45 protein-coding genes and 2 tRNA genes (2 of these 47 running past the window's edge) are annotated in these 57671 nt (G+C 59.8%); 20 read left to right on the top strand and 27 right to left on the bottom strand.

What is annotated here, in order from left to right; all coding sequences use genetic code 11:
• Both FLP30_RS03595 and FLP30_RS03600 read left to right on the top strand, forming a co-directional pair.
• A protein-coding gene (locus tag FLP30_RS03595; RefSeq protein WP_149278620.1) for an ABC transporter ATP-binding protein crosses the window boundary here: on the top strand, positions 1-250 show its 3' end. 746 nt of this gene lie to the left of the window's left edge; the window shows 250 of its 996 coding nt (coding positions 747-996); its start codon lies off the left edge, out of view; it ends in the stop codon at positions 248-250.
• Entirely contained in the window at positions 247-1218 is a 972-nt protein-coding gene (locus FLP30_RS03600; protein ID WP_149278621.1) for an ABC transporter ATP-binding protein, read from the top strand. Before FLP30_RS03595 ends, FLP30_RS03600 begins: the two co-directional genes overlap by 4 nt.
• A 9-nt stretch (positions 1219-1227) precedes the next feature.
• On the opposite strand, the gene FLP30_RS03605 is transcribed toward FLP30_RS03600, so the two are convergent.
• A complete protein-coding gene (locus FLP30_RS03605) occupies positions 1228-2097 on the bottom strand; it encodes a pirin family protein (protein ID WP_149280194.1) in 870 nt (289 codons plus the stop codon).
• Between the two features lie 694 nt (positions 2098-2791).
• On the opposite strand from FLP30_RS03605, the gene FLP30_RS03610 reads away from it, so the two are divergent.
• A complete protein-coding gene (locus FLP30_RS03610) occupies positions 2792-4177 on the top strand; it encodes an outer membrane beta-barrel protein (RefSeq protein ID WP_149280195.1) in 1386 nt (461 codons plus the stop codon).
• Positions 4178-4999: 822 nt separating this feature from the next.
• Positions 5000-6745: a putative bifunctional diguanylate cyclase/phosphodiesterase gene (locus tag FLP30_RS03615; protein ID WP_149278622.1), complete on the top strand. Its 1746-nt coding sequence runs from the start codon at positions 5000-5002 to the stop codon at positions 6743-6745.
• A gap of 119 nt (positions 6746-6864) precedes the next feature.
• Here the strand turns inward: FLP30_RS03615 and FLP30_RS03620 are convergent, their stop codons facing one another.
• From FLP30_RS03620 to FLP30_RS03645, 6 genes are all read right to left on the bottom strand, one after another.
• Positions 6865-7905, bottom strand: a complete 1041-nt coding sequence (locus FLP30_RS03620) for a sulfate ABC transporter substrate-binding protein (RefSeq protein ID WP_408834553.1) — start codon at positions 7903-7905, stop codon at positions 6865-6867.
• Between the two features lie 25 nt (positions 7906-7930).
• Positions 7931-9586 carry an OprO/OprP family phosphate-selective porin gene (locus FLP30_RS03625; protein ID WP_149278624.1) on the bottom strand — a complete coding sequence of 552 codons (1656 nt, stop codon included), beginning with the start codon at positions 9584-9586 and terminating at the stop codon, positions 7931-7933.
• Between the two features lie 85 nt (positions 9587-9671).
• Positions 9672-9881 carry a hypothetical protein gene (locus FLP30_RS03630; RefSeq protein ID WP_149278625.1) on the bottom strand — a complete coding sequence of 70 codons (210 nt, stop codon included), beginning with the start codon at positions 9879-9881 and terminating at the stop codon, positions 9672-9674.
• Positions 9882-10408: 527 nt separating this feature from the next.
• Positions 10409-12508 (bottom strand): EAL domain-containing protein, encoded by a 2100-nt coding sequence (locus tag FLP30_RS03635; RefSeq protein WP_149278626.1) that lies wholly within the window; start codon positions 12506-12508, stop codon positions 10409-10411.
• A 175-nt stretch (positions 12509-12683) separates the two neighbouring features.
• On the bottom strand, positions 12684-17501 hold the full coding sequence (locus FLP30_RS03640; protein ID WP_149278627.1) for a bifunctional diguanylate cyclase/phosphodiesterase: 4818 nt from the start codon (positions 17499-17501) through the stop codon (positions 12684-12686).
• Positions 17502-17793: 292 nt separating this feature from the next.
• Positions 17794-18555, bottom strand: a complete 762-nt coding sequence (locus tag FLP30_RS03645) for an acid phosphatase (RefSeq protein WP_246856583.1) — start codon at positions 18553-18555, stop codon at positions 17794-17796.
• A gap of 204 nt (positions 18556-18759) precedes the next feature.
• On the opposite strand from FLP30_RS03645, the gene FLP30_RS03650 reads away from it, so the two are divergent.
• Entirely contained in the window at positions 18760-19443 is a 684-nt protein-coding gene (locus FLP30_RS03650) for a Fe2+-dependent dioxygenase (RefSeq protein WP_149278629.1), read from the top strand.
• A gap of 35 nt (positions 19444-19478) precedes the next feature.
• On the opposite strand, the gene FLP30_RS03655 is transcribed toward FLP30_RS03650, so the two are convergent.
• Positions 19479-20153 (bottom strand): HD-GYP domain-containing protein, encoded by a 675-nt coding sequence (locus FLP30_RS03655; RefSeq protein WP_149278630.1) that lies wholly within the window; start codon positions 20151-20153, stop codon positions 19479-19481.
• Between the two features lie 386 nt (positions 20154-20539).
• On the opposite strand from FLP30_RS03655, the gene FLP30_RS03660 reads away from it, so the two are divergent.
• On the top strand, positions 20540-21148 hold the full coding sequence (locus FLP30_RS03660) for a GcrA family cell cycle regulator (protein WP_149278631.1): 609 nt from the start codon (positions 20540-20542) through the stop codon (positions 21146-21148).
• Positions 21149-21367: 219 nt separating this feature from the next.
• On the opposite strand, the gene FLP30_RS03665 is transcribed toward FLP30_RS03660, so the two are convergent.
• Positions 21368-22018 carry a bactofilin family protein gene (locus FLP30_RS03665; protein WP_210419301.1) on the bottom strand — a complete coding sequence of 217 codons (651 nt, stop codon included), beginning with the start codon at positions 22016-22018 and terminating at the stop codon, positions 21368-21370.
• 224 nt (positions 22019-22242) lie between these two features.
• Here FLP30_RS03665 and FLP30_RS03670 point away from each other — a divergent pair, with 224 nt between their 5' ends.
• On the top strand, positions 22243-23241 hold the full coding sequence (locus tag FLP30_RS03670; protein WP_149278633.1) for an adenosine kinase: 999 nt from the start codon (positions 22243-22245) through the stop codon (positions 23239-23241).
• 120 nt (positions 23242-23361) lie between these two features.
• Here the strand turns inward: FLP30_RS03670 and rnd are convergent, their stop codons facing one another.
• Entirely contained in the window at positions 23362-24576 is a 1215-nt protein-coding gene (rnd, locus tag FLP30_RS03675) for a ribonuclease D (protein ID WP_149278634.1), read from the bottom strand.
• A gap of 124 nt (positions 24577-24700) precedes the next feature.
• Here rnd and queF point away from each other — a divergent pair, with 124 nt between their 5' ends.
• Positions 24701-25171, top strand: coding sequence for a preQ(1) synthase (queF, locus tag FLP30_RS03680; protein ID WP_149278635.1), 471 nt, complete (start codon positions 24701-24703; stop codon positions 25169-25171).
• A 62-nt stretch (positions 25172-25233) separates the two neighbouring features.
• On the opposite strand, the gene atpC is transcribed toward queF, so the two are convergent.
• From atpC to FLP30_RS03710, 6 genes are all read right to left on the bottom strand, one after another.
• Positions 25234-25644, bottom strand: coding sequence for an ATP synthase F1 subunit epsilon (gene atpC / locus FLP30_RS03685; RefSeq protein WP_149278636.1), 411 nt, complete (start codon positions 25642-25644; stop codon positions 25234-25236).
• Positions 25645-25672: 28 nt separating this feature from the next.
• The gene (gene atpD, locus FLP30_RS03690; RefSeq protein ID WP_149278637.1) at positions 25673-27145 is read right to left on the bottom strand and encodes a F0F1 ATP synthase subunit beta; all 1473 of its coding nucleotides are present in this window, start codon (positions 27143-27145) and stop codon (positions 25673-25675) included.
• A gap of 32 nt (positions 27146-27177) precedes the next feature.
• Positions 27178-28065: a F0F1 ATP synthase subunit gamma gene (locus FLP30_RS03695; RefSeq protein ID WP_149278638.1), complete on the bottom strand. Its 888-nt coding sequence runs from the start codon at positions 28063-28065 to the stop codon at positions 27178-27180.
• Between the two features lie 16 nt (positions 28066-28081).
• Positions 28082-29617, bottom strand: coding sequence for a F0F1 ATP synthase subunit alpha (gene atpA / locus FLP30_RS03700; protein WP_149278639.1), 1536 nt, complete (start codon positions 29615-29617; stop codon positions 28082-28084).
• A complete protein-coding gene (gene atpH, locus FLP30_RS03705) occupies positions 29617-30234 on the bottom strand; it encodes an ATP synthase F1 subunit delta (RefSeq protein WP_210419302.1) in 618 nt (205 codons plus the stop codon). The genes atpA and atpH overlap by 1 nt, the downstream gene beginning before the upstream one ends.
• A 255-nt stretch (positions 30235-30489) precedes the next feature.
• Positions 30490-30563, bottom strand: a tRNA-Gly gene (locus FLP30_RS03710).
• A gap of 236 nt (positions 30564-30799) precedes the next feature.
• Here FLP30_RS03710 and FLP30_RS03720 point away from each other — a divergent pair.
• The 4 genes from FLP30_RS03720 (at position 30800) to FLP30_RS03735 (ending at position 33561) form a co-directional block, all read left to right on the top strand.
• Positions 30800-30876 (top strand) — tRNA-Trp (locus FLP30_RS03720).
• A gap of 138 nt (positions 30877-31014) precedes the next feature.
• The gene (gene secE / locus FLP30_RS03725) at positions 31015-31209 is read left to right on the top strand and encodes a preprotein translocase subunit SecE (RefSeq protein ID WP_149278642.1); all 195 of its coding nucleotides are present in this window, start codon (positions 31015-31017) and stop codon (positions 31207-31209) included.
• A gap of 9 nt (positions 31210-31218) precedes the next feature.
• Entirely contained in the window at positions 31219-31749 is a 531-nt protein-coding gene (nusG, locus tag FLP30_RS03730) for a transcription termination/antitermination protein NusG (protein WP_149278643.1), read from the top strand.
• Positions 31750-31932: 183 nt separating this feature from the next.
• A complete protein-coding gene (locus tag FLP30_RS03735; protein WP_149278644.1) occupies positions 31933-33561 on the top strand; it encodes an NAD-dependent malic enzyme in 1629 nt (542 codons plus the stop codon).
• 51 nt (positions 33562-33612) lie between these two features.
• Here the strand turns inward: FLP30_RS03735 and FLP30_RS03740 are convergent, their stop codons facing one another.
• The gene (locus FLP30_RS03740) at positions 33613-35568 is read right to left on the bottom strand and encodes a S9 family peptidase (RefSeq protein WP_149278645.1); all 1956 of its coding nucleotides are present in this window, start codon (positions 35566-35568) and stop codon (positions 33613-33615) included.
• 180 nt (positions 35569-35748) lie between these two features.
• On the opposite strand from FLP30_RS03740, the gene FLP30_RS03745 reads away from it, so the two are divergent.
• On the top strand, positions 35749-36411 hold the full coding sequence (locus FLP30_RS03745; protein WP_210419340.1) for a DedA family protein: 663 nt from the start codon (positions 35749-35751) through the stop codon (positions 36409-36411).
• Complete coding sequence (locus FLP30_RS03750) at positions 36408-37355, top strand: SDR family oxidoreductase (RefSeq protein ID WP_149278646.1); 948 nt, start codon at positions 36408-36410, stop codon at positions 37353-37355. The genes FLP30_RS03745 and FLP30_RS03750 overlap by 4 nt, the downstream gene beginning before the upstream one ends.
• A gap of 18 nt (positions 37356-37373) precedes the next feature.
• Here the strand turns inward: FLP30_RS03750 and FLP30_RS03755 are convergent, their stop codons facing one another.
• Positions 37374-39728 (bottom strand): helicase-related protein, encoded by a 2355-nt coding sequence (locus FLP30_RS03755; protein WP_149278647.1) that lies wholly within the window; start codon positions 39726-39728, stop codon positions 37374-37376.
• 362 nt (positions 39729-40090) lie between these two features.
• On the opposite strand from FLP30_RS03755, the gene FLP30_RS03760 reads away from it, so the two are divergent.
• Genes FLP30_RS03760 through FLP30_RS03770 form a run of 3 tightly spaced genes read left to right on the top strand, consistent with a single transcriptional unit; the run spans position 40091 to position 43842 of the window.
• Positions 40091-40987, top strand: coding sequence for a ferredoxin--NADP reductase (locus tag FLP30_RS03760; RefSeq protein WP_149280197.1), 897 nt, complete (start codon positions 40091-40093; stop codon positions 40985-40987).
• Between the two features lie 44 nt (positions 40988-41031).
• Positions 41032-42429, top strand: coding sequence for a glutathione-disulfide reductase (gene gorA / locus FLP30_RS03765; protein ID WP_149278648.1), 1398 nt, complete (start codon positions 41032-41034; stop codon positions 42427-42429).
• Positions 42430-42477: 48 nt separating this feature from the next.
• Complete coding sequence (locus FLP30_RS03770; RefSeq protein ID WP_149278649.1) at positions 42478-43842, top strand: dihydroorotase; 1365 nt, start codon at positions 42478-42480, stop codon at positions 43840-43842.
• 72 nt (positions 43843-43914) lie between these two features.
• On the opposite strand, the gene FLP30_RS03775 is transcribed toward FLP30_RS03770, so the two are convergent.
• From FLP30_RS03775 to FLP30_RS03785, 3 genes are read right to left on the bottom strand one after another with little or no spacing between them, the layout of a single operon-like run.
• On the bottom strand, positions 43915-44379 hold the full coding sequence (locus tag FLP30_RS03775) for a hypothetical protein (RefSeq protein WP_149278650.1): 465 nt from the start codon (positions 44377-44379) through the stop codon (positions 43915-43917).
• A 9-nt stretch (positions 44380-44388) separates the two neighbouring features.
• A complete protein-coding gene (locus tag FLP30_RS03780) occupies positions 44389-45525 on the bottom strand; it encodes a DegT/DnrJ/EryC1/StrS family aminotransferase (RefSeq protein WP_149278651.1) in 1137 nt (378 codons plus the stop codon).
• A gap of 22 nt (positions 45526-45547) precedes the next feature.
• On the bottom strand, positions 45548-47575 hold the full coding sequence (locus FLP30_RS03785) for a polysaccharide biosynthesis protein (RefSeq protein ID WP_149278652.1): 2028 nt from the start codon (positions 47573-47575) through the stop codon (positions 45548-45550).
• A 52-nt stretch (positions 47576-47627) separates the two neighbouring features.
• Here FLP30_RS03785 and FLP30_RS03790 point away from each other — a divergent pair, with 52 nt between their 5' ends.
• Positions 47628-48650, top strand: a complete 1023-nt coding sequence (locus FLP30_RS03790) for an MraY family glycosyltransferase (protein WP_168200038.1) — start codon at positions 47628-47630, stop codon at positions 48648-48650.
• 93 nt (positions 48651-48743) lie between these two features.
• On the opposite strand, the gene FLP30_RS03795 is transcribed toward FLP30_RS03790, so the two are convergent.
• Positions 48744-49157 carry a MarR family transcriptional regulator gene (locus FLP30_RS03795; RefSeq protein WP_149278653.1) on the bottom strand — a complete coding sequence of 138 codons (414 nt, stop codon included), beginning with the start codon at positions 49155-49157 and terminating at the stop codon, positions 48744-48746.
• 133 nt (positions 49158-49290) lie between these two features.
• The gene (locus FLP30_RS03800; protein ID WP_149278654.1) at positions 49291-50739 is read right to left on the bottom strand and encodes a leucyl aminopeptidase family protein; all 1449 of its coding nucleotides are present in this window, start codon (positions 50737-50739) and stop codon (positions 49291-49293) included.
• Positions 50740-50852: 113 nt separating this feature from the next.
• Here FLP30_RS03800 and FLP30_RS03805 point away from each other — a divergent pair, with 113 nt between their 5' ends.
• Together FLP30_RS03805 and fdxA are read left to right on the top strand one after the other, a co-directional pair.
• Positions 50853-53438, top strand: a complete 2586-nt coding sequence (locus FLP30_RS03805) for a helicase-related protein (protein WP_149278655.1) — start codon at positions 50853-50855, stop codon at positions 53436-53438.
• Between the two features lie 176 nt (positions 53439-53614).
• The gene (gene fdxA / locus FLP30_RS03810) at positions 53615-53947 is read left to right on the top strand and encodes a ferredoxin FdxA (protein ID WP_149278656.1); all 333 of its coding nucleotides are present in this window, start codon (positions 53615-53617) and stop codon (positions 53945-53947) included.
• Between the two features lie 481 nt (positions 53948-54428).
• Here fdxA and cyoD read toward each other — a convergent pair whose 3' ends face one another.
• The 4 genes in view from cyoD to cyoA are tightly spaced (at most 5 nt apart) and all read right to left on the bottom strand, a layout consistent with a single transcriptional unit that may run on beyond the window.
• Positions 54429-54761: a cytochrome o ubiquinol oxidase subunit IV gene (gene cyoD / locus FLP30_RS03815; protein WP_149278657.1), complete on the bottom strand. Its 333-nt coding sequence runs from the start codon at positions 54759-54761 to the stop codon at positions 54429-54431.
• On the bottom strand, positions 54761-55366 hold the full coding sequence (cyoC, locus tag FLP30_RS03820; protein ID WP_149278658.1) for a cytochrome o ubiquinol oxidase subunit III: 606 nt from the start codon (positions 55364-55366) through the stop codon (positions 54761-54763). Before cyoC ends, cyoD begins: the two co-directional genes overlap by 1 nt.
• On the bottom strand, positions 55366-57357 hold the full coding sequence (gene cyoB, locus FLP30_RS03825) for a cytochrome o ubiquinol oxidase subunit I (RefSeq protein ID WP_149278659.1): 1992 nt from the start codon (positions 57355-57357) through the stop codon (positions 55366-55368). Before cyoB ends, cyoC begins: the two co-directional genes overlap by 1 nt.
• A gap of 5 nt (positions 57358-57362) precedes the next feature.
• Positions 57363-57671: the 3' end of a ubiquinol oxidase subunit II gene (gene cyoA, locus FLP30_RS03830; protein WP_149278660.1), read on the bottom strand. 618 nt of this gene lie beyond the right edge of the window; only the last 309 of its 927 coding nucleotides appear in the window; its start codon lies off the right edge, out of view — the gene reads right to left on this strand; its stop codon occupies positions 57363-57365.

The following is a 57671-nucleotide window of genomic DNA, read 5'->3' on the forward strand; positions in this document are numbered from 1 at the left end:
TCCCGGCCACCCGTATTCCGCCGCCCTGCTGACATCCATCCCCCCAATGGATGGCCCACGCCCCCACCGGCTCCCTGCCATTGCCGGAGCGCCCCCCGTTCCGGCTGATCGCCCGCAAGGCTGCGCGTTTGGGCCACGCTGCCCCCATGTGCATGATGTCTGCACAACCGCCCTGCCGCCCCTGACCACCATTGCCGCGGAGCATGACATTGCGTGCATACAGCCCTGGCTAGAAGCTGCCCTGCCATGACGACACCCGCCCCCCTGCTGGCTGTATCAGGATTACGCAAGTCCTACGCTCTGGCACGTGGGCAATCCCTGCATGCTGTGGATGATATCTCCCTTCACGTCATGCCGGGTGAGGTGCTGGGGCTTGTTGGTGAATCCGGGTGTGGCAAATCCACTCTGGGCCGCTGCCTGCTGCGCCTGACTGATGTGTCGGCTGGTCGTATTCTGTTTGAAGGCCGTGATATTACCACGCTTGGAGAAGCCGCATTGCGCCCCTTGCGTGCGCGGATGCAGATGGTCTTTCAGGATTCCTATGCATCCCTCAACCCACGGCGACGTGTAGGCGATCTTCTGGCCGCCCCCTTGCAGGTCCATAAAGATGAGAACGGTCGTAAGCGCACGCCAGCCGCCATAAAGGCCCGGCTGGACACCCTGCTGGACCTAGTCAGCCTGCCCCGTACCGCATTAAACAAGTATCCACATGAGTTTTCGGGCGGGCAGAGGCAGCGTATTAACATTGCCCGCGCGCTAGCCCTTGCGCCCCGGCTGATTGTTGCGGACGAGCCTGTGTCCGCGCTTGATGTTTCCGTGCAGGCTCAGGTGATCAACCTGTTTGCCGACCTGCAGGAGCAACTGGGGCTGACTTACGTTTTTGTCGCCCATGATCTGGCTGTTGTCCGACAGATTTCCACACGGGTTGCCGTCATGTACCTGGGCGTCATTGTTGAGCTGGGTGACACTGACACTGTTCTGCATACCCCCCTCCACCCGTACACGCAGGCTCTGACACAGGCGGTGCCGCGGCCGGTTGTGGGGGTGCCCCGCCCCGTGGCGCTGCGCGGAGATGTGCCAAGCCCGATCAACAGGCCATCAGGCTGCCGGTTCCATACCCGGTGCCCGGTAGCCCAGCCACGGTGCACGGCAGAAGAACCCGTGCTCCGCGCCTTGGATGATGGCCGACAGGTGGCCTGTCATTTCCCTCAGTATTAAAAGAGACTGTCAGGCAGACGCTGAAAGAAAACGACCGCTGTTGAAGTCCTCCACCGCCTGGTTGATTTCTTCCTGCGTGTTCATGACAAAAGGCCCATGCCCGACAATAGGTTCATCCAGCGGCTGGCCGCTGAGAACCAGAAAGCTCGTGTCCTGCCCGGCACGCAAACTGACCTGCGCGCCTGCACGGTCCAGCACCGCCAGTTCTGCATCACCTAGGGTAACATCCCCTTCCAGCAGCAACTGACCGTCCAGCACGACAACGGCTGCGCCATGCCCCTCCGGCACAGGCAGGGTCAGTTCTGTCCCTGCTTTCAGCCGGACATCCCACACATTGATGGGCGAAAATGTATGGGCTGGCCCCCGTGTGCCGTCATAATCCCCTGCGATCACACGCACTGTACCCGCACCCTGCGGCAGAGCAACATTGGGAATATCGGCTGCCAGAATACTCTGATACGCCGCAGGTGTAGCTTTATCCTTGGCGGGCAGATTAACCCAGAGCTGCACCACCCGGAACGGCCCGCCAGAACGAGCGAAGGCGGGAGAATGGTACTCCTCATGCAAAATACCGCGCCCTGCGGTCATCCACTGCACGTCACCCGGGCCGATGACCCCGCCGCCGCCTGAGGAATCGCGGTGTTCGACCTCACCCTCATAAACAAGAGTAACTGTTTCAAACCCGCGGTGCGGATGTTGGCCAACCCCGCGTTTGCTGTCTGTCGGGGTAAACGTATATGGCCCGGTGTAGTCAAACAGCAGGAAGGGGCTTAGCCGCTCGCCCAGCGTTGTGTAGGAAAAGAGCGAACGCACGGGAAAGCCGTCGCCCACCCAATGCCCGCGCGAGTTGGTGTATTGGCCAAGAATTTTTTTCTGCATCACCGGCACTCCCAGTCCTGATCGACAGAAGCACCCTCATGGGAGGGTTCTCCCACCCCAAGGCCAGCGCCCCCGCTTGCCTCCACCATACTCTTTCTGATGTTGGGTGACACACTGCCCCGCGCCCTGGCACCCGATCACAAACCCGCGTGCAGGCAAGGGGCGTATTGTCTGCCCTGACCTTGCGGGACAGGAAACGCCACCCCCCGACAAAAAGCCCTGCGTTGAATGTTCGCTTTCACTTTTGACCTGTCGGACAAAAAACAAATTGAACTTATGCACAATACAGGCCGATTGGCGTCGACAATGTTGAATATGACACAGTCAATACAAAAACTATAGAAAACAAACTGAGCGGAGAGCCCTATGCAGCTAAAAATGTTGCAAAATGTTCATGCTCATCACGCCTCTTCTCTCCTATTTTTCTTTCCAGAGGCCCCATCTTTCTATTGCCGTTTCGAAACAAAAACGGTAGCGTCCTGTTATTGGAACATGTGGCATGCTTTCTGAGCAACGATCGGTCCATGCGCGGGAAAGAGACTAAAAGAAAGTTTTCTTGACGCATGAGCCCACAGCACCAGGGCGGTTGCATGTTCCCGGCTGGATCACAGCACATTACGGGGAAAGGTTCACAAACGTGCGCACTGCGGAAAAGAAGTCTCAAAAGCTGAAACTGGCCCTCTGCCTGGGTAGCATGTTTCTTGGCATTCCTGCTGCGGCTTTTGCCCAGATTCCTACGCAGCCCACTGGTGATGAGGAGCGCCCCCTGGCGCCCATCGCGCCTGAAGAACAGGTGCAGAAAACGGAAGAAGTTGCCCAAACCGGTAACATTTTCCACCACAAACCCGGCACCCCCCATTCCTACTGGGATAACCTTGAAGGGCACCTGAGCATCGAGGCCGGTATTGCTGGCAACCCCTGGACATCCTCAGGCCGCAACTTTGCCCAGTTTTATGTTGATCGCGCCAACACCGTGACCATGAACCAGATCCTCGGCTCGCTCTCCCACCCGGTGGAAGACGTTGGTCACGGCTATGGTATCGGCTTTACCTTTGAAACCCTCTACGGTTCCGACGGTCGTTTTGACCCGACCGCAGGGATGGGGTCCGGGGCGCTGAATTCGCTCTACCAGTGGATTCCCACCCAGGCCCATATTGACTTCAAATTCCCCTGGATATTCAAGAACGGGATCGATGTCCAGATCGGCCAGATGTACGGTCTGCTCGGTGCGGAAGGTACGCCCAGCCTTGCCCGTCCGTTCTATACCTTCAACTATGCTTCCGACTATATCGTACCGTTTGAAACGGTTGGCATTGTCGCAACCATGCACCTGACCAAGAAGATGGACTGGATTTTGGGCATTGATGCCGGTAACTCCACCACCTTTGGTCAGTACGGCAACAACAACAAGCCCAAAGGGTATTTCGGGTTCGCCTGGAACAACCTGATGAATGGCAAGCTGAACTTCCACCTGATTGGCCATTTCGGCCCGCAGGGCAACAACGGCCGCACCTATACCGATGGGCCATGGACCAGTGCTGGCGTTGGCGCGATTGCCAACGAGAAAATGCAGTATAACGCCGACTTCTTGGCCACCTACCACATCAACGACAAGATGAGTGTAACGGTCAACGGCACGTACCTGCACGACGACCTGAGCCGTGATGATGTGTACGGTGTGACCACCTATTTTGCGTATGACATCAACCCGTCCCTGACGTTCAATGCCCGTGGTGAAGTCTTCCGCGACAATACGGGTGGGACGATCTTGGAATATTCCAGCTTTACCTCCTTCACCAAGGCGCTGACCAATAAGCCTTATCCCTATTATATGGCTGAACCCACCACCTATGGTGAGCTGACACTGGGCGTGACGTACCGTCCTGACTTTATCAACAAGCATGTCCATTTCGGGCAGTTTACTTTCCGCCCAGAAATCCGCCTCGACAAATCCCTCAACGGCACCCGGCCGTTCAACAAGGCGGCCTACCCGACCGCAGCCAACGGCTACAACACTGTCGTGCGTGACGGTGACAACAACATGCTGTGGTTCAGCTGTGACGCCATCTGGGCGTTCTAAGCCGACTCTTCCCCCCAGGCCATTTCACATGGTCTGGGGCTTTCTCCCGATTGCGCGTGTCTCAACCTGTTGCTGGCCATTGTGTTCAATGGCTCGCACAGGTTTTTTCTATTCGGGTGTTGCAGCATAACCCGCCGTTGGTCTTATTCAGAATGCTGCAAAACAGGCCTGCGATATTTATGTTCTAAATGAATGTCAGATATGCTATATTCGCATATATAGCCTTATTCCGTCTGACTCCCGGCCACACTCCCCAGGGAAACTGCCGTTCTTGTAGCTTCCAATCCACATCACATCCTGGTTGTTTTTTACAAAAAGTAAATGACAGCTTGAGGAAACCGCCCTCCGCAATGCTAGGATAGGAAATATCATTCTGGCATTTCATATCATCGCAAGGAACACCACAGGCATGACCTGACCCGCCAAAACGCCAGAATAATCTGGCGATCTGGCCCCCCTACGCCAGCCCATTCCCCCAATACCTGCTGCTTAACAGTCCACGGCACAATACAAGATTGTACCGGCCCCATCTTTATTGTTATCTATAATTAAATATTTTTAGCGTTTTATTGGTGTGATTGTGTTTTTAATATGGAGTTTATTTTTTATGTGCGTTAACGTTATTGTCACATACGATTTAAAAATTCCATTCCTCCCGACCTTTGCCGTCTGCTCCCTTTACCGGCGGTCTGTTCTGGCTGCTGCGCAGGCATTTTCCTGTTTTTCCAAAGTGTTGTGGGTGTCCACTCTGTTGCACTGCCCTATACACTCCCTTGCCTTTACAATCGCTGGTGGCGGGCTGCCTCGGCTCTCCACCATCCCATGACTACGAAACCACAGGTCGTCCTGCCTCCTACGGTCTCAGGCTTCCTGATTGCGGGATTAACAACCATGGGCCTGTACCACGCAGCACTGAGCATGTCTGGCGCCGGCTTTTTTCCCGTTTTCTTCTGGCGTACCCCTTTGCTCGCCTTTAGCGCCCTTTCAACCGCAGGTATTGTGTCCCTGTCGTTCTATCTGCTGTCGCTCAAGGATTATGCCGCAAAGCTGAAGAAACCCATTATCTTCATCAACGCCATTTTTCTTATCCAGATCATTACCCTCATCACGCTACAGGCTGCCGGACCTGAGCAGAAAACAGGGTGGTTCCAGCCCAGCAGCCTCTCCCTTCAGGGTCTGCTGGCTGCGGGTATGGTCCTGCTGTTTCTCCTTGCCCGGCGGGCCATGCATCTGGTGGGCCGCGTTACATCCAGCCACTCCCAGCACACCCTGCGGCTGGTCAGCCTGACGGATGAGCTGACCGGCCTGCCAAACCGCCTGGCGTTTCACGAGCGCCTGTCCCACAGCACACAGACCGGCGGCCAGCCCCGGCGCGTTGCCCTGATTGCGATTGACCTGAACCGATTTAAGGAGATCAACGACCTGCGCGGCCACCATACCGGGGACGAAGTGCTGCGTATTCTTGGCCGCAGGCTCAAGCAGGCCATTCATAACGACAGTCATGAATTTGTGGCCCGGACTGCGGGCGACCAGTTTGTCGCCCTGTGCCACGTTGATGAAGACGATGAACTGTCGGAGTTTCTGTACCGTCTGCGCCGCGCCACCAACAAGCCCTTGCGCCTGCAGGATGATTCCATCGCCATTGGTGCCAATTTTGGCATTACCTTCTGGCCGGATGATGCCACAGACCACGACACACTCATTACCAACGCCAAGCTGGCCGTCTACCATGCGCGCGACACTCAGGCCCTGCGCGTCTGCTACTATCACAGCGCCATGCACCAGACAGTCAGCAGCAGGCTGGACCTTCTGGAAGAGCTACGCCACGCTCTGGCCAGGAACCAGCTTTCCCTGCACTATCAGATGCAGAAATCCATCGCCGAAGACAGGATCGTAGGTTTTGAGGCCCTGCTCCGCTGGACACACCCGCGCCTGGGCTCCATTTCCCCCGCTGTGTTCATCCCCCTGGCGGAGGAAAATAGTCTTATTCAGGACATTGGTGCCTGGGTGCTGCGCACGGCCTGCCACACAGCCAGCCAATGGCGGGAGCCCTACCGGATCAGCGTCAATGTCTCTCCCGAGCAGTTCCGCTATCATGACCTATTAACCCTTGTGCAGGATGTGGTGCTGACAACAGGCCTGCCCCCCGAACGGCTGGAGCTTGAACTGACAGAAAGTACCATCTTTGTGGACAAGGAGCGTGCCCTGCATACGCTCCGTGGCCTCAAGGCGCTGGGGATTTCCTTAGCCATTGATGATTATGGCACTGGATATTCCTCGCTCGACCTCATCCGTTCCTTCGGCTTTGACAGGATCAAGATGGACAAGAGCTTTATCAGCCATGCCCTGCAGAACACGACCGACATGGCCATTATCCGCTCTGTCATCTTCCTGGGCCGGGTGCTGGATATACCCGTGCTGGCAGAAGGTGTGGAAACAGAAGATCAGCTTGCTTTTCTGGAAAACGAAGGCTGCCATGAGGTACAAGGCTTTCTGCTCAGCAGGCCTATCCCGCTGGAACAGCTTGTCAGCACCGGGTGCGTGAGCCTGACAGCCAGCCCGGCCTGATAAGCGGCCCGATGGCCCGGCAACTCTATTTTATGCCAGCGCCATAAAAAAACCCTGCCCCCAGCGCAGATGCGCCAGAGAGCAGGGCTGACAATACGGCAGCAGAAGGCTGCGAACAGTCAGTGGCCAGTCGCGCTGACCTGATCAAACACACCGCCATCAGCAAAATGTTTTTTCTGCACAGCCTGCCAACCACCAAGGCTTGCAATGTCAAACGTGGTGGTCTTGGGGAAGGAGGATGCAACCTCCGCCAGCACCACAGGGTCAACCGGGCGGAAATAATGCTTGGCCCCAATCCGCTGCCCCTCGGGTGTGAACAGATAGTCCAGATACGCTTTGGCGACGGCCTGCGTGCCATGTTTTTCAACATTGCGGTCAACCACGGCAACAGGCGGTTCGGTAGCAATGGTCAGCGGCGGCACGACAATATCAAACTGGTCTGCCCCCAGCTCATGCGTTGCCAGCAGGGCCTCGTTTTCCCACGCCAGCAGGACATCCCCCTGCCCGCGCTGCACAAACGTATTGGTGGCACCACGTGCGCCTGTATCCAGCACCGGCACATGGGCAAACAGCTTTTTCAGATAATCCCGCGCTGTCTGCTCCGACCCGCCAGGCTGTTTCAGCGCCCAGCCCCAGGCCGCCAGATAGTTCCAGCGCGCACCGCCCGATGTCTTGGGGTTGGGAGTAATCACCTGCACGCCATCACGCACAAGGTCAGGCCAGTCATGAATACCCTTGGGGTTGCCCTTACGGACAAGGAAAACAATGGTGCTGGTATAGGGTGTGGAATTATGGGCCAGACGCTTTTGCCAGTCAGCGGCCAGCAGCCCTTTCTGCGCCAGTATGTCGATATCGTACGCAAGCCCCAGCGTCACCACATCGGCCGGAGCGCCATCCAGCACCGAGCGTGCCTGAGCCGCTGACCCACCGTGGGATGTACGCACGCGCACCGTATCCTGCGGATGCTTGCCATTCCAGTCGGCAGCAAAGGTCTTGTTGATGTCAGCATAAAGCTCACGCGTAGGGTCGTAGGACACGTTGAGCAACGAGCCACCCTGGGCATGGGCGTGTGGCACCGCCACCACCCCAAATGCGGCAAAGCCCAGCAGAGCTAGCCCTTTAAGAAGTGCACGGCGTGCACGCAATGTTGTGCCTGTCATGTTATCCATCCTTCAATAGTCTCTCTCAGAAAGAAACCTGAAAGCGCCCGACAACGGCATTGCCGTTACGACCGAACAGGTTGACATTCCCGCTCACACCCTTGGAGCGTGAGACAGTAAAATACGCGTAGTCCAGCATCACCCTGACGTGCTGGTTGGGGTACCAGTTCACCCCACCCATCCAGACTGTCTGCTTGTTGCCATTAATGCCTGTGCCGCCCTGGTTCTCAACATCAGCCAGATCGGTCACGCTCCAGCGGCCGCTCAGTTCCAGCGCGCCCCAGTGGTTGTTACGGGGATCAAAATCATAATCCACGCCCGGCGCCGTAAAGGCGGCAATCTTGGGGTTAAACGCACGGCCATGGCCCAGCAGTGTATAGTTGGCCGAGACATACCAGCCGTCAAACCCAAGCGATGGCAGGGTGGATGCACCCACATTGTGCGAACGCTGGACGCCAATGTGGTAGTATTCACCCTTGAGCAAAAACTGTTTCCAACGGAAGGCAGCCTGCGGCCCCGCAGCCCAGATCTGGGCAATATTGGTCAATGCGCCTGATGTCAGCAGGTTGGTTTCACCCAGCGGCACTTCCATATTGTCGCTGAAAGTGATCTGTCGGCCCTTGCTGTTCTCATTCACCTTGAAGGCCGTGGTGGCACCTGCCCCCACAAACACATCTATATTCTTGCTGACATAGGGCCGCCCTGCGGCACGCACCACAGCGCCGGTCTGGCTGTCCACAATGGTGTTGTCGCTGCCGCGGTCACCATATTTCTGGCCTGTAAAATACCCGGCAACCAGCCAGCGCTTTTCGTAATGTTCGCCACCAATGCTGAAACGGCCAACACCACCTGCAAGATTACGGACAAGGTCAACAATAGTGGGACGTTCGAGAAATTCGAACGCACCCGAGCGTTCAGCGCTTTCTTCTTCCATACGCGGCTGGAAGTAGCCAACTGTCAGCGTCGTATTCCGCAGGCCAGTATAGTTCAGATTGGCTTCAAACAGGGAAACCGAACCATCGTATTTGCTGGAACCAAAGTCCGGTGTGACGTTAACCACCCAGTCCTTGTAGCGCCATGAAAAATAGAGCCGCAGACGGCGGGCGTTCTGCGTCAGCGGGTTAAAGTTCCCCTTGCCCTCGCCCGCTCTGGGGCCAACCCCCATGAAGCCACCAATATCTTCCTGCGCCAGCAAACCGACGGAGAAGGCATAGGCATGATCGTCGGAGGAAATGGTCGGGCGACCTTTGGGGAAGCCGATCTTCATCCCACCGATATCAACCGTTTCTTCCTTGGCACTGGCAGCCTTGAACTCCCGCCAGGACTGGGCCGGGCCTTCAGGCAGGGCAATGCGGCTGTCCGCTACGGTGCGCGGGCCGTGGCTGGGGGGCTGCACCTCCCTGAATGTGGGCTGGGGATCGGTCGGATCAGCCGCAATCAGCCTGCGCGGGCCGTGTTTGTGGGCGGCATGGTCCTGGCTGGCGACATGGGCGTTCTGGCCGATCTGCGCCTTCAGGTGCCGGATTTCCCCCAGCATTTCACGCCGCATGGCGTCCATTTCCCGTCGCAGGGCCAGGACCTCAGCAGAGGAGGAATCGGCTGCCATGGCTGTCCCGCATGACAGCATGACAGAAGATACCGCGCCAAAAGCAACGATACCTGAACGGAAAAACGGGGTCATGATATGGCCTTACCACTACACTATAAAGCGACCCCGGCCCTGATCTGGACCGAGGTTTTTTTGAATAATTTGAAAGCGAACAGCTTTACCCTAAAGACACAGCCCGGCTGAGCGCCGCAGACCGATACCCTGCCGAAACAGAGCGGAACAGTTCCTCTGTATTGGAAAAGGACTGCAAATGGTAGCGGCGTACACTGTCATGGGCTGCATAAAAGCGCCGGCCCTGATGCCCTGCGTCCAGAATAACTGCACCTAAAAAGGTGCCTTCGACTTCAATAATGCTCGATTCAATCATGATAGACCACCCGTCTTGCCTGGCTATGCCAGAGTGGGCGGCCTTGTTGGGGCCACGCCCCGCACTACCGCCCGGTTATAGAGTAAACGCCTGCACAGCCGCGTAAAAACATCGGCTGGGTCGGCACATTCGACCAGACATGCGCGGCATGGATCGTCCCTTCCCGTTCTTGTTTCTCTCACTTCTATAACGTGGAAAATTTCACAGAGTCAATTCATATCAAACTTTATTTTGTGTTTTTCATATTTAACTATTTTATATAGTTTATTTAAGACGAACTCAGAACCCTCTCGCATCAACGGCTCGGACCTACCTCCTACGTTTTACAGGATACTGAGCCACTCAAATGCGGGTATGGGTGCTTCACAGCCAACGCACCTGCGCAACGTTGCCGTTCTTGCAAAAGTTCCGCAGCACGCCTCACAATGCCAATTTTTCAGGAAAACGCAGAACACCGTGGACTGCTGACAAACATCAGGAATCCACGGTGTCGCTTATCGGACCGGCCAGCCTGCTGGGCGCACCACTCAGGAGCAGGCCTGCCCCTGCGCCACAAGCATGATAGGACTTGGCTTGCCGAGGAAATACCCTTGCGCCTCGGCACAGCCCATATTCCGCACCATATCGAGTTGCTGCGATGTCTCCACCCCTTCCACCACCACAGTTGTGGTGCGGATGCTGGCAATCCCTACAATCGCCTGAATAATTTCACGCGCGGTCGGGTCTGGCAGGGCCTGCACAAAGCTCCTGTCAATTTTTATTTTATCAAAAGGAATTTTCCAAAGATAACTCAGGGACGAATACCCTGTGCCAAAATCATCAATATTAATCCGGCACCCCAGACGCCTGATCTCGTTCAGGACTGATATTTTGTAGCCGTTTTCATCTATCAGAATGCTTTCAGTAATCTCAATATCCAGCCTGCTTGCATCCAGCCCTACTTCATCAAGGATTTTTTTGATTGTATCCGAGAATTTCCGGTCCTTGAGCTGCAAGGGGGACACATTGACTGCAACAGACACATCTTCCGGCCAGTTACTGGCTGCCTGACAGGCCATCCAGAGTATTTTTTCCCCAAGCTGGTGGATCAGGCCGGACTCCTCCGCCAGTTTAATAAAAACATCTGGCGGTATTGGCCCTTTTCCAGGGTAATTCCAGCGGGCAAGGGCCTCGTAGGATTTTATGCGGTTCTGTTTTAGGCAAAAAATGGGCTGGTAATGCAGGCTCAGCCCCTCGCCCCTGACCAGACTGTGCAGGCCAGCCACCAAGGCGGCCCGTTCGCGAATTTCGTGGCTCAGCTCCCGGTCAAACAGCCTGTACTGGTTCCGCCCCAGTGCCTTTGCGCGGTACAGTGCCATATCCGCATATTGCAAAAGAGTTGTGGAATCCTGCGCATTCTGGGGGAACAGAGCAGCCCCGATGCTTGCACCCGACAAAGCCTCCGTGCCCTCAATAGGGTAGGGTTTGCTCAGGCACTTTACCAATTCAGCCAGTCGGCCTTCCAGATCATGCAGCGGGTCTACATGCGGCCAGATGACTGCAAACTCATCCCCGCCAAGGCGGGCCACAAAGTCGTCCTTACGGCAGGCGTCCTGCAGGCGTTGCGCGGCGTTACGCAGCAGCGCATCCCCAGCCCCGTGGCCATACATGTCATTGATAGATTTGAAATAGTCCAGATCGATATAGAGCAGAACAAAACTGTGTTCCGTACTGCTGGCCAGACTGTTCAGCTTCATGTTGAAGCAGTTTCTGTTAGGCAGTTTGGTCAGGCTGTCATAATGGGCCAGTCGTTCAATACTATGCTGGGCTTCCCGATATTCGGTAATATCGTCGGTAACGCACAGTTCCCACCGATCCTGCTCTTCCGTATCTTTGATGAAAACACACCGCCGGGACAGGATATGGGCGTCCCCTCCCTTATCCAGCAAGGTTTCCTCACAGCGGTCTGCGGCTGCGTCCACCAGCACACCAGAGGCTTCCACCATACGCTCCACGCCCGATACCTGCTCGGATGCGGGGCGGACATAGGAATGGATTTCCTTTGCTGCCCTGTTCTGGAGCACGATTGACCGGGCTTCCAGATCCTGCACTTCAATGGCGGTGGGAATATTTTCAATAATGCTCGAGATGAAAAGCTTGTCTTGCAAAATTGTGCGGTTTGCAGTCCGCAGTTCAGCCGTGGTTGTGCTGAGTTCCTGAATGGTGCGCACGGCCTGCTGGTGCAACGCCTGCGTCAGGCTGAAGCTGGAACCCACGCCGCAATACTGCTCATTATCCGTGACTATAAAACAGCTTAGCTGGGCATGGCCGGGTGTGTTCAGCAACGTGTTTACAAAATCAGAGACATATTCATTACCATCAACCAGAATGGGGTTCTGGTCCATCAGCAACGATACCGGGCGTTTTGCATACACCTCGTAGCCAAAGCGATGCCCAACCCGTAACAGAAAAGACGATTTTACAATAATACCCACCGGAATACCTGCGTCATTCACAACAGGTATTTCGGTTATTTCGGGATTTTCGTTAAATAATTCAATAATATTCTCGCCCCGCATATCAGGGGCGACCGGCCGGGCGTGAATGGCAATATCGCGCATTCTCCGCTGTACGGAACGACTAGTCATACCTACCTCTGGGGGTGGACGTCATGGAGTCCCGTAACACCATAATTTCAAAACCTTACAATTATCCTTCAGCCTGAAGGGACAATCGTTAATAGAGTAAACACCTCTCAACATATTTGAATTTATGGTGACAAAGACCACCCTGCAAACCGCAGGGAGTATCAGGCTAACCCCCTCAACCCCTGCGTTTTTTTGCGTTGGCCGCCTGTGTTACCTGCTCCAGCAGCCAGTCTGTAAACTTGCGCGCCTCATCAGGGTAAGCATCCCTGTCGTGGGAGCAGGCATGCCACCGGGCAGCCTCGTGGTCGCTCAGGCCGGATGTATCCAGCCACTGTGCCACAGGGCATCCTTCACTCACATCCGGTGCGGTGGCCTGACCGCTGCGGATCCTCATCCAATGGCACGCCAACGCACCCAGCGGAGTGGTGACAACGCCTGTCGCCGTGCTGACACCCTTGTAGCTGTTATGCCAGTCCATAAAGCTTTCTGGCGGCATGGGCCGGGCGATGCCATACCCCTGCCCATAGCGGCTGCCCAGATAGTACATGGCCTCGATCATGCCGGCGTCTTCCAGACCTTCCACCACAACCCGGCTATGGAAGTCCGCCCCCATATCCAGAACAGATTTGACAACACTGAAAATCTGCAACGGAGTTTCGTGAATGTGGCTCAGAACGCCCTGATCCACCTTGATGATGTCAAACGGCAAGGACGACAGGCGCAGCAGGCTGCTATAACCCGAACCCAGATCATCAATCGCCATCTGCACGCCCATGGCTTTGTAACGCCGTATGACCGTGCTTTGCACAGACGGGTCAATCCCCTGCATTTCCAGCAGTTCAACAGTCAGCCGCTGCGGGGCAATCCCATGCTGGCGCAGAGCCTCTTCCATCTTTGTCGGGCCATCGGCATCAAGCAGGCAGGACGGGGGCATATTGATGGACAGGTTAATGCTCAGGCCCTGAGCATCCCAACGGGACAACCAGTCCAGCCCCTGCTCCAACCCAAGCTGGAACAGCCTGTCCAGTTCCTCGCGCCCAAGCAGGGGCAGGAACACCGCAGGAGAGACGATTGTGCCATCGGCCTCCCTAAGCCGCGCCAGTGCTTCGACTTCCAGCAGTTCGCCACTACGCAGGTCAACAATCGGCTGCATAAACATCCGCAGCCCGCCCGAAAACAGACATTCACGCAGATGGCGGGAGCGCTCCTCGGTTACAACCGGAGCCTGCCGGGTATAGCAGCGCTGCCATATCTGTTCCCACCGTTGCTGCAGCCCTCTGGCAAACTGCTGCATCATCAGGGACTCAAACTGGCTGGGGCATACGCCATACAGGGTCAGCACCGCCACGACATGCCCGTTTTCCTGCCGGATAGGCAGGCTCATGATAGACGCAGCCCCCGTGCGGTCTGCAATTTCACTCCACACCACCAGATCAGGAGCCAGAGCGCATGACGCACAGCTTTGTATCTGCCGGGTTCTCCAGGCCAGGGCGGTAATGGAGCGGCCTGTGGGCAGGCTGGGGTTAAGCCTGGGCCGCAGGTCCTGCGCCACCAAGGCATCAAGCAACTGCTGCCCCCGTGGGCCGCCACTGCTCTCCACCACCAGATCACCCGCTGCATTCATCCGAAACAGCAGCGCTGCCTGAATACCGGGCAAATGGCCCAGTGCCTGCAACGCCTGCCCGCTGGCATCGGGCCAGACGCAGCTTACATCCGGCAAGGGGTCGGACAGCAGGGAAAAATATTCCTGTTCCGCCGCCTGACCAACCTCAAGCTGTGCCCCCTTGTCGTCCTGCAGGCGGATCTCGGTTGTCAGCAGGATCTGGTAGCGGTCGCAGGCCCGCAACATGGCCTTGTCCAGACTGTCTATCAGCAGGCGACGATAGAGGCTGTAAGCCTCTGTCAGCAACACGGCATCCACCCCCGACAGGGCGTGCATGACACCCTGGCGCACGGCAACACGCTCAATATCATTCCGCGTTGTTTCCGGGGCCAGCAGAAAGTCCAGATGTTCGCCCTGACGTTGCTTGAGCCGTTCCAGCTCCTCTGGCGTCAGTGCCGCAAGGACCTTGTCCCAGCCTTTGATTTCCGAAACGGCTTCATAGAAGCGTTCAATGAAGTTCTGGCGCAACTGCCCCAGAAAACCCTTGGCCCGCACCAGAATTTCCTGTGCCTGCGGGCCATAGGCATCAAACGGCAGGCCTTCTGGCGGGCCTTCATCGGCATCGCTCTTGCCGGTTGATGCACTGGCCAGACACCACCAGTTCTTGCGGGTCGCCTTGCTGTCCTTGGACTGATACATGGCGGCATCCGCACGGCGCAGCAATGTATCAACATCATCCCCATCCATCGGGAAGAAGGCCAGCCCCAGTGTCATGCCCACCATAGCCGTGGCATCACCCTTCACCCGGAAGGGAGTTTCCACCACGGTATGCAAATGGTCGAGCGCCCGAATAGCCTGCTCGGCAGGGAGCAGGGCATCCAGCCCTTCCAGCACGACAACAAATTCATCCCCACCCAGGCGGACAACATAGTCTGTCTCACGCAGGTCCTGACGGATGCGTTGGGCCAGTTCCTGCAGCAGCCTGTCGCCTGCCTCGTGCCCATATGTGTCGTTCACCTGTTTGAAGTCATCCAGGTCCAGCATACCCACAGCCACCGTCGTGCCGTATCGGCGCGCACGGGCCAGAGCCTGAGGCATATATTCTTCCAGCGCCAGGCGGTTGGGCAGGCCGGTCAGCGGGTCGTGCCGGGCACGTTCAGCTTCCTGCTCCTGCATGCGCTCAATATGGCGCTTGGCATCCAGCTTATCGAGCGCATGGCCCAGAAGATCGGCCACACGCTGGCACATGGCCACGCTCTGCTCGTCAAACACCTGGGGGTGGGGCGACACAAAGGTAATAACAGCCCAGACCTTGCCACCCCGCCAGATGGGGGCCGCCAGAATGGCCCGCCAGCGATTACGCTGCGCAAAGGCATTCCACGATGCGCCACCCTGCTCGGCCAGTTCGTCATTGCTATACACGACCTCGGCCTTGACCCAGGCCCGGGCCGAAACCGGCTGGAACGGAGCATCGGGCCGGATTGTAAAATCAAGCTCCTCAATACCATCCGTGCCTTCCCCCGCGTGGGAGACAACATGCAGAGTACCCGCCTCGTCCGGCTTGCCGATCCATACGGCATGAAAGAGGGTATCATGCACAAGGTCGGCGCATGTTCTGTCGCAGGTTTCCTGCTCCGTCGTCGCCTGCAAGACCGCATCGGCGGTATTCAGCAGCGCGTGATAAAGACGCTGCGCCAGATCACGGCTGGTCACATCCTCCATGGTCCAGACCGACACATCACCGCTCAGATCACGCAGGCACACGCCTGAAAAATCCGCAATCATGATATGACCATCGGATCGGGCAAGGCGCACACCAGGCACCCGCACCCGCCCCTTGTCCCACAAATGCTCGTAGGCTGCTTTCATGCGTCCGTATTCCTGCTTGTCAGGATACAGGATTTCCGCAGGTCGGTTGAGCAGCCCACCCGGAGGCAGGCCCAGCATCTGCGCCGCATGGGTGTTGGAAAGCTGGATGACCATGTTCTTGATCAGCAGGATACCCACAACGGAATTGTCCAAAAGCGCGTTCTGGAGGTGGCGGCTGTACAACCCGGCCAGCCCGCGTGAAATATCGGTAACAATTTCATCCAGCAGGGCTTTGAGCTGATCATCAAAAATATTGGCCTGCTCGTGATAAACACTGAGCATGGCCCATATTTTTCCATCCCGGTAAATGGGCAGGACTGCGTTGGAACGCACACCGTATTTCTGCGCCCACAGCTTGCACTGGTCGTTCAGATTGGTGGTTTCAAATGCTCCATCAAAAATAGCCTCGCCCTCGGTCCAGACACGGCCAAGGTTGCTGCATTCATCCGCCTGACTGGGCGTGATGGAGACATTAATGCCATCCATGCAGTGGGCAGGACCGCTTAATGCCAGCAGGGAAATATTGTTATGCTCATCAGGGCGGCAGATAACGGCTATCTTGAGATGCGCGTAATGGATGGCCATGTCGCAGACTTCCTGCAACAGGTCTGTTTCGTGCTCGACCTGGCCAATGCACTGGTTGATCTGCGCCATAAAGGCATTGAACTCGGTCAACCGTTGCAGATGGCGCATCTGCTCCTTATCACGCCGACGGATCAGCAACCCGCCTGCGCCAAGGATCAGCAGAACCATCAGTGCTTCCATGGCCCAGCGTGTTGAGGCCTGCTTTCTATAAGCACGCCAGATACCATGCTTGGGCACATGTACGCGCACGCTGAAAGGATAACCGGCAACCGGCACCATAATCAGCCTGTCCTGGGCGGCTGTCGCCGATGTCTCGCTATCCTGCCCAAGCCCGTGGCGGATCAACGCGCCATTGCGGGTATCCATGACATCAAACGTCCAGTCCCGCTGGCCATCAGCCAGACCGGCCTGGTCCAGAAGCCGCACGATGCTGTACAGGGTGTTGAGGTAATACCCCTCGTGATACTCGGTCGCACCATGCACCCGGATGGGCAGCACGGGCAGGCCTGTATCTTCACCAGTGCGGATCTGGCCTATCTTGTGTTCCGACGTGTTACCAACGGGGAAAAATGTATCCTCAGTGCCATCACTATCCGCACCCTGCGGCATAACGGACCACTGAATCCTCTCCCCATCCTCAGCAAAGACATTGAAAACATCGGGGGCCGTGCGCGACAGCAGGTAGCGCCGCAGCGACTGCTGGGCCTCCGGCAAGGGGGACGCCGCATCATCATTGCGGCCCAGAAGGGCAACGGATGCCACCTCCAGCTCTGTAAAGCGCACGTTCAGGCGGCCAGCAATCAGGTTGGCATAAGCCTCCCCATCACGCTGGGCTTCCGCCTCCACAACAGACGCAACATGGCGATAATCATGGTACTCAATGACACTGCCACACAGCAGCAAGGCCCCGAGGGACACGCCGTACCACAGCGACAACCTGACACGGCCTTGTGGACGCCTGGATCTGGTCGGGAAAAGAGAAGGAAAAAAAGCTTTCACACCAGTTCCATATCCCGCACAGTATCCGTGCTTGAGGATACCATTATTTTTCTACAGTTCTCATTGCGCTAATATCACGCTCTCATCCTGACAGTCATCTTCTTTTAAATTATGCCTCTACCCTCGCAACATGCCTCCCTCCCGGCCTGCGCACGGCAGGCCAAAAGGCAGGTGTCGGGGGCCGATGGCATGATGATGTTTCACGTCAAACACCCTCTTCAGGCCGAACTTACAGAACGGACGCGGTAGCCGCCTGATGCTCTGTTGTGCAACGTGCTCCATCGGGTGCCCCGGCCTGCTGCCGGGCAGCCTGTAGCTCCGCGCGGGCCTGCGCCATGGCCTGCACAAACCAACTCTGCCCCTGCAAGGCGGCAAACAGACCAGCCCCGTTCATAAAGCCCGCCTGCACATCGCTTTTCCAATGCACCCCGCAGACAATCCTGCTTTCACCAAACACACGGCCACGTTCCAGAATGGGCGTGGCCCTGTCGGGCAGCAGGTCAGCCAGAAGGGAGGCCACCAGCCAGCCATACGTGGTATGGCCCGAGGGATAGGCATAGCTCTGCTCAAGATGCGCCCTGTCAGGCGTGCAAATAGCAGCCTGCCCCCCCACAAACGGACGCAGGCGCTTCCAATACGCTTTTTGCTCCGTCACGCGGGGTTCTATGTCTTTGCCAACGCGCTCGATCAGCGCCACCAGCCTGGGCAGATGCGCCGGGTCCAGGCTAAAACCCGCAGCGCAGGAAAAATCACGCACCAGATGGTCGGCAGCCAGATTGGCATCGTTCTGAGCCAGAGCCCAGCGCGGGGTTCCCACCTGTGTACGTGTCCGGGCAAAATCGCGCTCATCGTCCTGCTGCGCCAGAGACCCGGCGGCAGGTGGCGGGGGCAGAAAGACCCTTCCGTCAGGCAAAGGGGCATCGGCCGCATGGGCCACACCCCCACAGGCCATGAGAACAACACCCAGAGAAAACACGGTAGCGCGGAGCATTGACCCTGACATTCCTTTTAACATCCCGGCACAAGAATAAGCAGCCGACTGTACTGCCGCTTGTTTCCTGTCGGATATGACAGTTCCATAAAATCACACCCCGCAGGGAAGTTGATAATGAGTTGCATGTATTGCGTGACCCATCACCCTGCGCATGATATGCATCCGCACCGTCTCTAAACGATCTTTAGCAAAGGATCACCCATGCTCGTCCATATTCCGGGTCTGCTGACCCCGGCGGAACTGGCCCATTGCCGCCAGACCCTTGAACAGTCGGAATGGGTGGATGGAAAGGTCACGGCGGGCGAGCAGTCGGCCAAGGCAAAATACAACCTGCAAATTCCCCAGGATTCAGAAGTAAGCCGCTCGCTGTCCGACCTGATCCTGCGCGCTCTGGGCCGTAACCCGACCTTTAACAGCGCAGCCCTGCCCATGCGGGTGTTCCCGCCCCTGTTCAACCGGTACGATGCTGGTATGGAGTTCCGTGCCCATGTGGACAACGCCATCCGCCCCCTGCCGGGTGCTGGCTTTCGGATCCGCACCGATGTGTCCTCCACCCTTTTCCTGAGCGAACCCGAGGAATATGACGGTGGGGAACTGCTCATAGAAGACACCTATGGCACCCAGAGCGTCAAACTCCCGGCGGGAGATCTGGTGCTATATCCCTCCAGCAGTATCCACAGCGTTGCCCCTGTCACGCGTGGCAGCCGGTGGGCGTCTTTCTTCTGGAGTCAGTCCATGGTCAAGGACGACACCAACCGGACCCTGCTGTACAATTTTGACCGCTCGATCATTCAGGTCCGTCAGAGCATGTCCGATGACCATCCGGCTGTGCTGGGCCTGACCGCCACCTACCACAACCTCATCCGTCAATGGGCTGAACTATAACCCCTGCCCCTGCGGCCAGTTTGGTAAAAGCCGTATCAGGGGTTCTCCCACCCAGGCTTGGCCACAATAATAGGGGGCGCTGCCGCTGTGGCGGGCGTTTCCAGCGCCCCGAGAATGGTCTCAAGATTATCTATGCAGATTCTGGCCAGGTCAGGGTCAAAATTGGTGCCACATTCCTGCTCCAGCAGCTCACGGATGAAGCTGGTCGTCCACGGAGCCTTGTATTTCCGGCGGGAATGACAGGCGTCAATCGTATCGGCCAGCGAGATCACACGTGTCATCAACGGGATCTGCTCGCCCTTCAGACCCAGCCCATACCCGTTGCCGTCCCAGCGTTCATGGTGCATCAGCACGGCATCCAGCACGTCTTGGGAAAAGTGCTGCCGATAATACTGGATCACGGCAATGCCCAGCAGCGGGTGCTTTTTAATGACTTCCTTTTCCTCCAGCGTCAGAGCACGCGGAGCATAAAGAATATCAGATGGGATCATGACTTTTCCGGTGTCATGCATCTCGCCCGCAAGCTTGAGCTGCGCACGGTCAAAGCTGTTGATCCCAGCCAGATCAGCAATAACGCCAGAGAGAATACCAACCCGTTTCCCATGACCGCTATCGATGTTGGAAACCGCGTCGATGAAGCCTTCGATAGGCAGGTCAAGCGGCGGAAGGTCCCGCCCCTTCCACAGCATGTCTTTTGAAGTGTCAGGCATAAATCGCGTCTCAGGAATAATTTTCTGGTTTTGAAACAGGTTTTTCAGAATGCAAACGCGCCCGCAACATTCGCGTCCTTGTCAAAACCTGCACTCCGCTCTGCAAGGCCATGCAGCCATCCGCTCAGCCGCAGAGGATGAGTATCGGTTATACAATCATGTCCCCTGTCTCGCAACCAAAGCCCTGACCCAATGGCAAAAAGCACCCGCACACACGGTCTGCCCGAGGCCTCCATACCCTCCTGCCATGCCCCTGGCCCATGGGCTCAAGACCAGTCCGTGAGGCTTTCCGCTTGAGAAGCAACCGGCATCACCGTAATATGCCTCGTTCTGACGCGCTGGCATGTTGCCAGCAAGCCATGCAATGCTCAAAAAGGTGCCTGTGAATGGAGTGGACCGAAGAAATAATCGCCCAGTTGAAAGACTTATGGGCTGAGGGTCTTTCGACGGCGGAAATCGGTCGACGTCTCTCCATCACCAAAAATGCTGTTGTTGGCAAGGCGCACCGACTGGGGCTACCCGCCCGCCCGTCTCCCATCCGGCGTGACGGCAAGGCCAAACCCGCGGTCGCGGACAAGGCCCCCAGCCCGACGACGGTGGACGCCGCACAACCGCAAACCCCGGCAGCCCCCCCGGTCGTAGCCGTTGCCCAGCCTGGCACGCCCCCTGCTGCCGTGGTGGCCGCGGTCACCCCTGCCATCACGCCCAAGGCAGAAGCGACCCCCGAACCGGTGGTGGACGACAAACTTGTCCGCAAGGAAAAAATTGTCGCAAGCCCCCGGCCTGCCCCCAAGAGCAAGGCTACCTTCAGCACCATTTCCGACCCGGAACCCCAAAAGCGGCGTGGCCCGTCCTGCTGCTGGCCGATTGGCGACCCCGGCACACCGGGCTTTCATTTTTGTGGTGCGCAGCCCCTGCCCGGCAAACCCTATTGCGAGGAACACGCCCAGATCGCCTATGTGCGCCTGCGCGACCGCCGCGACACCATGGCCTGAAAGAGTGTTTAAAGGAGTGTCCGAAAAACACTCTGAAAATTCAAAAAGTTTTTAAGAAAACTTTTATAGGGATTGAAAGGCTGTTTTACCGCAGCCTTTGCCCCCTTCCAGCCCATGCCAAGGCTTCCACACCAAAAAGCCCCGGCCCCGACCGACACGCCATAAGGCGCTGCCAATCGGGACCGGGGCTTTTTTCATACCCTCAGGCGTTGCCCCGCATTACGCAGTCGGGCTTGGCCCTTCCACCGCAGCAGGGGCTACTGGAGCAGAAGCCGCAGACGGTGTGGGTTCGGGCTTGCTCTCACCCAGCATTTCCAACTGGCCGGTAATCTGGCCCCCATCATCCACCTTGAGGCGATGACATGCGGCCTTGCCCATCAGGCGGCCAGTGCCACGCACGCTCAGGCTGCCACGCGCCAGCAGCGAACCATCGACCGTGCCTGCAATTTCGGCATTCTCGACTTCAACACTGCCACGGAACAGGCCACCGGGCATAACCACCAGCTCTTTGGCGCGGATCATGTCTGATTCCACGGTGCCTTCCACCACAAGGCGTTCAGCATCCTGCACCGTGCCCTGCACACTAATGCCATGGCCGACAACCAGAGTGCGCTGCTCGGGCGCTTCCCGGCGGCCAGGAATCTGCTGGGGCAGGCCGCGCGCAGCACCAGGCATGGGCGGAATGCCAGCACCGGAAGGAAGGGGAGAGCCTGGAGGCATTGGCGGACGACCCATGGTCGGAGTTTCCTTTACTGTGTCAGGGTTGAGTGTGGGTTTTGAAACACCGCCTGTAACTGCGGGAACAGGCTGGCTGGCAGGACTTGCCTGCTCTGGTGCCTTTTTGTCTTCAGGTTTGCGTCTTCTGAACAAGAATTTCCCCCCGCCGTTCTGGCTCGCCTGGCGTTGAGGCTGCAGCCTCACATCGGACAGACTACCCCCGGTCTGTAACCGAAATCGAGGCAGCCGCCGCAATTTTTATACGATCCGCCGCATTCACGGCAAAGGCGCTATACGTCACAGAGTTGCCCTTTTTATGGCAGCGCGCTAGCCAAATATCCCGACAGATCATTTTTTCAGGAAAATCTTTTAACGTCATGACAGACTTGGACACAAAATACGACATTCTGGGCATTGGCAATGCCATTACCGATATTCTCGCCAAGGTGGAGCCGTCCTTTCTGGAGCAGCAGGGTCTGACACCGGGCAGCATGACGCTGGTTGATGCCAACCGTGCCAGCGCGCTGGAAGCCGCATTGACGCCTGAACACATTATGGGTGGCGGGTCGGTTGCCAACACCTGTGTTGTGGCCGCACAGTTTGGCGCGCGCGTCGCGTATCTGGGCAAGGTGGCACGGGATGATGCCGGGCAGAAATTTGCCCATGACATGCAAAGCAACGGCGTTGCCTTTCCATCCCAGCCGCTGAACACACAGCTTTTTGATAACCTGCCCACAGCCCGCTGCATTGTCATGATCACTCCCGACGGTCAGCGGACAATGGCCACCTATCTGGGCGCATGCAGTTGCTTTACCCCGGATGATGTCCTGTCTGACGCCATTGCGGCATCAAGCATTGTCTATCTTGAAGGCTATCTGTTTGACCCCCCGCACGCTCAGGAAGCATTCCGCCGTGCGGCCTCCATCGCCCACAAGAATGGCCGTCAGGTGGCACTGTCCCTGTCCGACCCGTTCTGCGTCGGCCGCCACCGGGCTGCATTCCTTGATCTGGTCAAAGGGCACATCGACATCCTGTTCGCCAACGAGGATGAAATCTGCGCCCTGTACGAAACCGAAAACTTTGATGAAGCCGCCCAGCGCACCGCGCAGGACACCACCTTCGCCGCACTGACACGTTCTGCCTTGGGCAGCGTGATCGTGCATGATGGCCAGTTGACCAAGGTTGCGCCCATTCCCACACAGGTCGTGGACAGCACAGGTGCGGGCGATGCGTACGCCGCAGGCTTTATGGCCGGGCTGACATCAGGCCGCACGCTGCCGGAATGTGGCCGTCTGGCCTCCATGGCCGCGTCGGAAATCATTTCCCACTACGGTGCACGGCCTCTGTCCAACCTCTGGCAGGAAATGGGCTTCTAAGAAACGCTAGGATGTCGCCTTTTTGATAAAAGGCGACATTTCTTAAAGTGTTTTAGATTTTACAGGGCATTTCCAAACCCAATGTTTGAAATACCCTGATAAAAATCGCCTGTAGAGAGATCAGCCTACCTCTTGCTCGGCGGTCTCTCCTACGGGCAGGCTGACAACACGGCCATCACGCACCACCAGTGCAACCCGCCCATCACGCAGAGCCACGGCCGCATTACCAAAAACCCGAGCGCGCCACCCTGTCAGCACGGCACCTGCCTGTGACGGATCAATGGCCAAGGCTTCCAGATCATCCTGCGATGCCACAAGTTTGGGAGCCACATCATGCTCCTCACAACAGGCCGCCAGCAGCACCTTGAACATGGCCACCAGAGATGATGAGGCCTTTGGCCCGTCCTTGCCACGCCCCTTGGGCAGACGAGGTAATTGAGAATCCGGCAAAGCCTGTGCCTGACGCACAGCGTCCAGCAATGCCTGACCTGTCCGCCCTTCCGCCAGACCACGGGTTACACCCCGCACCCGCGCCAAGGCCTCCAGCGTTGTGGGCACGGTTGCCGCAATTTCCAGCAGGCTTTCATCCCGGATCAGGCGTTGGCGCGGCACATCCAACCGCTGGGCCTCGCGCTCACGCAGGGCCGCAACAGCGCGCAGAATACCAAGCATCCGCCTGTTACCCGTGCGGGCACGCAGGCGCTCCCACTGGCGCTCCGGATCAGGCAGGAAGGTCGAGGGCTCTTCCAGTTCCGCCATTTCGGCAGCCACCCACTCCAGCCGACCGTCCTGCTCCAGCTTTCTGGCCAGTTTTTCGTACACAACCCGCAGCCACGTCACATCCCCCGCTGCGTAGGTAAGCTGTGCTTCTGACAAAGGCCGGACAGACCAGTCCGTAAAGCGGTGGCTTTTATCAATGCTCGACCCCGTCAGCGACCCAACAAGGCTGTCATAACCGACCTGATCACCAAAGCCTGCCACCATGGCGGCAACCTGCGTATCAAAAACAGGTGTCGGCAGCGCGTCAAACAGGTGCAGGAAAATTTCCAGATCCTGCCGGGCGGCATGGAAAACCTTAAGCACCCCGGCATCCGCCATCAGGGCTGCAAGCGGTGCCAGATCAAGCCCTTCGGCCTGGGCGTCAATCAGGATGACATCCTTCTCGCCCCCGATCTGGACAAGGCACAGTTCGGGCCAATAGGTCCGCTCCCGCATGAACTCGGTATCAACCGTGACATAACGCTCCTGATGAAGGGGAGCGAGCGCTTCTTCCAGGTCCTGAGTGGAGACAACAAGACGCGGAGCGGGGAAAACAGGGGAGGATGATCTGGCCATGCCCCTACATACACCACGCCAGACAGGAGCGACAACAGCCCCACACCCAGGGGCAGCCGTGAAACTTGACAGAATCCCCACATGCCGGAACACCTGAGCCAGAAGTAGTCAGGAGGCATGACACATGACCAGACCAGATGATGGCAGCACAAGCCTGACCCAGCTTGGCCGCCAGGTTGCCCAGCCCGCAAACCCGGAAGACGCAACCCTAGAACGGGTGCCCAGCCCCTATCAGGGCAGGCTGTATATGGTGCGCTTTACCGCTCCGGAATTTACATCGCTCTGCCCGATTACGGGGCAGCCCGACTTTGCCCATATCGTGATTGACTATGTGCCCGGCGAATGGATTGTCGAAAGCAAGTCGCTCAAGCTCTATCTGACGAGCTTTCGTAACCACGGCTCATTCCACGAGGCCTGCTCCCTACAGATTGCGACAACTCTGGTCGATCTGCTCTCCCCCGTATGGTTGCGGATCGGGGCTTACTGGTACCCACGCGGTGGCATGCCGATTGATGTCTTCTGGCAGACCGATGAACCCCCCAAAGGGGTCTGGATTGCTGACCAGAACGTACCCAACTACCGGGGCCGCGGTTAGGCCGACACAAAAAAAGCCACCCCTTGGGGTGGCTTTTTTCTACGCAGTTCTATCAGCAGACTTCAGAGAGTACCTGTACCTGCCTCAATTTCCGCCCGCACGGCCAGAATCTGGTCCTGCAGAACACCCAGGCGGGTGGTATCTGTCTTGTCAGCCTTGTCCCATGCTTCGGACAGAGCTTCGAGCTGGGCTGTCGCATTATCAATGGAAATATCGCTGACAGGCACAGCCCTGTCGGCCAGAACAGTGCACCGATCGGGCGTGATGTCAGCAAAGCCGCCACCCACAAAATACCGATCGGTTACTGTCTCACCCTCATAAAGGGCAACAACACCACCACGGAGCAGCAGCATCATGGGCGCGTGTTCCGGCATGGCGGCGATATCACCTTCCATACCGGGCAGAACGGCCATGTCTACCTGACGCGATACCAGAACCTTTTCAGGGCTGATGATCTCAATCTGGACCGGCATGAATGATGCTCCTTCCAGAAGCCGGCTGTTAGGCCGACTCCCTCAGTTTCTCTGCTTTGGCGATAGCTTCTTCAATGGAGCCGACCATGTAGAAGGCAGCTTCCGGCAGATCGTCATATTCACCAGCACAGATGGCCTTGAAGGACCGGACCGTATCCGTGACCGACACCAGCTTGCCCGGTGCACCCGTGAACACTTCTGCCACGTGGAACGGCTGGGACAGGAAGCGCTGGATGCGGCGGGCACGCGCCACGATCAGCTTGTCGTCCTCGGACAGTTCATCCATGCCCAGGATGGCAATGATGTCCTGCAGGGACTTGTAGGTCTGCAGAATACGCTGCACTTCGCAAGCGACCTCATAGTGCTCCTCACCCACGATCTGGGGGTCCAGCGCGCGAGAGGTGGAGTCCAGCGGGTCAACAGCCGGGTAGATGCCCATTTCCGCGATGGAGCGGTTAAGCACCGTCGTGGCGTCAAGATGCGCGAAAGTTGCAGCCGGGGCCGGGTCGGTCAGATCGTCAGCCGGAACGTAAACAGCCTGCACCGAGGTGATGGACCCCTTCTTGGTGGAGGTAATACGTTCCTGCAGGGCACCCATTTCCGTGGCCAGAGTAGGCTGGTAGCCCACTGCGGACGGGATACGGCCCAGCAGAGCCGACACTTCGGAACCAGCCTGCGTGAAGCGGAAGATGTTGTCCACGAAGAACAGCACGTCCTGGTTTTCTTCATCGCGGAAGTATTCCGCCATGGTCAGACCGGTCAGCGCAACGCGGGCACGGGCACCCGGCGGTTCGTTCATCTGGCCGAACACCAGAGACACCTTGGAGCCGTCTGTCGCACCGTCTTCAGCCAGCTTGATAACGCCTGCGTCCTGCATTTCGTAGTACAGGTCGTTCCCTTCACGGGTACGTTCACCCACACCAGCAAACACGGACACGCCACCATGCGCCTTGGCGATGTTGTTGATCAGTTCCTGAATAATAACGGTCTTGCCCACACCGGCGCCACCGAACAGGCCGATCTTACCGCCCTTGAGGTAGGGGCACAGCAGGTCAACAACCTTGATCCCGGTCATGAGGATTTCAGACGCAGCGGCCTGATCTTCAAATGCCGGAGCATCGCGGTGGATGGTAGCGCGACGGCTGGTGCGAACGGGGCCTTTTTCGTCGATCGGTTCACCGATCACGTTCAGGATACGGCCCAGAGTTTCGGGGCCAACCGGAACGGAAATCTGCGCGCCAGTGTCAACCACCTCGGTGCCACGCACCAGGCCATCGGTCGAGTCCATGGCAATGCAGCGGACTTCGTGTTCGCCAATTTCCTGCGCCACTTCCAGCACAAGAACCTGCCCGTCCAGCTTGACGTGCAGCGCGTTCAGAATGTTCGGCAGTTCACCTTCGAACTGCACGTCGACAACCGGGCCCCGGATTTCGGTAATGCGGCCAACAGCATTGGTCTTCGTGGCCGCAGGGGCCTGGGTCTGGGTTGTGGTATCCGACATGGGGTCAGCTCCTGCGGGGCAAACGAGCGGGCTCAGACAGCCTGTGCGCCCGAAATGATTTCGATCAGTTCGTTAGTAATATTGGTCTGGCGGGTCCGGTTATAGACCTGTGTCAGACTGTCGATGGACCGGCCTGCGTTACGCGTGGCGTTGTCCATGGCCGTCATCCGGGCTCCGTTTTCACCTGCGGCTGTTTCCAGCAGCGCGGCGTAAATCTGAACCTGGAGGTTACGCGGCAGCAGCATGGCCAGAAGCGTTGCTTCATCCGGCTCAAACTCGTAGCTGGCGGCATCGTCAGAAAGGGTGGCGTCGCCACTGCCTTCTTCCATCACCATCGGCACAAGCTGCTGACACAGGGGAACCTGCGTCATCGCGTTGTGGAACCTGTTGAACACAAGCGTGCAGACATCAACATCGCCACCCTCAATCAGGGTATTGATTTTGTCACCCAGGTCACTGGCGATGGAGAAAGGAATTTCCTTCCCGCTGACACCAATAACATGATCGACGATCAGGTCGGCATGCTCACGCATGAAGAAGTTGAGCGCACGACGGCCAACAGGCAGCAGGCGGACCGTCTTGCCTTCGGACTGAAGGCGGCGGATGGTCTGCAGGGTCAGCCTGTGGACGTTGGAGTTAAACCCACCGCACAGCCCACGGTCACTGGTCAGGGGCACAAGCAAATGCACCTTATCCTGTCCCGTGCCGGCAAGAAGACGCGGAGCGCCCTCTTCCCCCGAGGTCGCGGCAGCCAGTTCACCCAGCATGCGGCGCATGGCCTTGGCGTACGGCCGCGCGGCTTCCGCGCTGGCCTGTGCACGCCGCAGCTTTGCAGCCGCCACCATTTTCATGGCGCTCGTGATCTTCCGTGTCGACTTGATACTTCCGATCCGGGCGCGAAGTTCCTTAAGGGAAGCCATGGACGCTTCTGCCCTCTCAGCCCGCGAAGCGGCGGTTGAACGTGGTCAGGTATTCCGCCAGCCGTGCTTCCAGGTCCTTGGACAGAGCCTGTTCCTTGGTCAGCGTATCCAGAATGTCTTTGCCAGCGCTGCGCAGGTCACCCAGCAGGTCACGCTCCCAAGCCACAACCTTGTTGGTTGCAATACCGTCAAGGAAACCACGGGTGCCAGCAAACAGCAGGACAACCTGTTCTTCCACCCGCAGGGGGGAAGCCTGGGGCTGCTTGAGCAGTTCCACCAGACGGGCGCCACGGGCAAGCATCTTCTGGGTTGCGGGGTCCAGGTCGGAAGCGAACTGCGAGAACGCAGCCATTTCACGATACTGAGCCAGCTCCAGTTTGATTTTACCTGCGACCTGCTTCATCGCCTTGATCTGGGCGGCGGAGCCAACGCGGGAGACCGAACCACCGACGTTAACGGCAGGGCGGATACCCTTGTAGAACAGATCCGTCTCAAGGAATATCTGACCGTCGGTGATGGAAATGACGTTGGTCGGGATGTAGGCCGCGACGTCACCTGCCTGGGTTTCAATAACCGGCAGAGCCGTGAGGGAGCCAGCGCCATGGGCGTCGGACATCTTCGCAGCGCGTTCCAGCAGACGGGAATGCAGGAAGAACACGTCACCCGGATAAGCTTCACGGCCCGGCGGGCGGCGCAGCAGCAGGGACATCTGACGGTAAGCCACAGCCTGCTTGGACAGATCGTCGTAGCAGATCAGGGCGTGCATGCCATTGTCACGGAAGAATTCACCCATTGCGCAGGCCGCGTAGGGGGCCAGGTACTGCAGAGGCGCCGGATCGGACGCGGTTGCAGCCACAATGATGGAATACTTCAGCGCGCCTTTTTCTTCCAGCAGACGCACAAGCTGCGCCACTGTGGAACGCTTCTGCCCGACTGCAACATAGATGCAGTACAGGGACTTCTTGTCGTCGCCGAGTTCATTCACGCTCTTCTGGGCGAGAATGGTGTCGGTCAGGATCGTGGTCTTGCCGGTCTGGCGGTCACCGATCACCAGTTCGCGCTGGCCACGGCCGACGGGAACCAGGGCGTCGATAGCCTTGATACCGGTCTGCATAGGCTCATGCACGGACTGACGCGGCATAATGCCCGGTGCCTTGACTTCGGCACGGCGCATTTCGACATCAACCAGCGGGCCTTTGCCGTCAATCGGGTTACCCAGACCGTCGACAACGCGGCCCAGCAGGCCCTTACCAACGGGAACGCTGACAACCATACCGGAACGGGTGACGGTGTCACCTTCGCGGATGTTGGTGTCGTCACCGAAGATAACGATACCGACGTTGTCGCTTTCCAGGTTGAGGGCCATGCCCTTCTGACCGACGGACGGGAAATCGACCAGTTCACCCGCCATCACATTCTGCAGGCCGAAAACGCGGGCAATGCCGTCTCCGACAGACAGAACTGTGCCGGTTTCGACAACATCAGATTCCTTGTCGAACGAGGCAATCTGCTGCTTGAGGATATCCGAAATCTCTGCGGGACGGATTTCCATCACGCGGCTCCCTTCATGGCGTAATGCAAACGAAACAGGCGGGTTTTGAGGCTTGCGTCATACAGCTTCGCCCCTACACGCACGACAAGGCCGCCGAGCAGGGAGGAATCGACACGCTCACGAATATTCAGACGGCTGTACCCGGCTTCGGCCAGACGGGCCTGAAGCTGTGCACGCTGTTCAGCAGACAGAGGCGCTGCACTGACCACTTCGGCCAGGACTTCGCCCCGTCGGGAAACGGCCAGCGCCTCAAGTGCTGCCAGAACCCGCCGCAATACCGGCAGGCGGCGGTTATCCGCCACAACACCAACAAAATTCTGGATGGTCTGCCCGAAACCCTGCGCCTCCAGCACGGCTGCAAGAGCCTTGCGAGACACCAGGACATCAAGCCGCCGGTCTTCCAGAACCGTGCGCAAAGGCGCACTCTCATCAATCAGGCGCGCAAGTGCGGCACCTTGTTCAAGCACTGAATCAAGCTGCTTCTGCTCAGCAGCAAGATCATAGAGCGCCGTTGCATACCGGCCTTCCAGACCGTTGGCAGCAAAGGCAACCGGTTGTGCTGTCGTTACGCCCGAGGCCACCACTCTTTGGTTCTTTCCTTCTGTGCGCGCCGGCATTTCACACTGAACTGACACCACCCAGACCCCGGACTGACTCCGGCTGCCTGATGACATCCACCGGCGCGGCCTCTAGCATGCCCGCCACGCCCACGCAACCGGCACATCGGGGCAAATCTTGTCCCGCCCTTACTTACCGGGTCTTATCCCAAGCATTTCGCGCAGGAAACGACCCAATACCCGGCACGGCAGACACCCACCGCCCCACCCGGAACAGGGAGAGCATGAACACGCCTGCAATTTTATGCTGAAAGCTGGAGCGGACAGAGGGAATCGAACCCTCCTCGGTAGCTTGGAAGGCTACTGCATTACCACTATGCTATGCCCGCGCTGTGCCTTGGGGCAGAACCATACGCCCAAAACTGTATCCGGCGCAAGGCATGTGGGCTGGAGTTTTTGCCAGCCTGCCCCCGCACACCGCCGGACATGCACGAAACCTGTTTTTGCCCCCTTGACTTTAGGGTCGCAACATACTTTCTTGCGCTACCTGCGATGGACGCTTCCAAGTGTCTGGTCAGACAGACGGGTTTCCGTTATGACTGGCCTGCCACGGCGGACACGCTGCAGGGGTGTAGCTCAATTGGCTAGAGCGCCGGTCTCCAAAACCGGAGGTTGGGGGTTCGAGACCCTCCACCCCTGCCAGTTTTTCTGGCGTCGCACAGGAAAATGCCGTTCTCATATTTCTTGACAACGTGATTTTCCCCAGCGACACCGGGGCAAAATTTCAGGCGCTGCCTCCCGTAATTCATACGGAGCCAGGCGATGGAAAGAGGGTAGTTCGTGTCGTTCAGTCCCGGTAAGTTCCTTCATGACGTACGTGCCGAGGCGGAACGGGTCACATGGCCCACCCGCAGGGCGACACTTGTCACTACTGGCGCAGTTCTGGCCATGGCAAGCACGGCGTCCATCTTCTTTTTTGTGGTTGACCAGTTGATCGGTCTCGGCCTGCGTCAACTGTTCGGGCTGGGAGGCTGAGAAAGCGACATGGCCAAACGCTGGTATGTGGTCCACGTCTATTCGGGCTTCGAGAAAAAGATCGCCCAGTACATCCGTGAAGAAGCGGAACAGAAGGGTCTGAGCGACCATATCGATGAAATCCTTGTACCATCCGAGGAAGTCATTGAGGTGCGTCGTGGCCAGAAGGTCAGCACAGAGCGGAAGTTCTTTCCCGGTTACGTGCTGATCAAAATGGAAATGACGGACGAAAGCTGGCATCTGGTGAAGGATTCACCCAAGGTGACTGGCTTTCTGGGCACCAGAAACCGTCCGACCCCCATTTCCGCCGCCGAGGCTGAACGCATCATCCGCCAGTCGGAAGAAGGCGTGCAGCACCCCCGCTCCGCTGTTACCTTTGAGGTTGGCGAGCAGATTCGCGTGGCAGACGGGCCGTTCACCTCCTTCAATGGTGTCATTGAGGAAGTGGATGAAGAAAAAAACCGCCTCAAGGTCAGCGTGTCCATTTTTGGCCGCTCTACCCCGGTGGACCTGGAATTCAATCAGGTGGAGAAGCTCTGACCCCCTGGGGTCATGGCTCCCTTCCTGACAAGGCGGCTTCATGCCGCCTTTTTTTATTGGCATGCTCTGACTTTCCCCCCACCGGGCTGGCGCTGTCTCTCCTTTGCGGCGCACGGTCATTGTGGGACACCGCATGCCCCATGCCCCCCATGGGCCGGGCCTGCCTGACAAGGAGCAGCCGCCATGTCACCTTCCCCCCAGCTTACGGGCCTTGCCCTGATCAACAACGCCCATAGCAACAAGGGCACCGCGTTCACGCAGGAAGAACGACGCCAGTACGGGCTGGAAGGGCTGCTGCCCACGCAGGTGGAAACACTCGACCGGCAGGTTGAACGCATCCAGCGCCATCTGGAGGCCAAACCCAGCAATCTGGAGCGTTACATCTACCTCAGCGGCCTGCGCGACCAGAACGAGACCCTGTTCTACCGGGTGCTCATGTCCAACCCGGCCCGCTTTGTACCCATTGTCTATGCTCCCACACTGGCCGCCGTGTGCCAGCAGTTCAGCCATATCTACCGCCGCCCCAGAGGCATGTACATCAGCCTGGATATGCGCGGACGAATTGAGGACGTGCTGCGGAACTGGCCTGTCAGCACCGTCCGCTTTATTTGCGTCACTACAGGCGGGCGTATTCTGGGTCTGGGTGACATCGGGGTGAATGGCATGGGCATTCCCATCGGCAAGCTCGACCTTTACACCGCCTGCGGCGCGGTCCCGCCTGATGTGCTGCTACCTATCCAGCTTGATATCGGCACCACCAACAGCGCCCTGCGGGCCGACCCGCTCTACCTTGGCCTGCGCCGCGAGCCCCCTGCCGGGGAAGAACTTGACGCCTTTGTGGATGAATTTGTGCAGGCCGTGCAGCGCGTTTTCCCCCAGTGCTGTCTGCATTTTGAGGACTGGAAGGGCACCGACGCCCTGCACTACCTGGAAAAATATCGCTCGCAGGTTCTGTGCTACAATGACGACATTCAGGGTACGGCCGCCGTGACACTGGCCGGGCTGATCACTGCCCTGAAAATCAAGGACGAAGCCCTGACCGAACAGCGCTTTCTGTTTTTTGGTGCCGGTTCATCAGGGCTGGGAACGGCTGACATGCTGGTGTCAGCTCTGGTGCAGGATGGCCTGTCGGAGCAGGAAGCCATTGCCCGCATTACTCTGATGGATGTCAACGGCCTGCTGGAAACCAGCCGCACTGACCTGTCCACCCAACAGCAGCGCTATGCCAAGGACAGCCCGGCCACCGACTCCCTGCTGGATGTCATCACGACCGTACGGCCTAGCGTTCTGGTCGGTGTGTCCACATCAGGTGGTGCGTTTACACAGGATGTGGTGAAGGCCATGAGCAGCCTGAACGCACAGCCTATTATCCTCCCGCTCTCCCTGCCCGAAAGCAATGCTGAATGCACAGCCGAGCAGGCCTATGAATGGTCAAACGGCAAGGCACTATTTGCTGCCGGGCTGCAATACCCCGAGGTCACACTGAACGGGCGCACGTTCTACCCCGGTCAGGCCAATAATTTCTATATTTTCCCGGCCCTCGGGCTGGCTGTTTACGCCACCTGCCCCAAGCTGGTCACCGATGCGCTGGTCATCCAGGCGGCCCATGCGCTGGCGGATCAGGTTGACCCGTCAGGCCGGGCACGGGGCCGTCTGTTTCCACCGCAGACGGATATTCTGGAGGTGTCCATCACCTCGGCCTGCCGGATTGCGGACTATATTTTCGATCAGGGCATGGCCACGGTGGAACGACCGCAGGATATACGCGCCTGGATCGAGAGCATGCTGTACAGCCCGCAGTACACGGACTGACAGGCTCTCACGGCTGGCCCGATTCTGCCGGGCCAGCCCTTCACCCGGTGGTCAGATATCGGAAACGCGGGCCGTAAAGCCGAAAACATGGCCGTAAAAGCGTAGCTCCTCATCCAGCGCCACACGGATGGTGGCCTCGCGGCGGAAACCATGGCCTTCATTGGGGAACTCACGCAGGACGCATAACGTGCCCTCAGCATGCAAAGCCTGCGCCATGCTGCGGGCCTGCTCGGGGGGTACCACTTTGTCCTCCGCCCCCTGCAACAGCAGGATGGGGGCGCGAATCCGGCTGGCAACATTCAAGGGCGAGCGGGCAGTATATGTCGATTCGGCCTGTGGCCACGGGCCGATCAGCCCTTCGAGATAATGCGACTCGAACTTATGAGTCTCCTGCGCCAGAGCCCGCAGGTCCGTAACGCCATACAGGCTGACCCCGGCGGCAAACAGATTGGATTCGGCCAACGCCAGCAGAACCGTCATCCCCCCGGCACTGGAGCCACGAATGGCAATGCGCTTGGGGTCAATACGGCCTGTACGGCTCATATGATCGCAGGCAGCAATGCAGTCGGCCACATCAACCACACCCCACTGCCCTTTCAGCCGGTTCCGCCAGGCGCGGCCGAATCCGGTAGACCCCCCGTAATTGACATCCAGCACCGCGAAACCGCGCGACGTCCACCACTGCACCTTGAAGGAAAAACTGTCCTGCGCCCGCGCCGTCGGCCCCCCGTGCACCTGCACGATCATGGGGGGCAGGCTGTCCTGTGGGACACGGGCACGCGCATTGGTGGGCGGGTAAAAGAACGCATGCCCGCACAGCCCTTCCCCCACCGGGAACCAGACCGATTCGGGGCAGGAGATGTCAGCCGCATCCAACACTGCCGGGGCCGCCTGCTGCACGCTCTGCATGGCGTGCGCGGCTGTATCGCCCACCATAATGCAGGGCATGCTGTCAAAACGCGCATCCAGCCAGGCAAAGCGACCATCTGCCAACGGCACAGGGCATTGTTCCGGCCTGCCGGGAAAAGGCTTGCTGGAACCATCTGCTGCATGGAGCGTGCAAAAGGATTCGCCCTCCCGCACGGACAGGAACAGGCAGGCACCATCCGGCAGGGGTTGGTAACTGCGTTGCCCGAACACCCAGGCAGGCTGGCCTATCTCACCCTCTGCCGCCGGATAGGGCTTGAAGCCTGCATTTTCGTCATGCACAGGCACTTCCCACACGCGCCACTGGCCGTCCCGGTCGGTCACAACAAGCAACCGCCCGTCATCCGTCCAGCGTGGTTCCCCCAAGGATTCATGCCCGTCAGCCCCGGCCAGCACACGCCGGATTTCAAGACCGCGAATCTGGTTGTCCGAACTCCTCTGCACATGGGCGATGCACAGGCGCGTAGCATCCCACGGCATGTCGGGGTGGGTCCATTCCACCCAGGCCATCAGGCTGCCATCGGGCGATAGGCTGGGGGACATGTAAAAATCAGCCCCCTCCACCAGCACCAGACCAGAACTGTCCGCAGCTCCGCCCAGGGCCACCAGAGCAGTCTGGGCTTCACCCGGCTGGCGATGGTCTTCCCGCACGGCCAGAATCATATCGCTATGGGGGTCCAGCCGCAGATCGGCGTAGCGCAGTCCGCCACCTTCCCCCACCACACTGGCGGGCTGACCATTGGGCACACGCCACACCGCACCGGTGCTGCGTTCGGAATAGACCAGCCCGCGCGCATCCACCGCGTAAGCACCACCGCCATATTCCTGCACGCGGGTGCCGACATCAGCCCCGGCGGGTGCAGCCTCCTGCACACCCTGGGTCTGGGTCCAGCGCATCAGCACGGTGCGACCATTTTCGGCAGGGCGGCGTTCAAGCCAGAAAACGGCCTGGCCGTCTGTGCCAACTTCGGAAAGTGTCAGGGTTTTTCCGGCAACCAACGCGGCTGTCACGGGGGAGGGCCACGCGCCGCACGGCAGGGGTTGGCGCTGGTCTGTCTGGGGTGTGGGCTGATCTGTCATGGGTACCAGTCTAGCATTCAAACCCCCTGAAACGGAAAGGCATGTGTCCAACCCTATTCCATGCTAGACATGGCCGCTCCGGCTCTCGGGCTTGACAAGGCGGGATACGACACGCTTCTCCCCTCCTGCGCTGTCTTTGCTATTTTCCCCCGCACAGGATTTTCCACTCTGTTACACATTCTGGATAATTTCTTTTCGCCCGAGTATCTGACCGGCCTGTTCACCCATTATGGCTATGGCGTCATCGGCGTTGTGGTCATGCTTGAAAGCATGGGCCTGCCCCTGCCTGCGGAAAGCCTGCTGATAACGGGTGCGCTGTTCTGCGCCACCACCCACAAGCTGCACATTCAGGGTGTGGTCATTGCGGGCATAACCGGTGCCATCATGGGGGATAACCTGGGCTACCTGCTGGGCCATGCTCTGGGCATGCGTATGCTACACCGGCATGGACCAAAAATAGGGCTGACGGAAAAGCGGCTTCTGCTGGGCCGTTATGTGTTTCTCAAACACGGCGGGCCTGTTGTTTTCTTCGGGCGCTTTATTGCCATCCTGCGCATGTTCGTGGCCATTCTGGCCGGGGCGAACCGTATGCCGTGGCATACGTTCCTGTTCTACAACGCGCTTGGAGGTGTGTTCTGGGCCGGGGGATACGCCACATGTGCCTATCTGCTGGGTAAGGAAATAGAGCGCCTGTCCGGCTGGCTGGCCGTGGCCTTTGGGGTGGCGGCGCTGATCGTGATTCTGGCCCTGCTCATCTTCTTCAAGCACAACGAGAAACGCCTGACGGAGGAAGCCATGAAAGCCGCACAGAACGACGAACGCCTGCGGGAACAGACCTCGTGAGCCGCGACCGCCAGTGGCGTGTTGAACATTCCACCCCCAGCCTGCTCGGCCAGACCGCTGTTGTCACCGGGGCCACCAGCGGCCTTGGTTTACAGGTGGCCCTGGGGCTTGCCCGGCGCGGTGCCCGCCTGCTGCTGCCCGTGCGTAACCCGGCGCGCGGACAGGCCGCTCTGGACAGGCTGCGCGCCCAGCACCCAGACGCGGATGTGGCGCTGATACCAATGGATCTGGCCTCACTCACCTCCATACAGTCCGGGGCTGACGAGGTTGCGCGCCTGACGGGCCGGCTGGATATTCTGGTCAACAACGCAGGTATCATGGCCCCTGTCCACAGGCTGGAAACGCAGGACGGGTTTGAGGTGCAGTTTGGGGTCAACCACCTGGCCCATTTTGCCCTGACCGCCCACCTGCGCCCTCTGCTGGAGGCCTCCCCGCAAGGGGGCACGGTTGTGACTGTGGCCAGTCTGGCCGCCGCCAAAAACACCCTGCATTTTGATGATCTGCAAAGCCGCCACCACTACAGCCCGTTTGGGGCCTACCAGCGCAGCAAGCTGGCCAACCTGCTGTTTGCGCGCGAGCTGGCACGCAGGGCGGGTGAGAACGGGTGGAACCTGCATTCCCGCGCGGCACACCCCGGCTGGGCGGCAACCTCGATCCTGCGCAACGGACAGGCCGCCAGCCTGCCTGCCCCTCTGGGCCGGGTGGAGCAGGCCTTAGGCGGGGCTGTGCTCCGTGTGTTTGGGCAGTCCGCAGCGCATGGGGCCGAGCCCCTGCTGTATGCCGCCCTGTGCCCCACTGCGCGGGATGGCGACTACTACGGCCCGCAAGGCAAGGGCGAACGGCATGGTGCCCCCGGCCCGGCCCATGTGCCGCCAGCGGCGCTTAAAACCAGCACCGCCATACGGCTGTGGGATGTGTCCGAGCGCCTGACAAAGACGTTCTGACACACTCCCTCCGGGTTATCAGGATTTCTGGGTGCTGCGGCGTGCGCGGCTCTGCTGCCGCAGGACACTTTCAATCCAGTCATTCAACTGGCGGGTTGTGTCCTCGGCCTCCTCCCGATCGGGATAGAACTCGGGAAAACGCAGTGCCAGCCAGCGCCAGGCCACAAGGCGCTTGTGGCGCTTTTCAGCCCGTTCCAGCTCCTCACGCCCCGCACGGTCGGCCGCAGGCAGGCGCCCGGTGCCCGGTGGGGGCACACGCCGCCCGGCGGCATGGTCGGCAGCCCAGCCCACAAGGCGGCGGATGCCATTGTCCCGGTCATCCACCGGGCACATGGCGTAAGACCAGCGCGTAGCAAGGTCTAGCGTCTCCACCCCTTCCAGCGCGGAGGCAATGGCAAAGGCCTGCTCCATATCCGCCAGACGGTAGTTGGGGTCATCCTTACGCAGCACGGCGCGGCGAATACGGGACAGAACGCCATACAGGCTCTGCGACCCGATTTCCGACGCCACAGCCTTCACAATATCCACGTCCGGCTGCACGAAGGGGCGCAGGTCTTCCGGTATTTCTGCATCCGCCTCAAGCTGGCGGCGCACAAAAGTGGGGCTGCCCGCACCGGACAGTACCGCCACCACACCGGCCTCGTGCTTGCCAAAACGCCCTGCACGCCCGCCAATCTGCTTGACTTCCTGCACGCTCAGATCACGCGTTTCGCGGCCATCGTATTTGCGGAGTGATGCAAACACCACCCGCTTGATGGACAGGTTAAGCCCCATGCCAATGGCATCGGTCGCCACCAGAATATCAGCCTGCCCACTGTTAAACCGCTGGGCCTCCGCCCGGCGCACTTCGGGGCTGAGCGCACCGTACACAACCGCAACCCGGCGGCCATGCTGCATAAGGGCTGCGCGCAGGTCCAGCACCTCCCGGCGGGAGAAAGCGATCAGCGCATCACCCTGGCTCAGTTCCGTCAGGCGCACACTCTGGCTGGCAGCATGCAGGGGGCTTTTGCGTTCGAGCGAAATTTCATCCAGCGGGTCGCCGCAGAGTTCGGCAATGCGCCGCACCATGGGAATACAGTCAGGTGCGCCCAGAACATACAGGTGCCGGGCTGGCACCCCCATGATGGCGGCTGTCCACGCGGCCCCTCGGTCGGTGTCGAAGAGCATTTGTGCTTCGTCAATAATGGCAACATCGACGGGGTTGTAGAAGGGGCACATCTCGACCGTGGCCGCCAGATGGCGGCTGCCGGGCACAAGAATACGCTCCTCCCCTGTTGCCAGCGATGCCTCAACCCCGCGCGCGGCCAGCGCCTCGCGGAATTCATGCGCCAGCAGCCGCAACGGGGCCAGGGCCAGCCCACTTTCGGCCTGGGCCAGCGCATTCAGCGCCGTATAGGACTTGCCGGAGTTGGTTGGCCCCGTCACCAGCGTAATCCGCCGGTTCAAGGCCCGCGCAGTCCGGAAATGCGCGGCGTAACGGTCCAGCGCAGCCACACGGGCAATCACGGCGTTGGCCACCTTGCGGCCCATATCCGGGGCCACATGCCCGACACTGGGGGGCGTATCGTCGCCCTTGCTGTCGCGCCGCCATTCCACCAGCTTGCCGCGCAGGGCCACAAGCTGGATCGGGTCGAATTCCCACTTCTCGCGCCCACCGGCCTCACGCAGCTTGCGGGCTACGGGCAGACGGTTTTCCGCAATCCAGCGCAGGGCTTCCCGGCCGGAGCAATGCAGCAGGCGCGGTACCTCGCTAAAAGGTACCAGGCTTTCTTCCCACGCGCGAAGCTGCTCTTCTTCCTGCTCGCGGCGTTCGCGGCCGGTCTGCTCAATGGTTGTCGCGGTGTGCTGGCGCTGGCGCTCCTCGCTCAGCAGGGTATCCAGAAAGGGATCACCCTCAGGCAGGCCAAAGGCGACGGCCACTGCCATAAGCAGCAGTTCGGTCTGGGCAGGCGATGGCACGCGCCCGGTGTCCACCAGGTCAGCCCGCACACTTTCAAAGGCGGCACGCGGGGTTGCGCCGTATCCGCGCAATCGGGCCATGGCCACAGGGGCCAGAGCGTTTTCCAATGTCTGGTCGTCGGGCTCCGGGTTTGTCACCGTTGCCGCGGCTTCCTCCATCTCCTCCCGCGTGATCCAGATCCGCCCGCTGCGGCGGGTGCGGTCCAGCAGGCGCGACACCCATTTGCGCCGCCGCACAAGGCACAGCACATGGCGGTAAGTGTCGTCGGGCACATCCCGCGCGCCAGGGGCCAGGGCGCGGGCCAGCCTGCGCAGGACCTCGTGTTCTTCCTTGGCTTCGGGGGCAAGGCCGGTACGGCGCATGACCTGGGCAAGCGCGTCACGCGCGGGGGAGGCTGAATGGTCTGATGTCATGCGCTACTCTTGCGTCAGGACGGACGCGGGAACAATGCTCCACCCCGGCCTGAAAGAAAAATTTCAAGCGGCCCTGCACCCGCGGCACTGGACCACAGCGCACTTGGGCCTTGCTATAAAGCCGATCCTGTGTCCATTCTGCGCGCCGGTGGCGAGAAATATGGCTTCCGGCCTGGGCGGTGGTGTGGTGTGCCGTGCCACATGTGCTTACGCCCTTGTGTGGCATGGACACCCGTTACAGCCCGCGCCCTTTCCCATAAAACCGCCACCAAAGCATTGCGATGCCTCCCGCGCCAGACCATACCCCGGCCGGGCGGAGCACGCCTGTCCTGACCTGCTGCATGCGGAGTACAAAGCAGTCCATGTCCGAAACCATTGCCGCAAACGCCGTTCTTCCCAAGGTATCCGAATCCGAAGCCCCCAGTGGCCTGCTGCCTGTTGACGGCCAGGAGGGTGTGTGGCGCCTTGCCCCCCCCACCAAGGAATACGGCCACCTTTACCCCGCCAAGGTGCTGACCGTGCACCACTGGACCGACAGGCTGTTCAGCTTCACCACCACGCGTGATCCGGGCCTGCGCTTCGAAAACGGGCAGTTTGCCATGATCGGCATTGAGGTGGACGGCAAACCGCTGCTGCGCGCCTACTCCATTGCCTCGCCCAACTATGCTGACGAAATGGAGTTTCTCTCCATTGCCGTGCCCGATGGCCCGCTGACCTCGCGCCTGCGCCACGTCAAGGTGGGTGACACCGTGCTGATCGGCCGCAAGCCCACTGGCACGCTGCTGCTGGACAACCTGCGCCCCGGCCGTAACCTGTATTTCCTGTCCACTGGCACCGGGCTTGCCCCGTTCATGAGCCTGATCAAGGACCCGGAATGCTATGAGCGTTATGACCGCGTGATCCTGACCCATACGGTGCGCGTGTCGGGTGAACTGGCTTACGCCAACCACATCCGCCACGAACTGCCGCAGCATGAGTTCCTGGGGGAAGATATCGCAGCCAAGCTGCTGTATTACCCCGCCGTCACGCGTGAAGACTTTGCCGTGACCGAGCGCATTACCAAGCTGATCGAATCCGGCAAGATCTTCACCGACCTGAACATCCCCGAGCTCGACCCCGAGCATGACCGGGTGATGATCTGCGGGTCGCCTGAAATGCTGGCCGACACCGAAGCCCTGCTGGAAGCCCGTGGCTTTGACGAAGGCAACATGACCACCCCTGGCGCGTATGTGGTGGAAAAGGCTTTCGCCGAACGCTAAAACCCAGCCAGACACACACCAGCACAACACAGGAGCCACGCGCCATGGCCTATGATTTTGATCTTCTTGTCATCGGGGCGGGGTCCGGTGGTGTGCGGTGTGCACGCATAGCGGCAAGCTATGGGGCACGCGTAGCGGTGGCCGAAAGCCGCCACTGGGGTGGCACCTGTGTCAACCTGGGCTGCGTGCCCAAAAAGCTGTTTGTACAGGCCAGTGAATTTGGTGATATTGCCCGTGACAGCCACGGCTTTGGCTGGAACACCCAGCCCGGCACCCACGACTGGCCCAGCCTGATTGCCGCCAAGGACCGTGAAATCACACGGCTGAACGGCATTTATGTCTCCATGCTGGAAAAAGCAGGAGTCACACTGCTGACTGGCCATGCCCGCTTTGTGGACAGCCACACCCTGCGCATAGACCCCGCGGCGCTGGACCCCGACGCCACGCCGCGCACGGTCACAGCCGAGCGCATTGTTATTGCCACCGGCTCCACCCCGGTCCGGCCCGACATCCCCGGTGCGGAACTGGCCATTACCTCGGACGAGGCCTTCCACCTGCCCCAGCGCCCCGAGCGGGTCGTCATTGTAGGCAGTGGTTATATCGGGATCGAATTTGCCGGCATTTTTGCCGGGCTGGGGTCCAAGGTAGACCTGATCTATCGCCGCGACCTGCCCCTGCGTGGGTTTGATGAGGACATGCGCACAGCACTGGCCGAGGCCATTACAACGCGCGGCATTACCCAGCACGCCCATGCCAACCCGACCCGGATCACGCAGGAGGGGGCAGAGTATGCTGTCACCCTCGATAACGGTCAGACCCTGCGGGCGGACTGCGTTTTTCTGGCAACGGGCCGCCGCCCCAAGATTGACGGGCTGGGGCTGGAAAATACCACCATCACCACAGCCGACTCTGGCCGGATCGTGGTTGATGCCCACAGCCAGACCACCCAGCCCGGCGTTTACGCCATTGGGGATGTGACAGACCGCATCAACCTGACCCCCGTGGCCATTGCCGAAGGGCACATCCTGGCCGACAGCCTGTTTGGCAGCGCGCCCCCACGGCAGTGGTCGTTTAACACAACACCCAAGGCTGTCTTCTTCTCGCCCCCTCTGGCCACTGTAGGGCTGACAGAGGCGGAAGCCGCGCAGACTGGCGCTGTTGATGTCTACATGACCCGCTTTACCCCCATGCGCCACACGCTGGGTGGCCGCAAGGACCGCAAGACCGTCATGAAACTGGTGGTCGCGCAGGACAGCCAGAAAGTGGTGGGCGTGCATATTCTGGGGGATGATGCCCCGGAGATGCTTCAGGCCGTGGCCATTGCCGTCACCGCCGGGCTGACCAAGGCGGATTTTGACCGCACCATTGGCATCCACCCCACCTCGGCGGAAGAGCTGGTGACACTGCGTACCCGTACGCGTGAGACCCCGCATACACCCTGATACGCCGCCCAGATACCGCGACCCGACATAACAGCAAGGACAACAGCCGTGGCCTCTTCCGACCGTACCACCCACCCGATAACAGGCAGCCATGATCTGGCGCTTAAAAACGGTTCGGTCGTGCTGCCAGATGGCACGGTGCAGACGACTGTTTATGTGCGTGACGGCATGGTCAGCGCCATCGGGGGGGAAGCCCCCGCCGCCCGCGTGGTGGATTGTACAGGCCTGACCATTCTGCCCGGCGTGATTGACACGCAGGTCCATTTCCGGGAACCCGGCGCGGAAGAAAACGAAGACCTTGAAACCGGCAGCCGCTCGGCGGTGCTGGGGGGTGTGACCGGCGTTTTTGAAATGCCCAACACCAAGCCCACCACCTCCACCCCGCAGGCCGTGGCCGACAAGCTGGCGCGGGCGCGCAACCGCATGTGGTGCGAACACGCCTTTTACGTCGGCGCCACCATCGACAATGCGGACGAGTGCGGTGCGCTGGAAAAACTGCCCGGCACGGCGGGTATCAAGGTGTTCATGGGCTCTTCGACCGGGAACCTGCTGGTTTCGGAAGATTCCATGCTGGAGCGTGTCCTGCGCTCCGGCCAGCGCCGCGTGGCCATCCATGCCGAGGACGAAGCCCGCCTGAAAGACCGTATGGGGGAGCGCGTTGATAACGACCCCTCCTCCCACCCGGTCTGGCGTGACGACACAACCGCGCTGCGTGCCACCCAGCGCGTGCTGGACCTGGCCCGCAAGACCGGCCGCCGGGTGCATATCCTGCATGTGACCACCCCGGCCGAGCTGGAACTGATTGCCCGCAACCGCGACATTGCAAGTTGTGAACTGACCCCCCAGCACCTGACACTGGCTGCTGAGGAGGCCTACCCCCGCCTTGGCACCTTTGCCCAGATGAACCCGCCCATCCGCTCCGCCGCCCATCGTGACGGGCTGTGGCACTGGGTTGGGCAGGGCCTGCCCGATGTTATTGGCTCCGACCATGCCCCCCACAGCCGCGAGGCCAAGGCCAAGCCCTATCCGGCCTCCCCCTCCGGCATGCCGGGTGTGCAGACCCTGCTGCCGCTCATGCTCAACCACGTTGCCCACCACAGGCTGAGCCTGCGCCGCCTGGTGGACCTAACATCGGCTGGCCCGCAAAGACTGTTCGGGCTGGTCCGCAAAGGCCGCATTGCCGTGGGCTATGATGCCGACTTTACAATCGTGGACCTCAAGGCCCAGTGGACCATCAAAGAAGACTGGCTGGCCTCGCGCTGTGGCTGGTCGCCCTTTACGGGGGAAACGGTAACCGGCAAGCCGGTTGGCACGATTATCCGTGGCCATCAGGTCATGTGGGAAGGCACGCTGGCCGACAAGGCTGTGGGTGAGCCTTTCCGTTTTGATTCAACCGACCGCCCTGCCTCCTGAGGGCACACCGGCCAGAGGCTCCAAACAAAAACCCCCGCGTGGCTCCGGCCCGCGGGGGTTTTTGTTGACCGCTTAGGGGAAAGCGGAGTGACGGAAGGGAAACCCGTCCACTATCATCCGCAGCGGCGCGAATTCCTTGGTCGAGAAATTCTGCATATGCACCTGTGTGCCATCGGGGGATTCGACAAACACCGTATCGTTCCAGTCCGCGGCACTAATGCCTGTCCACAGCGTTATGGCCAGCACATCCACCCCATTGGCGTCCTTGAGGACAAAGCGCGCATCGCCCGATGACGGCGGCGTGCGGCTGACAGGCCCCCAGCCTGACTTATGAGCCTTCAGCCAGTCGTTCAGGGTATGAATATCCTCGGCATCGAGCACATGGTTGCGCCGCATGGGGCCGACCTCAATCGTGCCGCTGGCCACTTCTGGCAGAACAACAGGTTTGAAGTTGGGCAGCGCCACCCACCAGATCAGTGCCGCTGTTGTCATGGTAAAAATCAGAAAGCCGATAATAAAGGCGGTTTCCTTACGCATAATGCTCTCCTAGCCCCGCACCGCAGCAATAACACGCGCTACGTCCTCATCCGTCAGTTCCGGGTGGATGGGCAGCGCCAGAATACGCCCGGCTAGGTCTTCCGACACAGGCAGGGTCGTGCCGTCATGGTGCGGACGGTAGGCAGGCTGCCAGTGCAGCGGCAACGGGTAATAGATGGCCGATGGCACACCCTGCACCTTCAGCCTGTCCTGCAGGGCCGTGCGCTCGGCCGTGTCCTTGAGCAGGATTGCGTAAATCGCCCAGGCGCTGCGGCTGTCTGGCACGCGTACAGGCACCTGCACACTGCCCGCAAGCCCGCTGTCATACGCGCAGGCAATGGCCTCACGCCGGTCAAGCTCGGCCTGAAAGCCATCCAGCTTGGCCAGCAGCACAGCCGCCTGCAAGGTGTCCAGCCGCCCGTTCATGCCTGTACGCAGCACTTCGTAACGGGTAGTGCCTTCCCCATGGGTCCGCAGCGAGCGGTAGAGTGCAGCCCGCTCGGGGTCATCCGTCAGGATCGCCCCGCCATCCCCATACCCACCCAGTGGTTTGGAGGGGAAAAACGACAGGGTTGTGGCTGTGGCCTCCCGCCCCAGCGGCTGGCCTGCCTGCACTGCACCAAAGGACTGGGCACAGTCAGACAACAGGAACAGCCCTTCCTCCTCCGCAATGGCACGCAGGGCGGCCCAGGGGGCTGGCTGGCCAAACAGGTCCACCCCCACAATGGCCCGTGGGCGCAGCGTACCCTGGGCACGCACGGCACGAATACGCGCCCGCAGGTGGTCCGGGTCGATCTGGAACGTGTCGGGGTCCACATCCACAAACACCGGGGTTGCCCCCAGCACCAGCGGCACCTCCGCCGTGGCGGTGTAGGTAAAGGCGGGCAGAAACACGGCGTCGCCCCGGCCTATGCCTTCCGCCATCATCACAATCTGCAAGGCATCCGTGCCAGAGGACACGCCCACGCACTCACGCGCGCCGCACCACTGGGCCAGACGGCCTTCCAGCTCCTCCACTTCCGGCCCCATGACAAAGCGGCAATGCGCCAGCACGGTATCCAGCCGCTGGCGCAGGGCCGGGCCAAGCCGCTTCTGCTGGGCTGCCAGATCAAGAAACGCGATGGGCCTTGTGTCTGAACTCTTCATTCCCTCACCCGATTTCATGCCATTACCGCGCGGCGCTACGCCACGCTCCTTCATCCGCCTGCGTGCAGTCTTCCTGCCCGGTTGCGGCCCCCATGTCCATGTGTGAACCACCTGGGGCATACACGCCGCCTTCCCGGTTATGATCGAACTCGGGCACCAGCAATGACAGAATATGCAGGGCTGCCTTCCTGTCACCCTGGCGGGCGGCCTGTGTCATCTGCTCCACCACATCGGCCACCATTGTCAGGTCAACCGTGCGGGGGGTGGCCATCAGCAGGCCTGCGGCGTCGGTCGGCACCAGGGCTTCGCGCCCATGGAACAGTTCCTCATGCAGTTTTTCCCCCGGTCGCAGGCCGGTGAAGTGGATGGCAACATCCTCCTCCGGACGCAGCCCGGCAAGCCGGATCATCTGGCGCGCCAGATCAAGAATACGCACCGGCTCCCCCATATCGAGCACAAAAATACCGCCATGACCCAGCAGCGTGTCGGTCTGCGTGCCTTCCAGACCCTGTGTGCCGCGGACACTGGCCTGGAGAACAAGGCTGACAGCCTCGGACACGGTCATGAAATACCGGTGCATATCGGGGTGGGTCACTGTCAGCGGCCCACCGCGCTCGATCTGGTGGCGAAACAGCGGCACAACAGACCCGGTGGACCCCAGCACATTGCCAAACCGCACCGTGATGCAACGCATCTGCCCCGCCCCGGCGGCTCTGGCGCGGATGTCCAGCGCCTGACAGTACATTTCCGCCGCCCGTTTGGACGCCCCCATAAGACCAGAGGGATTAACCGCCTTGTCGGTGGAGATCAGAATTAAGGCCCGCGCCCCATGGCGCGCCGCGGCATCAGCCACAACCCGAGTGCCATGCACGTTGGTCAGCAGCCCCTCTGTCGGGTTGGCCTCGACCATAGGCACATGCTTGAGGGCTGCTGCATGAAACACCAGCCCTGGGCGATAATGGGCCATAACCGCGTTGATACGCGCCTGGTCACGCACATCGGCTACAACAATGTCACGCGGGGTCTGGGGGGCGTGTTCGGCCAGATCAATATCACTCTGCCACAGGGCGAACTCCCCATGGTCCAGCAGCACCAGCCGCTGCGGGTTAAGCCGGGCAATCTGGCGGGCCAGTTCGGCCCCGATCGTGCCCCCCGCCCCTGTAACCAGCACCACCTGCCCACGCACCAGATGTTCCATACCCTTGCGGTCCAGCGCGATCTGCGGCCTGTTCAGCAAATCCTCCAGCCGCACGGGCTGAAAGCACACCTGCCGGGCCGGGGTCAGGGCTGTCAGGGCTGGAGCACGCAATACCGCAACATCGTGCCTGGCCGCCGCATTCAGCAAGGCTGTCAGCCGCCACCCCCGAAAAGCCGGGTCGGCAATCACAAGGGCATGCGGCAGGCGATGCCTGTCCCCCAGTGTCTGGAGGATCAGTGCCATATCCTGCACATGGCCCAGAATAGGCACGTTACGGATACGGCGGCCCGCCTGCCCCGCCCCTGCCACGACAATCCCTGTCACACGCATGGCCTGATCGGAGCCGCGCTCAAAGGCACGCATATACAGGTCCGAGGCCTCGTCCCCCCCCACCAGCACAACCTGCTGGTGCCCAAGGGCCGTGTAACCAGCCCGGAGAGAACCCAGCCGATAAGCAAGCCGCCCGCCCCCCAGCGCAACAACAAGCACCAGCACATAAATCATGGGAAAAGCGGGGCTTGGCAGCGGCACACCCGTTGCCAACAACCCAAGGGAAAACAGGACAGAACTGGCAACAGAGGCACAGGCAATGCCCAACAGGTCTGACACCCCGGCAAACCGCCAGTGCTGTTGCGGTATGCGAAACGGCAACCCGCTGACCAGCAGCGTAATGCCCCCCCCTGCCAGAAACCACAGCGGATGCAGCAGGCCGTCCTGCGGGGCTGCCAACCACCGCGCCACTGGGGCAGACAGGGCCGCCAGCATGCCATCAAGCAGGACATTGACCGCCATCCAGTTCAACGGTCGCCACCGAAGGATGCAGGACAGGGGCAGGGCGCGGGGTAATGCCATTCTCTTTGTCCCTATAGCCTAGCGGACGCTGTACAGCCAGAATAACGGCGGTATGATCTTTTTCGACACCCCTGTGCGCGTGTTTTTCTGTCTGGCGGGCGCAACCCTGCTCTCCGCCGGGCTTGTCCGTGCCATGATCGGGCTTGCGGTGCTTGACCACCCCGACCACCGCAGCGCGCACAACCACCCAACCCCCAAGGGCGGGGGCATTGGCATTATGCTGGCTTTTGCCACCGTCTGGCCGCTGCTGCTGCTCTTTGCCCCCCAGCCCATGCCCCGCACCAGCCTGCTGGCAGTTATCGCACTGGGCATTTTATGTGGGGTTTCCTGGTTGGATGACCTGCGCCAATGGCCAGCGGGCATCAAGCTTGCCGCCCAATGCGGGGCGGCGGTGCTGGTCGTGGCGGGGGCTGGCACCGCCAATACTCTGCCCGGCATGGGGCTTGCCGTGCTGTGGCTGATTTTTTGCACCAATGCCATCAACTTCATGGACGGGCTGAACGGTCTGGTTTCAGGCTGCTTGCTGGTGGGCTGCCTGCTGCTGGCCGGGGCTGCGCCCTCTTTGGGTGTGCCCGAATTACGCTGGCCTGCGGCATTGCTGGCGGCCTGCCTTGCGGGGTTTCTACCCTTCAACTTTCCACAGGCCCGTATTTTCATGGGGGATGTGGGCAGTCAGGGCTGTGGCCTGCTGGCGGGCATGGCAACGCTGTACGGAGCGCAACATGCCACGACCCCATCCGGCTGGCTGTTCGGCCCTGCCGTGCTGGCCCCGTTGCTCTACGATGTCACCTTTACCCTGATACGCCGTAGTCTGGCGCACCAACGGCTGATGCAGGCCCACAGGGGCCACCTGTACCAAGTGCTTTACCGCAGTGGCCTGACCGTCAGGACAGTCTCCATGGCCGAATGGGGGCTGACAGCATGGGGTGGCGGCATAGCCTGTGCCACAGCCACACTCCCTGGCCCAGAAGCCCTGCCCCTTGCGACCCTGCTGGTACTGGTGCTGGTGCCGCAGCTTGGCTGGACGGCTCTGGCTATCGTGCGGGCACAAAAAAACCCCATAGGCCCCTGGTAGCCACACAAGGTAGCGCAGGGACCATGGGGTTTATACCGACCGCCGGGGCAGCAGGTCAGACGCTGCCCCGGCGGTTTGGAACGCCAGGTGGCCTCAGGCCGCCACAACCCGACGCAGGCGGCGAACCGTAGCCGTTTTATCTTCAGCATGGGTCTTGCGCGCAGGGGTCTGCACGGCATCACCCATGACCTTGCGGATTTCCTTCAGATACGCGGCACCCTTGGGCGTGCGCTGCACCAGAACGGAACGACGGTCGAGCGGGTCCACCTTACGGCGGGCCAGATCAAGCTCACCCAAGCGGTCGAGCGCACGGGTAATAGCGGGCTTGGACACGTTCAGGCTGGCTGCCAGCCCACGCACGGTCTGCCCGCTTTCGTCCAGATAACAGGTCAGGAACACGGCAAGCTGGCGGGCGGACAGGTCCGGGCCTTCCCCACGTACGAGCGATACGATGGTATCCCGCAGGGTCTTGACCAGATCCTCTGACTTTTCTGCAGTCTGAACCATAACACTTTCCTCTTGTCTTCCAGGCCTTTTACAAAACAGGCTGTCTTTTACCGGCCACGTGGGCTGCACCACGCAGCGTCATGACCTAGTTTATATAGGAATCGAAATGACCATTTAAAGGCGTAGTAGAGAATTATTTCCCCTGTGTTTGTGACTTCTTTAAGACAACGTTCTCATCCGCCCCGTCAAAAAGAGTCCGCACAGCTTCGAACATTGCCCGAATTCCGGGAGAATCTCCGCCTTCCGGGCGACCGGGGCGGCTGGAATCATTCCACGCATAGCTGTCGATATGCACCCAACGCTGGTCTGGTTTTACAAAACGCCCAAGAAACAATCCGGCAGTAATAGCCCCTGCCATGGGTCGTGCGGAAATATTGCTGATGTCCGCAACCTTGCTGTTCAGCCAGTCATCATACCCGGCCCACAGGGGCAGCCGCCACAGGGGATCGGCTTCCTGCCTAGAGGCTTCAATAAAGGCCGTGGCGGTCTGATCATCCTGACAGAACAAGGCGGGCAGGTCCGGCCCCAGAGCCACACGGGCCGCCCCTGTCAGGGTCGCCACATCAAGCAGCAGGGCGGGAGACTGCTCACCCGCCTCATGCAGCAGATCGCACAGGACAAGCCGCCCCTCGGCATCGGTGTTGCCAATTTCCACTGTCAGACCGGCGCGGCTTTTAACCACATCCAGCGGGCGCATGGCCCCGCCTGACACACTGTTTTCCACACAGCCCAGCCGCACCTCCAACCGTATCGGCAGGTTCTGCGTTATGATCAGCCGGGCCAGCCCCAGCACCGTGGCCGCGCCGCCCATGTCCTTTTTCATCCGCAGCATGCCCGACGAGGGTTTGAGGTCATACCCCCCGCTGTCAAAGCACACGCCCTTGCCTACCAGCGACAGCAGCGGGGCATCCTTACCCGCCCCGGTCCCGCGCCAGCGGGCCACCACCACCCTAGGCGCACGCTCCGACCCCTGCCCCACATGCGCCACCAGCGGATAAGCCTTCGCCAGAGCGGCACCTTTGATAATGTCCACCTCGGCCCCCAGCGGTTCCAACGTCAGGCGGGCCGCCTGTGCCAGTTCCGACGGGCCAAGAAGGTTGGCAGGCATATTCACCAGATCGCGCGCCAGCCAGATGGAGCGGGCCATTTCCAGCGCCAGACCGCTCTTTTCCTTCTTGCTGACAAGCAGCTTAGGCCCGACCGCCTTCGACACAGACTTGAGCGAATAGGCATAAGCCCCAAGGCAAAAACCCAGAATGATATCCTGCCGGAGCACATCATCGGGCGCATCCACACGCCAGTCCCCCGCAGGCAGGGCACGGGCCAGCGCCCCAAAGACATAAGGGTCGCGCACAGGTTTTTCGGGAATACCGAGCAGGGCCTGCACCTGTCCATTCTCAGCGGGCAACAGCAGGGTCTGTCCGGGCCGGGCAACAAAGCCGCAGGCATCGGCAAAGGCAGCCGCTTTCTCGCCCACCCATGTCACCAATGTCTCACGTTCCGAGGCGCGCACGGCATATGCAACATGCTGCGGCTGGCGGCGGCTTCCTATACTCAGGCAGTCTGGTTCACGCATGGACATTTCGGTTCCCTCCCTCTGGCCGCACAGTGCGCGTATCCGTGCAGTGATGCAACGGGCGCAAAATATGGCCCCGGTGGCTTGCTTTTCCGGGCAGGGCGGATGAGCATGCGGGCATGAAGGCTTCCGCACGCCAGAGCCCCGCACGGTCCCCAGGTCAGGACTCCACCCCAGACGCCCCTGTGCGTGCCATCCTCGGCCCCACCAACACCGGCAAGACCCATCTGGCGCTGGAGCGCATGCTGGCCCATGCCTCGGGCATGATCGGCTTTCCGCTCCGCCTGCTCGCGCGGGAAAACTACGAGCGCATGGTACGCCTTAAAGGTGTGCGGGCCGTGGCGCTGATTACGGGGGAGGAAAAAATTGTCCCCCCTCAGGCCCGCTGGTTTTCCTGCACGGTTGAGGCCATGCCCATGGACCGGCCGGTGGACTTTATGGCGGTCGATGAGATCCAGCTCTGCGCCGACCCCGAGCGCGGACATATTTTTACCGACCGGCTGCTCAACGCCCGCGGACAGGCCGAAACGCTGTTCCTGGGTGCGGACACCATTGCCCCGCTGATGAAGACCCTGATCAAAGGGGTTGAGATAGAAACCCGGCCCCGCCTGTCCAACCTGACCTGCACCGGCCATAACCGCCTGTCACGCCTGCCTGCCCGTTCGGCCATTGTCGCCTTCTCGGTCGGGGAGGTGTACGCCATTGCCGAGCTGATCCGCCGCAAACGCGGGGGGTGTGCGGTTGTCATGGGGCAACTTTCCCCCCGCACCCGCAACGCCCAGGTTGCCCTGTACCAGAACCGTGAGGTGGACTACCTTGTGGCCACCGATGCCATAGGCATGGGGCTGAACATGGATATTCACCATGTCGCCTTTGCGGGTCTGGCCAAGTTTGACGGCCAGCAGCACCGCCTGCTGCGCCCGGCGGAAGTGGCACAGATTGCTGGCCGTGCGGGACGTGGTGCGCGGGACGGCACTTTTGGCACCACAGGGGAGTGCCCACCCTTTCCCGACGGGTTGGTAGACGCAGTGGAGGAACACCGCTTTGACCCCCTGCCATTCCTCTGGTGGCGCAACAGCACGCTCGACTTCTCATCGGTCGATGCACTTTACGCCAGCCTCTGCGCCAAATCTCCCCATCCCAGCTTGCGCCCGGCGGAACCGGCGACAGACCTGCTGATGCTGCACACGTTCCTGCGTGACTCCACCCTGCGCGCTCTGGCGCAGGGCCGGGAGAAAACACGCCTGTTGTGGGAAGTGTGCCAGATCCCCGATTTTCGCAAACTGGGAGAGGACAGCCATATCCGCCAGTGCGAGCAGATCTTTACCCTGCTTGCCCGCAAGGGCCGCCTGCCAGCCGACTGGTTCAAGGCCCGCCTGCACGGGCTGGACCAGACACAGGGCGATATGGAAGCCCTGATGCAGCGGCTGATGGGTATCCGCATCTGGTCCTACGTAGCGGCCCGCCCCGGCTGGGTGGAGCAGGCCGAGGAATGGCAGCGCCACACCCGCATGCTGGAAGACACCCTGTCCGATGCCCTGCACGAGCGGCTGACCACCCGCTTTGTGGACAGGCGCGCCGCAAGTCTGGCGCGCCGTCTGGAGGAAGCCGATAGCAAACCCCTGCTGTCCGCCATGAACCGGGCGGGGGAAATCAGCGTGGAGGGCCACCCCGTCGGGCGCATGCATGGCTTTGCCTTCCAACCCGACCCCGAAACCGCGCAGGCAGACCAACCGCTGATCCTGCGTGCGGCCCGCCGGGCAGCCCGGAGCGAACTGCCACGGCTGGTCGCCCGCTTCCTGCACGCCCCGGATACAGAGCTGGAACTGGACACCCAGAACGGCCATATCCTCTGGCAGGAGGCACAGGTCGGACTCTTGCGCCCGGGCCCGAATGTCGTGACCCCTATAGTCCATGTCAGGGATGCCGAATTTCTGGACAGCAGCCAGAAGGACAAGGTCCACCAGCGGTTGGCCGCTTTCATACAGGCACATATCCGGCACGATCTGGCCCCGCTGTACGAGGCCGAAGCAGCCGTGGCGGAACACCCGGCCCTGCGTGGGCTGGTTCATATTCTGATGGAACACGGCGGGGTTGCCCCCTGCCCCGTGCTGCCCCCTCTGTCGCGCGCGCAGCAGGCTTTGCTGTCACGCCTGCATATTCAGCACGATACGACGGCCCTGTTCTGCACGCGGCTGTTCCGCCCACAGGCCATGGCGCTGCGCCGCCTGCTCCTGGGGCTGGCCCATGGGCAGGATATGCCCGCCCTGCCTCCTGCTGGCACGGTCTCTACCCCCCTGCCTGCACCACCCGACCGCCCCCAGAGGCAGGCCTTGCTGGCTATGGGGTGGGTCTGCGCTGGTCCAGCCCTGCTCCGACTCGATATTGCCACAACCATTCGGCAGGAACTGCGCGACTATGCCCGCCAAGGCCCGCGCCCCCTGCCTGTGGCCCTGCCGTCACGTCTGGGGGTTTCAAAAAAAAACCTGCCCTCTGTGCTGCTGGCGCTGGGTGTTCCCCTACGGTTGGCCACCAGCCTGCCCCGCACGCAGCCCGGCCCGCCTGCACCGTGCATGATTTTGCCCCCGCCCCCGGTAAAAAAGCAGAAAAAGGCGCGGGCTTTCACACCCGACCGCCCCAAGCCGGGAATCCGTACCCAGGATAGCCCTTTTGCCATTCTGGCCAGCCTGCGCGGACATCTCTGAGACCCACAGGCAACAGTCTTGGGCTCCTGTGCGTACAGGCGGGTTGCCATGAGGCCAAAACCCCCCCATATCATGCGCCATCCCAAAGCGGGGTGGCCCTTGTATGGTGCCAGTACCGTCCTCATCCTCACCCGGCTGGCACTTTTTTGGCCGCCAGATAACTTTCGGAGATGGCAATGACCTACGTGGTCACTGAAAACTGCATCCGCTGCAAATTCATGGACTGTGTGGAAGTCTGCCCCGTTGACTGCTTCTACGCTGGCGAGAACTTTCTTGTTATCAACCCTGACGAGTGCATTGACTGCGGTGTGTGCGAACCGGAATGCCCGGCTGAAGCCATTTTCCCCGACAGTGATGACCGCGCGACTGCATGGGCGGAAATAAACACCAAATACGCAGCCCAGTGGCCCAACATCACCCGCAAGGGCACGCCCCCTGCCGATGCTGAGGACTGGAAGGACCGCCCCGACAAAACGGCGCTGCTGTCCCCCAACCCGCACGAGGGCTGATCGACCTGTCAGTGACCGGGCCTGCGCCCGGTACCGGCATGCAAGCCCGACTAAAATGGCACCCCTGGAGGTGCCATTTTTTTTTGGCCTTCTGAGTTCATCTGCCGGGATTATCCCTGAGCATTGAGGCCGCAAAAACAGTCTGGGTATGCCGCTTTGGCCGTCCAACATCGCAGTGGGTAAGATCCCGCTTCCTGCACCGCTTAAAGCGACATAGGCTGCTCTTTCAGCCTTGTCCCAATACCATGAAGGCTCATGGTGCCTGATGGAGCGGCTCCCACAGGCCTGCTCTCTTTCTTAAGGAAAGCGCGTAGCAGCGCTCTAGCTTTTCCAAGACAAGCCGGTAGGGGTTTCCACCCTCACCCATGCCCCGCGGCACAAAACCTGCACCCAACAAAAAAGCCCCGGAACGGAACGTTCCGGGGCTTTTTGCTACCTTCAACAGCCCACCCCCGAAAGGGTGGCCTGCCAGAAGCCTTTATTAGCGGGACATCATATGCGCGGCGGTGTTGGTCATGATGAAGACCGTGCCAACCAGCAGAATCGTCACAAAGGCAATGGTAAAGATAAAGCAGATGTTGTTCCAGCGGTGCTCGGAATCCCCACCCATGTGCAGGAAGTAGCGCAGATGCACCAGAACCTGAATCAGGGCCAGAATGGACAGAGCCGCCAGAGTGCCAGCCGGGGAAAGGCTATGGGTCAACACGATCCCGAAGGACAGAACCGTGAGGATAACAGCAAACACAAACCCGATCAGGTAAGATGCAGCGCTGCCATGGCTTTCGCCCGAGGAGGTTGTATGCGGAGTGCTCATCACATCATGCTCCCCAGATAGACATAGGTGAAAACGCAGATCCAGACGATATCCAGGAAGTGCCAGAACAGGCTCAGGCAGGAGAGCTTGTTCATCATGCGCTCAGGGATCTCGGTCGTGCCCATCAGCTGAACGATCAGGGTCACAATCCAGATCAGGCCGCAGGTTACGTGCAGACCATGCGTGGACACCAGCGTGAAGAACGCGGACAGGAACGCACTGCGATCCGGGCCAGCACCTTCAGCGATAAGGTGGGCAAACTCGTTCACTTCCAGACCGACAAAGCCGAGGCCGAGCAGGAAGGTGACACCAAGCCACATGATGACCTTGCTGATCTGCTGCTTGTAAGCAGCCAGCATGCCAAACCCGTACGTGATGGACGAGATCAGCAGGAGGGCTGTTTCCAGCCCAAGCCCACCAATTTCGAACAGCTCACGCCCGGTCGGGCCACCATTGAACTGATCCCGAAGAACTGCAAACGTGGCAAACAGCGTGCCAAAGATGATGCAGTCCGTCATCAGATAGACCCAGAACCCGAACACCACCGGAGATTCGTGATGGTGTTCGTCGTGGCCCGCGGTCTGAACAGTTGTATTCTGTGCCATTATTCAGCTGCCTGTGCCATCAGTTTACGGGTGTGCTCATTCTCGATGCGGGCAACTTCTTCAGCCGGGATATAGAAATCAATATCCTTGTTAGCGCTACGGGCAATAACCGTACCGATCACACCAACCAGACCCAGAGCAGCCAGCCACCAAATGTACCAGATCGCGGCAAACCCGAGGATCAGGGAGAATGCACCAACCAGGAAGCCAGCAGCCGTGTTCTTGGGCATGTGGATCGGGGCGTACTGTGCACCAGCCTGACGCGTGTCGATGCCGTTTTCCTTGTCATGCATATACGCATCCAGAGAATGGACATGCGGGACAATGGCAAAGTTATACACGGGCGGCGGGGAGGAGGTGGACCATTCCAGCGTACGGCCGTTCCAGGGGTCACCCGTCACGTCGCGGTTTTCGGGCAGGTTACGGTCACGGATGGACACGTACAGCTGCACGAGCTGGCAGACAATCCCAAACAGAATGAGCACAGCGCCCACTTCTGCGATCAGCATCCAGGGATGCCAGGCCGGGTTGTCATAGTGGTTGAGGCGGCGGGTCATGCCTTCGAAACCCAGGACATACAGGGGCACGAATGCAAAGAAGAAGCCAACAGACCAGAACCAGAAAGCGCGCTTGCTCCAGCTTTCGCTGAGCTTGAAGCCCATAACTTTCGGGAACCAGAAGTTCATGCCGCAGATGTAGCCGAAATACACACCACCGATAATCACGTTATGGAAGTGGGCAATCAGGAACAGGCTGTTGTGCAGAACAAAGTCAGCCCCGGGAATGGCCATCATCACACCGGTCATACCACCGATGGTGAAGATCACCATAAAGCCAACAGCCCAGTACATGCAGGCATGGTACTGAATGCGGCCCTTATACATGGTGAAAAGCCAGTTGAAGAGCTTAACACCGGTCGGGATGGAGATAATCATGGTCGCAATGCCGAAGAAGGCATTCACGTCCGGACCAGCACCCATGGTGAAGAAGTGATGCACCCACACAAGGAAGGACAGCACCATGATGGAGCAGGTTGCATAAACCATGGTCTTGTACCCGAACAGCGGCTTGCCGGAGAATGCCGGAACCACTTCGGAGAACACACCAAAGGCAGGAATAACAAGAATGTAAACTTCCGGATGACCCCACGCCCAGATGAGGTTGAGGTACATCATCTGATTACCCCCACCGTCATTGGTGAAGAAGTGCATGCCGAAGTAACGGTCCAGACCCAGCAGGGCCACAGCAACCGTCAGAACGGGGAAGGACACCATGATCAGGATGGAAGAGCAGAACGCAGTCCAGGTAAAGACCGGCATTTTCAGCCAGCTCATGCCCGGTGCGCGCATCTTCACGATGGTCACGAAGAAGTTCACACCTGTCAGAAGCGTGCCGACACCCGAGATCTGGATCGCCCAGATATAGTAGTCAACACCCACGCCAGGGCTGAACTGATTTTCGGACAGCGGCGGATACGCCAGCCAGCCGCACTGCGAGAATTCACCAATGAACAGAGAAACGTTCACCAGGATAAACGCGACGGCCGTCATCCAGAAGCTCAGGTTGTTCAGGAACGGGAAAGCAACGTCACGCGCGCCAATCTGCAGCGGCACAATGAAGTTGAACAGACCGGTCATGAACGCCATGGCCAGGAAGAAGATCATGATCGTGCCGTGGGCCGAAAAGATCTGGTCGTAGTGATGCGGTGGCAGGTAACCGGGGTTACTTGCATACGCCAGAGCAAGCTGGGTACGCATCATGATAGCATCCGCGAAGCCGCGGAACAGAGCAACCAGCGCCAGTACAATGTACATGACAGCCAAGCGCTTGTGATCAACAGTGGTAAACCACTCTTTCCAGAGGTAGCCCCACTTGCCGTAGTAAGTAATAAGCCCCAGTACCGCGACACCGACAATAGCAACGCCGATGAACGTCCCTACCAGGATCGGCACATCCAACGGGATGGCCGAAAACGATAGTCTCCCTAGCATAGATCCTATTCCTTCATATTCATGTCGGACATCGCGGACTGCTGCACCTGGATCATTTTGCCAGTGCTTTTGTCCATGACCATGCCGTTATTGTATTTGGCAACGATCGTGTCGAACATGCCGGGTTCAACATGCGCGAAGTATTCGACGGGGTTTGCTTCACTCGGAGCGGCCAGCTTCGGATAGGTCTGCCCATCCAGCTGCTCGGAGGAAGAACGCACCTTCTCAACCCATGCATTGAATTCATCCCCGCTCATTGCCAGGGCCCGGAATTTCATGTCCGAGAAGCCACGACCGCTGTAGTTGGAGGACTC

The sequence above is a fragment of the Acetobacter vaccinii genome, assembly GCF_008365315.1.
Lineage (GTDB): Bacteria > Pseudomonadota > Alphaproteobacteria > Acetobacterales > Acetobacteraceae > Acetobacter > Acetobacter vaccinii.

Bases quoted from the DNA above. Each gene is read 5' to 3' on its own strand.
- FLP30_RS03600 (WP_149278621.1), top strand. From the start codon at position 247: ATGACGACACCCGCCCCCCTGCTGGCTGTATCAGGATTACGCAAGTCC.
- FLP30_RS03605 (WP_149280194.1), bottom strand. From the start codon at position 2,097: ATGCAGAAAAAAATTCTTGGCCAATACACCAACTCGCGCGGGCATTGG.
- FLP30_RS03610 (WP_149280195.1), top strand. From the start codon at position 2,792: ATGTTTCTTGGCATTCCTGCTGCGGCTTTTGCCCAGATTCCTACGCAG.
- FLP30_RS03615 (WP_149278622.1), top strand. From the start codon at position 5,000: ATGACTACGAAACCACAGGTCGTCCTGCCTCCTACGGTCTCAGGCTTC.
- FLP30_RS03620 (WP_408834553.1), bottom strand. From the start codon at position 7,905: ATGACAGGCACAACATTGCGTGCACGCCGTGCACTTCTTAAAGGGCTA.
- FLP30_RS03625 (WP_149278624.1), bottom strand. From the start codon at position 9,586: ATGACCCCGTTTTTCCGTTCAGGTATCGTTGCTTTTGGCGCGGTATCT.
- FLP30_RS03630 (WP_149278625.1), bottom strand. From the start codon at position 9,881: ATGATTGAATCGAGCATTATTGAAGTCGAAGGCACCTTTTTAGGTGCA.
- FLP30_RS03635 (WP_149278626.1), bottom strand. From the start codon at position 12,508: ATGACTAGTCGTTCCGTACAGCGGAGAATGCGCGATATTGCCATTCAC.
- FLP30_RS03645 (WP_246856583.1), bottom strand. From the start codon at position 18,555: ATGCTCCGCGCTACCGTGTTTTCTCTGGGTGTTGTTCTCATGGCCTGT.
- FLP30_RS03650 (WP_149278629.1), top strand. From the start codon at position 18,760: ATGCTCGTCCATATTCCGGGTCTGCTGACCCCGGCGGAACTGGCCCAT.
- FLP30_RS03655 (WP_149278630.1), bottom strand. From the start codon at position 20,153: ATGCCTGACACTTCAAAAGACATGCTGTGGAAGGGGCGGGACCTTCCG.
- FLP30_RS03660 (WP_149278631.1), top strand. From the start codon at position 20,540: ATGGAGTGGACCGAAGAAATAATCGCCCAGTTGAAAGACTTATGGGCT.
- FLP30_RS03670 (WP_149278633.1), top strand. From the start codon at position 22,243: ATGACAGACTTGGACACAAAATACGACATTCTGGGCATTGGCAATGCC.
- rnd (WP_149278634.1), bottom strand. From the start codon at position 24,576: ATGGCCAGATCATCCTCCCCTGTTTTCCCCGCTCCGCGTCTTGTTGTC.
- queF (WP_149278635.1), top strand. From the start codon at position 24,701: ATGACCAGACCAGATGATGGCAGCACAAGCCTGACCCAGCTTGGCCGC.
- atpC (WP_149278636.1), bottom strand. From the start codon at position 25,644: ATGCCGGTCCAGATTGAGATCATCAGCCCTGAAAAGGTTCTGGTATCG.
- atpD (WP_149278637.1), bottom strand. From the start codon at position 27,145: ATGTCGGATACCACAACCCAGACCCAGGCCCCTGCGGCCACGAAGACC.
- FLP30_RS03695 (WP_149278638.1), bottom strand. From the start codon at position 28,065: ATGGCTTCCCTTAAGGAACTTCGCGCCCGGATCGGAAGTATCAAGTCG.
- atpA (WP_149278639.1), bottom strand. From the start codon at position 29,617: ATGGAAATCCGTCCCGCAGAGATTTCGGATATCCTCAAGCAGCAGATT.
- atpH (WP_210419302.1), bottom strand. From the start codon at position 30,234: ATGCCGGCGCGCACAGAAGGAAAGAACCAAAGAGTGGTGGCCTCGGGC.
- nusG (WP_149278643.1), top strand. From the start codon at position 31,219: ATGGCCAAACGCTGGTATGTGGTCCACGTCTATTCGGGCTTCGAGAAA.
- FLP30_RS03735 (WP_149278644.1), top strand. From the start codon at position 31,933: ATGTCACCTTCCCCCCAGCTTACGGGCCTTGCCCTGATCAACAACGCC.
- FLP30_RS03740 (WP_149278645.1), bottom strand. From the start codon at position 35,568: ATGACAGATCAGCCCACACCCCAGACAGACCAGCGCCAACCCCTGCCG.
- FLP30_RS03755 (WP_149278647.1), bottom strand. From the start codon at position 39,728: ATGACATCAGACCATTCAGCCTCCCCCGCGCGTGACGCGCTTGCCCAG.
- FLP30_RS03760 (WP_149280197.1), top strand. From the start codon at position 40,091: ATGTCCGAAACCATTGCCGCAAACGCCGTTCTTCCCAAGGTATCCGAA.
- gorA (WP_149278648.1), top strand. From the start codon at position 41,032: ATGGCCTATGATTTTGATCTTCTTGTCATCGGGGCGGGGTCCGGTGGT.
- FLP30_RS03775 (WP_149278650.1), bottom strand. From the start codon at position 44,379: ATGCGTAAGGAAACCGCCTTTATTATCGGCTTTCTGATTTTTACCATG.
- FLP30_RS03780 (WP_149278651.1), bottom strand. From the start codon at position 45,525: ATGAAGAGTTCAGACACAAGGCCCATCGCGTTTCTTGATCTGGCAGCC.
- FLP30_RS03785 (WP_149278652.1), bottom strand. From the start codon at position 47,575: ATGGCATTACCCCGCGCCCTGCCCCTGTCCTGCATCCTTCGGTGGCGA.
- FLP30_RS03790 (WP_168200038.1), top strand. From the start codon at position 47,628: ATGATCTTTTTCGACACCCCTGTGCGCGTGTTTTTCTGTCTGGCGGGC.
- FLP30_RS03795 (WP_149278653.1), bottom strand. From the start codon at position 49,157: ATGGTTCAGACTGCAGAAAAGTCAGAGGATCTGGTCAAGACCCTGCGG.
- FLP30_RS03800 (WP_149278654.1), bottom strand. From the start codon at position 50,739: ATGTCCATGCGTGAACCAGACTGCCTGAGTATAGGAAGCCGCCGCCAG.
- FLP30_RS03805 (WP_149278655.1), top strand. From the start codon at position 50,853: ATGAAGGCTTCCGCACGCCAGAGCCCCGCACGGTCCCCAGGTCAGGAC.
- fdxA (WP_149278656.1), top strand. From the start codon at position 53,615: ATGACCTACGTGGTCACTGAAAACTGCATCCGCTGCAAATTCATGGAC.
- cyoD (WP_149278657.1), bottom strand. From the start codon at position 54,761: ATGAGCACTCCGCATACAACCTCCTCGGGCGAAAGCCATGGCAGCGCT.
- cyoC (WP_149278658.1), bottom strand. From the start codon at position 55,366: ATGGCACAGAATACAACTGTTCAGACCGCGGGCCACGACGAACACCAT.
- cyoB (WP_149278659.1), bottom strand. From the start codon at position 57,357: ATGCTAGGGAGACTATCGTTTTCGGCCATCCCGTTGGATGTGCCGATC.